Raw genomic sequence first — 57,154 nt, 5'->3', positions numbered from 1 at the left:
GCGAACTACCTGCGCGGCGTGCTGGAGCTTCCCCAGGTGCGCTTCCTCGGCGGTGTCGAGCTGGGCAAGGACATCGACGTCACCGACCTGCTCGACTGCTACGACGCCGTTGTCTACTGCACCGGCGCGATGGTGGACCGGCGGATGGGCATCCCCGGCGAGGACCTGCCGGGCAGCGTGGCCGCCACCGACTTCGTCAACTGGTACTGCGGCCATCCCGACATGCCCGCCGACCGCTTCGTCCTCGACAGCCCCGAGGTCGCGGTGATCGGCGTGGGCAACGTGGCGGTCGACGTGGTGCGCGTCCTGGCCAAGACGGCCGAGGAACTGCGCGCCACGGACGTGCCCGAGGAGGTGCTGACCCGGCTGGCCGCCAGCGAGGTGAAGACCGTCCACATGATCGGACGCCGGGGGCCCGAGCACGCCAAGTTCACGTTGAAGGAGCTCAGGGAGCTGGGCGAGCTGGCCAACGCGGACGTGCGCGTGCGGCCCGAGGAGTGCGTGGCGGACGTCACGACGGCGTCCCGGCAGGTCCGGGGGAACGTCGAGGTCCTGCGGAGCTGGGCCGGCCGCCCCTCCACGGGCCGCCCCCGGCGGCTGGACGTGCGGTTCTGGATGCGCCCGGTGGAGATCATCGGCGAGGAACGGGTGGAGGGGCTCAAGCTGGAGCGCACCCGGCTGGTGGACGGCCGGGTCGTCGGCACCGGCGAGTTCGAGACCCTCCCGGTCGGCATGGTGCTGCGCTCGGTCGGCTACCGGAGCGTGCCGCTGCCCGGCGTTCCCTTCTCCGAGACCACCATGACCGTGCCGAACGAGGCCGGCCGGGTCCGCGACCGCGAGTACGTCGCGGGCTGGCTCAAGCGGGGCCCCACCGGCGTGATCGGCACCAACAAGTCCGACGCCGCCGAGACGGTCCGCACCCTCCTCGCCGACCTGGCCGGCCGCGATCCGGTACGCCGCGCGGACCTGGACGACCTTCTCGCCGCCCGGGGGGTGTCGCCGATCACCTACGAGCACTGGCTCGCCATCGAGGCGGCCGAGGCGGCCCTGGCCAGATCCCTCGACCGGGGCGAGCGGGTGAAGCTCCTCGGCCTCGCCGCCATGCTCACCGCCCTCGACCGGAAGCCGGGGCCGGAAGAGGACCTGGAGACCGGCTGAGCCTTCCGGAACGGCTGGACCGGCTGGACCGGCCGTGTGCCGGGTACGACCGGTGACCGGGGTGCGTCCGCTTCGGCCCGTCCGTTCGGGCTCGTCCTTCCGTTCGAACCCACACGTCCAGCTCGAACCGGCCCCGCCCGGACCGGGCACGTCCAGGAGGAACACCAGCATGCGCGTCACGCTCGCCGACCCGTCCGCCCTGATCCCGGATTTCGAGCGGACCCACGGCGAACAGTCCGCGCTGTACCCGTACCGGCCGGTCGAGTGGCAGCCCGTGCACACGGTCTACGTACCGGCCGACCGGTTCGACGCCGCGACGACGCGGGAGTGGGGGGACGCCGCGCTGGAACTGGTCCGGCGGCACCTGCCGGAGGCCGACCTGGCGGCGATCCTCGGCGCGACTCCCGGTGTGGCTCCCGACATGACTTCCGGCGCGGCCTCCGGCGCGGCTTCCGGCGCGGCCTCCGGCGCGGGTGAGGACCTCGCCGGGGCCGTGCACGAGAGGGTGGCCGCCAAGCTCGCCCGGGAGCCCGTCGAGGACCTCCGGATCGACTTCGAGGACGGCTACGGCACGCGCCCCGGGGAGGAGGACGGCCACGCCTCCGCCGCCGCCAAGGCGGTCGCGGCCATGCACGCGGCCGGGACGCTCCCCCGGCGCTGGGGGCTGCGGGTGAAGTCGTTCGCCGACGGCGACCCGGTCCGCGCCGTCAGGACCCTGGACGGCTTCCTCACCGGCGTGACCGAGCGGGCCGGGCTGCTGCCCGGGGGATTCGTGATCACCTTCCCCAAGGTCCTGATGAGGGACTACCTGCACCAGTTCGCCGACTGCCTCGACGCGCTGGAGGACGGGCTGGGTCTCGGCCGGGGCACGCTGCGGTTCGAGATCCAGGTGGAGGCGCCGCAGACGGTGCTGTTCCTCGACGCGAGCCTGGTGACCTCCCTGCGGGGCAGGCTGGCGGCGGCGCACTTCGGCGTCTTCGACTACACGGCCAGCTGCGGCCTTCCCCCGCACGAGCAGCGGCTGGACCACCCCGCCTGCGACCACGCCAGGCACGTCATGCAGACGGTCTTCGCCGGGACCGGGGTCGAGCTGTCGGACGGCTCGCTGGCCGCCTCCCCCGCCTCGGACGGCGGGCCCGACGTGCGGGACCTGTGGCGGCGCCACGCGGCGCTGGTCGGGCACTCCCTGACCCACGGCTTCTACCAGGGCTGGGACATGCACCCCTCCCACCTGGTCAGCCGGTACGCGGCGGTCTACGCCTTCCACCTGTCCCGGTACGGGGAGTACGCCCACCGGGTGCGTGCCTGGGAGGAGCGGCGCGACGCCGGTGAGGGTGTGATGGACGAGCCAGCCACGGTCAAGACCATGGCCGCCGCCCTCCGGCGCGCCGACCTGGCGCTGGGTACGGGCCTCGGGGAGCCGTCGGCCTGACCCTCGGTGAGCCTCAGCCGATCAGGGCACGCCACTCGCGCGCCTCAGCCGGTCAGGGCACGCCACTCGCGGACCTCAGTCGACCAGGGCGCGCCACTCGCGGACCCGGCGGACGTCGACCGGGTCCGACCAGGACGCCCGCACCGCGCTGCCGACGTGGAAGGCCCGCACGCCGTACTCCATCAGCACCCTGACGTTGCCGGGCCGCAGCCCGCCACCGGCCATGATCAGCGGGCCGTCACCGGCCTCGCACCGGGTCTTGAGCACCGGCAGCCCGTCCGAGACGCCACCGGGCGCACCCGAGGTGAGCACGGTGGCGAGGTTGGGCAGGAGGCGGACGGCGCGCCAGCTCGCCTGGGTGTCGGCCGCGTGGTCCACCGCCCGGTGGAAGGTCCAGGGCAGCGGCGCGACCGCGTGGATGAGCGCCTCGGTGGCGGCCAGGTCGACCGCCCCCGCCTCGTCGAGGAAACCGAACACGAACCCGGCCGCGCCCGCGTCGGCGAGGGCCCTGGCATCGCGGCTCAGGGCCTTCAGCGACTCGGGCGTGGCCAGGAACGAGGCCTCGCCGCGCAACATCACCATCTGCGGCAGCGCGCATTCCTTGGAGATCGCCGCGACCGTCTCCGGCGCCGGGGTGAGCCCGTCGGAGGCCATGTCGGCGACGACCTCCAGGCGATCGGCGCCGCCCGCTTCGGCGGCGACGGCGTCGCGCACGTCGAGCGTGATCACCTCAAGCAAGGATCCGGTCATGAATGGAGGCTATCGGATGGCTTTGTCCTAGGATCGCCGTGGTTCAGACATGCTCGGGGACGAACGACCCGCGCCGGTCCGAGAACGGCAGCGCGAGACCGGACGCGCGAGCGCGCAGGCCTCCCGGCCGCTGGAACAGGGCACCGGAGGCACGATGCGGCAGGTCGACCGTGCGGAGATGCGCGAAACGCTGTCCCCGATAGTAGTCCTGCAACCCCGGGTTGTCCTTGGAGCAGTCAAGCCGGAGCCATCTTTTACCCAAGGACAGGACCCGCAGGCCCGCCCAGTCGAGGAGCGCCTCCCCCAGCCCCGTGCCCGCGTGGTCGCGCGCCACGGCCAGCTTGTGGACGTAGAGCGCCGAACCGGGGTCGTCCCCACGGGTCCAGAACTCGGGGTCGGCGTGACCGTCCAGGGCGAGGGTGGCGACGGGCCCGTTCGGCCCCTCGCCCCCGCCCGGGCCGTCCTCCCCGTCGAGGTCCTCCCTGTCGAGCAGGTACAGGACACCCTCGCCGATCAGCGGGGTGATGCGTCCGGCGGGGAACCCGTCGGCGGGCCACTGCCGTACTCCGCGGCGGTTCAGCCATCCGGCGGTCTCGGCGAGGAGCGCGAGCACCCCGCCGAGGTCACCGTCCGTGGCCCTGCGCAGGGTGTACGGGCGCGTGGCGGTGGGACTGGCGATGTTCGAGTGCATGGTTCATCCCTTCGTTGCGTTCGGTGCATGAGTTGACACGGAGCGTGTCCATGTGATGGCGCACGGCATCCATGCCGGGCTAGGCGGACGCCTAGGGGCCTGAGGCGAGCGGGGAGACCGCGGTCGGCAGGGAAAGCGGGAAGGGACCCGCCGTCGCGAAGGGCCCCGGCGAGATCGGCGAGATCGGCGAGGCAAGGCCCGCCGGGGCGAAAGGTGGCGGAGAAAGGCCCGCCGGGACGTGAGACACCGGCGGGGGCGGCGGAGAGAGGCCTGCCGGGACGGCAGTCTCGGGGAGGCGGGAGAAGCGGGGAGAGCGGTGGGAGGAGAAGCGGGGGGAGCGGCGTCTAGCCACCTGGCGGACGCGGCCCGGTGCTCGCCCGCGGCGCGGGCGGAACGGGGGCCGGCCCGTCAGGGCGGTCACGGAGACGTCAACGGCTTTCCAGCTCGTACCGGATCAGATGCTTGTCCGCGGGCAGGACCGACACCGCCACGCGCACGGGGGTGTCCTCCTCGTCGTAGCCGACCCGGATGTAGACGACGACGGGCGTGCCGAGCTGGAGCTGGAGCCGTTCGGTCTCCGCGCTGTTGGGCATCCGCGCCCAGATGTCGTCCACCACCCGCACCTGCCGGTGGCCGAGTTCCTCCAGGACCTTGTTGGCCCCGCGCACGATGTCGCCGGGGCGGGTGATCTCGGAGTCGGCGACCAGGGCCAGGGGGAAGTAGGAGTCGTTGGTGTTGTACGGCTGGCCGTCCACGAAGCGCAGCCGGCGGCGTACCACGGCGAGCTCGTCGTCGGAGAGCTCCAGCCTGCTGGCGATCTCCTCGGCCGGCTGCACGATCGACACCTCGATCTCCTGGCTCGGCGCGCGGCCCTCGCGGGAGACGGCCCAGGCGAAGGCCTCCAGGGTCTCCTCGCGCCGCGGCTGCAGCTCGCGCTGGGGATGCATGAGCAGCGGGCGGCGTTCCCTCACGACGGTGCCTCGGCGGGGGGTGCGGGTGACCAGGCCCTCGTTGACGAGCTCGCCGAGGGCCAGCCGCACGGTGTTGCGGCTGACCTGGTGCACAAGCATGAGTTCCGCCTCGGTCGGCAGCTGATCCCCCGGCCCGAGCGCACCGGAGTAGATGGTCCTCCGTAGGTCGGAGGCCACCTGTTGATACAGCGTTGACCGTGCCATTAAGTCCCCTTTGTGCCAACAAAACTAGACGATCTGGTTCTAGCGGGGAACAGCCCCTTGACCCAACCTGCCAAGACCCGCATTATCCAATCGTTGGTACAAATCCATCGAAAGGTCAGCGAGGGGGTGGAGGCCGGTGCTGTCGGTCCGCACGGATACGCCGTACCTGCCTTGGCGCGATCCCCGCGAGGCAACACGTTTACTGCGTTACGCGTTGCACCGCCAGGGGTTCACCCACACCTACCAGAGCAACGGAAACGGCATGTCCGTGCTCTCGGTGCTGACCGACCTGACTGTCTGGTGCAAGAACGGGTTGTTCGTCTGGAACGAGGACGGCCTTGAGTCGTCCCACCCGGCCGACGACCCGGTGGGAGCGGCCCGCCTCATCTCGGAGCACTACCGGCGGCCCGCCCCCGACGACGACCTCTCGGAGGGGGACGCGGACCACCCGGCCCGCGCCCTCGCCGCCACAGACTCCGAGCGCGACTAGCAGGCCGAGGACCCCATCCCTCGCCGGGGTCCTCCGCCACCGCGCCCGGGGCGGAACGCGTCCTGGCGGGTCCCCCACGCCCGCCAGGGCGCGTTTCCCATCGCGGGAACGCGTCCACGGGACGGGACCCGCCAAGGCGTGACCGCTCGCCCGCCCCACCCCCCGCCCCCGGCGGCGAGCGGCCCGCCGGGAGGGAAGGCACCGGCCCGCGTGACGGGCGCGCCCGGACGGAAACCTTGAGCCCGCGCGATGAGCTCGTCTGAACGAAGACGCGAGACCGCCCGGCGGCCCGCCCGGTAAAAGCTCAGCGGCCCGCCCGGGCGAAAGCACGGCGGCCCGCCCGGGCGAAAGCACGGCGGCCCGCTCCGGCGAAAGCACGGCGGCCCGCCCGGACGAAGGACGCGAACCCGCGCGAGGGAAGACAATTGCCCTCATGCGGTTCGGGATTCTGGGCACAACGCGGGTATGGCACGACGGCGACACCGATGTCACCGGCGCCGAAGACACCGACGCCGGTGACCCCGGCGATGCCGGTGGTGCCGGTGGTGCCGGTGGTGCCGGTGCCGGCGGCGAGGTGCGTGTCGGCGGCCCGGCCCGGCGGGCGCTGCTGGCCCTGCTGCTCGCCCGCGCCGGCGAGGTGGTGACGACCGACCTGCTGATCGACGACCTCTACGGCTCGCGGCCGTCGGGAGGGGCCGCGCACGCCCTGCAGTCGCAGGTGTCCCGGCTCCGCCAGGTCCTGGGAGGCGAGGCCGAGATCGAGGCCGTCCCCTCGGGGTACCGGCTCGCGATCGATCCCGCCGACCTCGACGCCCACCGCTTCGAGCGGCTGTCCGACGAGGGACGCCGGGCCCTGCTCGGCGGGGACCCGGCGGGGGCGGCCGTACTGCTGCGGCGGGCCCTGAACCTGTGGCGGGGGGCCGCGCTCGCCGACGCCGCGGACGCCGCCTCCGTACAGGCCCTGGTGCTGCGGCTGGAGGAGCGCAGGCTCGGTGCCCTGGAGGACCGGATCGAGGCCGACCTCCGGCGGGGCGAGCACCGGGCCGCGGTGCCCGAGCTGCAGGAGCTGACCGCCCTGCACCCGCTGCGGGAAAGGCTCAGGAGCCTTCTCATGCGCGCCCTGCGGGCGGGCGGCAGGCAGGCGGAGGCCCTGCTGGTGTTCGAGGAGACGCGGCGGCTGCTGGCCGACGAGCTCGGCGCGGACCCGTCGGCCGAGCTGGCGGCCGTCCACAGGGAGCTGCTCAGGGGCGAACGGCCCCCCGGGCCACACGCGCCCCACGCGCCGCCCGCGCCACCGGCGCAGCTGACCAGCTTCGTGGGCCGCGCCGAGGACCTGGCCGAGGTCGCCCGGCTGCTCGGAACGGCACGCCTGGTCACCCTGCTCGGGCCCGGCGGTGCGGGCAAGACCAGGCTGTCGATCGAGGTGGCGAGCGGGCTGCCGGACGTCTGCTTCGTCGAGCTCGCGGCGCTGCGCGACGGGCGGCAGCTGCCGCAGACCCTGCTCGGCGCCCTCGGCCTGCGCGAGAGCGGGCTGCTCACCGCGCCCGAGGAGGCAGAGCCGGTCTCCCGGCTGCTCGCGGCGCTGGCCGACCGGCCGCTGCTGCTCGTCCTCGACAACTGCGAGCACGTCGTCGAGGCGGCCTCCGGCCTGGTCGCGCGGCTGCTCGCCGGATGCCCGGGGCTGCGCGTCCTGGCGACGAGCCGGGAGCCGCTCGGCATCACCGGCGAGAACCTGTGGCCGGTCCGACCGCTCGGCCCCTCCCCCGCCGCGCGGCTGTTCGCCGACCGGGCCTCGGCCGTGCGCCCCGGTTTCGCGCTGGACGAGGCCGGGGCGGAGATCGTACGGCGGATCTGCAGCGAGCTCGACGGCCTGCCGCTGGCCATCGAGCTCGCGGCGGCCAGGGCCCGCACGTACGAGCTCCCGGAGCTCGCCGCCCGCCTGGACGACCGGTTCCGCCTGCTGTCGCGGGGCAGCCGCACGGCCGACGCGAGGCACCGGACGCTGCGCGCGGTCGTAGCGTGGAGCTGGGACCTGCTGTCCGGGGCCGAGCAGGTGATGGCCAGGCGGCTGACGGTCTTCTCCGGCGGCGCGACCGCCGAGACCGCGGCACGGGTCTGCGGGGTGCCCGACGCCGAGGACGTGCTGGACTCCCTAGCCGACAAGTCCCTGGTGGAGGTGGGGGGCGGCCGCTACCGGATGCTCGACACGATCCACGCCTACTGCGCCGAGCGGCTGGAGGCGGCCGGGGAGTCGGAGGCCCTGCGGCGCGCGCACGCGGACCACTTCCTGGGGCTGGCCCGGGAGGCGGACCCCCACCTGCGGCGTGCCGAGCAGCGCCGGTGGCTGGAGATCCTCGTCGCCGAGCACGCCGACCTCCAGGCCGCGCTGCGCCGGAGCGTCGAGGCCGGGGAGGTCGGGCTCGCCCTCGAGCTGTTCGCCTGCCTGTCACCGTATTTCTGGATGCGCGGCATGCGGACCCTGGCCACGGCACCGGCGGTCGCGCTCCTGGACATGATCGGCGACACTCCGCCCCCGGGTCTCGGGGACGGGTACGTGCTCTGCGCCCTGGCGGCGGCGGCCGGCGGCGACGGCCGGGAGGCGTGGGAACGCCACCGGGCGACGGCCGAGACGGTCGTCGCCGACCCCGGCCGGCCGCACCGCCACCCGATCATCACCCTCCTCTGGCCGATGATCAATTCCGGTACGGAGGACTCGGGCGTCGCCCTCGCGGTGATCGCCAGAGGACGGACGGGAGACGACCCCTGGGAGAGGGCCGTCGTCCACCTGCTGTGGGGGTACCCGCAGCTCGCGGCCGGGGACCTGGCGCGGGCCGAGGAGGAGTTCGTCTCGGCCGCCGGCGCCTTCCGCTCGCTGGGCGACCGGTGGGGGACGTCACTGGCCCTGGACGCGCTCGCCGGTCTGGCGGCCCTGCGCGGCGACCCCGGGAAGGCGATCGTCCTGACCGACGAGGCCCTCGCCCTCACCGAGCGGCTCGGCGCCCTCGAGGACGTCCCGGACCTGCTGTGCAACCGGGGCGACTACCGCGTCCGGGCCGCGCGGGCCGGGAAGGACCCGGCGGGCACCGGTCTCCGGGAGGCACGCGCCGACTACGAGCGGGCCGCCGAGATCGCCCGCCGCGCGGGCAGCCCCACCTACCTGGCCGCGGCGCTGCGCGGCCTCGGCGACATCGCACGGCTGGAGGGCGACCTGTCCGGGGCTCGCGTGCTGTACGAGCAGGCGCTCGACCGGTTCGAGACGCACTGGGTGCGGAGCGCGGGAAACCGGACGGGCGCGCTCTTCGGGCTCGGCAGGATCGCCGAGCTCTCCGGCGACCTGCCCGGCGCCCGCGCCCTGTACCTGCGGGCCGCCGAGGTGGCGGTGGAAACGGGGGCGATCACCGAGAGCGCCCGCCCGGTCGAGGCCCTGGCGGGAATCGCCCTGCTCGAAGGGGACGCCCCCGGCGCCGCCACGCTGCTCGGCGCGGCCTTCGCCCTGCGGGGAGTCGCCGACGAGGACGACCCCGACGTCTCCCGCACGGCCGCCGCCGCGCGGGCCGCGCTGGGCGAGACGCCGTACGAGGCCGCCCACCGCGAGGGCGCGCGGCTGCCCGGGGCGGACGCGCTGCGCCTGGCCGGTGTCTCCGAGACCTCCTTCCGGACCTCACCGATCAGCGGCCTGACCTCCCGGTGAGCCTCGCGGTGAGCCTCCCGGTGAGCCTCACAGTGAGCCTCACAGTGAGCCTCCCGGTGAGCCTCCGGTGAGAGCGGTGAGCTCGCGGTGAGCGGGCGGTGAGCGCCCTCGGACAGGCTCGACCCATGAACACCACACCGCGGCTCAAGAACAAGAACATCCTGATCTCCGGGGCCGGCGTCGCCGGTCCGGCGCTGGCCTACTGGCTGCACCGCCACGGCTTCACCCCCACGATCGTGGAACGGGCGCCCGGCGTCCGCGACGGCGGCTACGCGGTCGACTTCCGCGGCGAGGCACACCTCACCATGCTCGACCGGATGGGGATCCTGGACGACATCCGGCGCGAGCGGACGAACATGGGCGCGATGACGTACGTCAACGAAGCGGGCAGGAAGGTCTCCACCATGCCCGCCGACGTCTTCAGCGGCGACCTGGAGATCCTGCGCGGCGACCTCGGGCGCATCCTGTACGAGCACACCCGGGAGCACGTCGAGTACCTCTTCGACGACTCCATCACCTCCCTCACCGAGGACGCCACCGGCGTCGCGGTCACCTTCGAGCGCGGCGGGCAGCGCCGGTTCGACCTGGTCGTGGGGGCCGACGGGCTGCACTCCAACGTCCGGGCGCTCGCGTTCGGGCCGGAGTCGCGGTTCGTGCGGGAGATGGGCCTGTACTGCGCGATCTTCACCACCGCCAACCACCTCGGGCTCGACCACACCGGGCGGCTCTACAACACCCCCGGCAAGCTCGTCGGCATGTACAGCGCCCGGGGGAACACCGAGGCGAAGGCGACGTTCCACTTCGGTTCCCCGCCGCTGAGCTACGACCGCCGCGACACCGAGCAGCAGAAGAAGATCCTCGCCGAGGCGTTCGCGGGCGTCGGCTGGGAGACCCCCCGGTTGCTGGACGCGATGTGGGAGGCCCCGGACTTCTACTTCGACTCGATCAGCCAGGTCCACATGGACAGCTGGTCGGCCGGCCGGGTCACGCTGCTCGGGGACGCCGCCTGCTGCGCCTCGCCGCTGTCGGGCATGGGCACCGGCCTGGCCATGATCGGCGCCTACGTCCTCGCCGGGGAGCTGGCCGCCGCGGGCGGCGACCACCGCGCGGGCTTCGCCTCCTACGAGGAGGCCATGCGCGAGTACGCGGCGGGGTGCCAGAAGGCGGGCGACGGGGTGGGCAAGTGGATGGTCCCCGAGAGCCGGTTCATGGCCTGGTTCGTCAACCAGAACTACAGGCTCCTGCCCTACGTGCCCTGGAAGGGCCTGATCGCCAAGGGCATCCGGCAGACGGCGAACGCCATCGCGTTGAAGGACTACGAGCGCTGACCCGGCCGGACCTGACACCGCCGGCGAACGCCTCCGTTGTTCGCGGCGATCCCCGGCCGGGTGGCGCTCCGGGACCGTGCGGCGGCCGGGTGGCCGCGTCAGGAGGCGGTGGCGCGGGCAGCCTTGTGGATGAGGGCGGCCACCGCGCCGGGCTCGGAGACGGTGACGCCGTGGGAGGCGTCGATCTCGACGGTCACGGACTTCGCCCTCTTCGACATGAAGCGCATCGACTTCGCCGGGATGGCCAGATCCTGGGTGGTGACCATGCTCCAGGACCTGATGGTCTTCCAGGCGGTCTTGGTGGCCTTGTCCTCCAGGGCACCGGCCGCGATGGGACGCTGGGTGGCGGCCATCAGATCGGTGGTCCGGCGGGGCACGTCGGCGGCGAACACCGCACGGAACTTGCCCCGCTGGATGTAGAGGTCGGTCCCGGTGCTGCCGTCGGCGGCCCGGAACGGGACGGACCTGAGGGCGTCGCCGAGCTCGGCGCCGGGATACTTGGCCGCCAGATCGCCGGTGCTCTCGCCGACCTCGGGCTGGAAGCTGGCGATGTAGACGAGGGCCTTCACGTCGCGGTCACCGTCGGCGGCCTCGCTCATCACGGTGCCCCCGTACGAGTGGCCGGCGAGGATGATCGGGCCTTCCACGCTGGCCAGGGCGCTGCGGAGATACTCCGCGTCCTGGTGCAGTCCGCGGAGCGGGTTGGCGGGGGCGAAGACCGGATAGCCCTTGCGTTTGAGGTCGGCGATCACCCCGTTCCAGCTGGAGGAGTCGGCGAAGGCGCCGTGGACCAGGACGACCGTGGGCTTGACCGACTCCGCCTCGGCGGTGGCGACACCGGTCGAGAGGAGCGCGGCGACGGCCGCACCGGAGGCGAGGGCTGTGCGCTTGAGGTTCATGGGGAACTTCCCTTCCGTTCTGCGGAGACGTGATCAGCGGGTGGTGGCGCGGGCGGCGGTGTCGATGAGGTCGGCGACGGCGGCCGGCCGGGAGACGGCGACGGCGTGGGAGGCGTCGATCTCGACGGTCGTCGACCCCGCCCTCTTGGCCATGAAGCGCATGGACTCGGCGGGGATGGCCAGGTCCTGGGTGGTGACCATGGTCCAGGACGGGATGGTCTTCCAGGCCGCCCTGGTCGCCTTGTCCGCCAGGGCGGTCGCTTCGATGGGCCGCTGCGTGGCCGCCATCAGCTCGGCCGTCTCCGGGTCGACGTCGGCGGCGAACACCTCGCGGAACCCGTCCTGCCGGATGTACAGGTCGGTCCCGGTGCCCCCGCCGGCCGCCGGGTACGGCACCGGGTAGAGGACGGGGCCGAGCTCGCCACCGGGGAACTTGGCCGCCAGGTCGCCGGTGCTCTCGCCGATGTCGAGGTTGAAGCTGGCGATGTAGACGAGCGCGACGACGCTCTCGACGCCCTCGGCGGCCTCGCCCATCACCGATCCGCCGTACGAGTGCCCGGCGATCACGATCGGGCCGGTCAGGCTGTCGAGCACGCTGCGCAGGTACGCGGCGTCCTCCCGCAGTCCGCGCAACGGGTTGGCGACGGCGACGACCGGGTAGCCGCGGCGCCTGAGGTCGGCCACCACGCCGTTCCAGCTCGCGGACTCGGCGAAGGCGCCGTGGACCAGGACGACGGTGGGCCGGCCGGACGTGGTGCTCATCGGGGCTTCCTCTCGGTAGGGGGACGGCGGCCGCCGCCCTCTGGAATGAAATATGCAATATATTGCTAACACTGTCAACCTCGCGGTCCGGTTTGAAGTTTCCCGCTCGGTGTGGGCAATATATTGCATGCCCATCCCGCGCAACACGCCGGCCATCGACCGGCACCTCCTGCGTGACAACGTCTACCAGCGCCTGCGCGACGCCATCGTCGACGGCAGCCTTGCGCCCGGCGAGCAGTTACGCGACGTCGAGCTGGCGACCTGGCTCGGGGTCAGCCGTACCCCGGTCCGCGAGGCGCTGCTGCGGCTCGCGGAGGCCGGGCTGGTCGTGGCCCAGCCAGGGCGCTCCACGACGGTGAGCTCGCTGAACCTGCGCGACATCCGCGAGGCCCGCGACGTGGTGGCGGCGATGCACGAGCTCGCCGTCCGCGAGGCGGTGGGCGGTCTCACCCAGGCCGACCTCGACGCGATGCGCGAGGCCAACGACCGGTTCCGCGCGGCGATCGAGCGGGGCGACGTCGAGGCGGCCCTGCGCGCCGACGACGAGCTGCACGGCATCCCCGTGCGGGTGGCCTCGAACCGGGCCCTGACCTCGGTCCTCGACCAGTTCACGCCGGTGCTGCGCCGCGCCGAGCGGCTGCGCTTCTCGTCGCTGGGCGGGCGCGCGTCCCTCGCCCGGCACGACAACCTGATCCGGCTCTGTGCCGCCGGAGACGTGGACCAGGCGGCGGCGGTCGCCTTCGACACCTGGCGAACGCTGCCGGCCACCGAGGAGTGAGCACGCCCCTGTCCGGCTCCCCCGCCGGCGGTGCCGGTGCGGGAGAACCGGGTCGGATCACCGGAACCGCCCGCGTGCCGTGGCCTGCGAGGACCGCCGGCCGCCGGGGAGGCGGCCCGGCTAGCTGAGGCCCCCGTTGGCCTGCAGGTTCTGGCCGGTGAGCCAGCGGCCGTCCGGGCCCACCAGGAAGGCCACGACGTCCGCGATGTCCGAGGGGTCGCCGAGGCGGGCGAGCGGGGTCAGGGTGGCGATCTGGGTCAGGAGCTCCTCCGGGTTGGTGCCGCGCAGCAGATCGGTGTCCGTGGCGCCCGGGGAGACCGTGTTGACGGTGATGCCCCGCTCGCCGAGCTCGCGGGCCGCGACGGCGGTCAGCTGTTCGAGGGCGCCCTTGCTCGCCGCGTAGGGGGCGATACCGGCCGCGGGGCGGACGGTGTTGAGGGTGGAGATGTTGACGATGCGTCCGCCGTCGCGCATGTGCCTGGCGGCGTACCGGATCGTCAGGAAGGCGGCCTTGACGTTGACCGCCATGGCGCGGTCGTACATCTCCTCGGTGGTCTTGGCGATGGGGGCCGGGGTGAAGCTCAGCGCGGCGTTGTTGACCAGGATGTCGAGGCCGCCGAGAAGCTCCTCCGCGGCCTCCATCAGCCACTGCGCGGCGCCGCGCTTGCCGAGGTTGACCTGGATCGCGCGGGCGCTCCCGCCCGCCTCCTTGACCGCCCGCTCCACCTCGCCCGCGGACGTGGCGGCCTTCACGTAGGTGAAGACGACGTCCGCGCCGTCACGGGCCAGACGCTCCACGATCGCCCGGCCGATGCCCCGCGACCCCCCGGTGACCACCGCCGTCCTGCCCTCCAGCACCGCCATGCCGACCTCCGCGCCTCTCCTGCGAGTTTCCCGCCCGTCCTCCGGGCCGCCGCGAGCCCCCGCCCCGCCCTCCGCTTTTCAGCCTCTTTCAAAAGGTCCCTTAATAGGACGCACCTTTTACGACGTTCTTGGTAAAAACGCCCATTCGAACCCCTCGGCCTTCCGTGGTTTCCGGCGTCCACCGTCGAACCTATGATCGTCCGGCGCGGTTGTCGACGCTTTTCCCCGCCCTTCCCGAAGGCCGTGCCCACCCCCGTGAGCCCGGCGGGAACAGGGGCGGGAGCATTGGCGCGTTCCAGATCCGTGATGCTCCAGGTGTGGCGGAATTTCGGTCCCACGACCTAATCTGCCCACCATGACCACCGATGGGCGCTCGGCGCACATTCTCGACGTCCTGATCACCGAGTTCGGTGATTCCATGAAGCGCGACCCCGCCGCCTTCCGGCGCAAGTTCCGGAAGATGGCCGCCTCGCCCTTCGCCTTCTACCGGGGCAGTGCCTGCCTGTTCTACGCGGACATGGCCGGCGCGTTCGCCGACGACGCCTTCCTGGACGAGCAGACGCGGCGCGTCTGGATCCACGGTGACCTGCACGCCGAGAACTTCGGCACCTACATGAACGCCTCGGGCGTCCTGGTGTTCAACGTCAACGACTTCGACGAGGCCTACGTCGGCCCCTACATCTGGGACCTGCGGCGGTTCGCGGCCAGCGTCGCGCTCATCGGGTACGCCAAGGCGCTGTCGGACGACGTCATCGGCGAGCTGGTGACCGAGTTCGCCCACTCCTATCTCTCCGAGCTGCACGGCATCTCGGCGGGCGGGGACGACGCGATCGGCGCGCTGACCCTGGAGACCACGAGCGGCGTGCTCCACCGGGTGCTGCAGCTCGCCCGGCTGAACACCCGGGTGGCGCTGCTGGACCTGGAGACCACCGTCGAGAACTTCGACCGCAGGTTCGCCGTCATGGACGGCCGCTATCCGGTGGACCAGGAGACCCGCGAGGCGGTGGAGGTGGCCTTCCGCGACTACCTGACAACCCTTCCGGCGGTCTCCGAGGTCGAGCACAAGATCAAGGACTTCGCGCTGCGCACCGGCATCGGGATCGGCTCGGCCGGGCTGCCCTCGTACAACATGCTTCTGGAGGGCCACACCCAGGCCCTGGAGAACGACGTCATCCTCTACATGAAGCAGGCCCAGGTGCCGGCCGTGGCGCGGCACATCACCGACGAGAAGGTGCACGGCTACTTCCGGCACCAGGGCCACCGCACCGCCGAGTCGCAGCGCGCCCTGCAGGCGTACGCCGACCCGTGGCTCGGCTACACCACGCTGAACGGCGTCGGCCAGCTGGTCGCCGAGGTCTCCCCCTACTCCGCCGACCTGGACTGGGGCGACGTCAACGAGCCGGAGGAGCTGGCCTCGGTCATCCGCGACCTGGGGCGGGCCGTGGCCAGGATGCACTCGGTGGCCGACGACGAGTCCAGCCACGACCTGGTCGACTTCTCCACCGAGGACGCGATCGTGGCCGTGATCGGCGGCGACACCGACGGCTTCACCCGTACCCTCGTCGGCTTCGCCCACGCCTACGGGGCACGGGCCAGGGCCGACCACGGGCTCTTCGTCGACCTGTTCAGGAACGGCCGCCTGCCCGGCCTCTGACTCCCCCGCGCCTCACCGCCGTTCGGCCTCGGCGCCGGCCTCGCGCCGGGCGGGGGCCGGGCGGGCCTCGGCGTGGTGGCAGGCGACCTGGGCGGCGGCCGAGGAGGGCAGGACCGGCAGCGGCAGTGACACACACAGCCCGTCGACTCCTGTCTCGGCCGCCGCGCCCGAGGCCAGCACCTGGCAGCGCGGGTGGAAGCGGCAGCCCGGCGGGATCCGGGCCGGGTCCGGCGGCTCGCCGCCCAGCACCACGGGCGAGGGCGACTCCGGCAGGACCGACAGCAACGCCTGGGTGTACGGGTGCGAGGGCTCGGTGAGGATCCGCTCCACGGGCCCCGACTCGACGATCCTGCCGAGATACATCACCGCGACGCGGTCGGCGATGTTCCAGGCCAGCCCGAGGTCGTGGGTGACGACCAGCGCCGACAGGCCCAGCTCGTCGCGCAGGCGCAGCAGCAGCGCGAGGATCTCGCCGCGCACCGACGCGTCCAGCGAGGCCACCGGCTCGTCGGCGACCAGCACCCTGGGGTCGAGCGCGAGGGCCCCGGCGATGACGACGCGCTGGCGCTGGCCGCCGGACAGCTCGTGCGGGTAGCGGTTGAAGAACCGCTCGGGCGGCCGCAGCCCGGCGCGCGACAGCGCCGACGCGACCCGCTCCCCCTCCTCGGGCAGGCGGTGGATGCGCGGCCCCTCGGCCACCGCCTCGTAGACGGTGTGCCGGGGATTGAGCGATCCCGTGGGGTCCTGGAGGACGAGCTGCACCTCGCGCCGGTGGGCCCGCAGCGCGCGCGAGGAGTACGCCAGCGGGACCCCGCCGTACAGGACCGACCCCGAGGCGGGCCGCTCCAGGCCGAGCAGGGTGCGGGCCAGCGTCGTCTTGCCGCAGCCGGACTCGCCGACCAGCGCGACGATCTCCCCCTGGCCCACGGCGAGGTTCACCCCGTCCACCGCGCGGGCCCGGCGCCCGCGCGAGGCGAACTCCACCCGCAGGTCCCGCGCTTCGAGCAGGGTCATGGGGTCTCCCGGTGGGCTTGAACGTGGCGGACGTGGCGGACGTGGACGCACGCGGCGGTGTGCGACGCCTCGGCACGGTCTTGGGTAGTACGGTCCACCGGCCAGAGCTCGACCGGCTCCGACGCGCACGAGACGAGCGACACCGGGCAGCGGGGGTGGAAGGAGCACCCGGCGGGCAGGTGGGCCGGGTCGGGCGGGTCGCCGCCCAGTCCCCTGGGCGCCATCCTGGAGGCGGGGTCGCCGACGGTGGGGAAGGCCTCGGCCAGCGCCCTGCCGTAGGGGTGCCTGGCGTCGCGGAAGACCTCGTGCGAGGGGCCGGACTCGACCACGCGGCCCGCGTACATGACCGCCAGCCGGTCGCACGTCGCGGCCAGGACCGACAGGTCGTGGGAGATCATGACGAGGCCGATCCCGTGCTCGGCGATGAGCGAGCGGATCAGCGAGAGCACCTGCGCCTGGATCATCACGTCCAGCGCGGTGGTCGGCTCGTCGGCGACGATCAGGCGCGGCGAGCAGGCGAGCGCCATGGCGATCATCACGCGCTGGCGCTGCCCGCCCGACAGCTCGTGCGGGTAGCCGCGCGCCCGCCAGGCGGGCAGGCCGACCTGCTCCAGCAGCTCCGCCGTCCTGCGCCGCGCCGCCGCGCCGGTCGCCATGCCGTGCACCCGCAGCGGCTCGGCGATCTGGTCGCCGATCCTGCGCACCGGGTTCAGGGCGTGCTGGGCCCCCTGGAAGACCAGGGAGGCCGACGCCCACCGGACCGCGCGCAGCCGCCCCCAGCTCATCGTGAGAACGTCCTCGCCGTCCAGCAGGATCTCCCCGGACACCAGCGCGTCCCTGGGCAGCAGCCGCAGCAGCGACATGGCCAGCGTCGACTTGCCCGACCCCGACTCCCCCGCCACGCCGAGCGCCTCGCCTTCGGCCAGGGAGAGCGAGACGCCCCGCACGGCGGGGACGTCCCCGGCCGCGCTCCGGTAGGTCACCGCCACGTCGCGCAGTTCGAGCAGGCTCACGAGACCCCCCGGACGCGCGTGCCGGGCGTGGCCGGGGCTTCCTGAGGCCGCGGGTCGAGTACGGTCACGAGGCCCCCCGAAGGCGCGGGTTGAGTACGGTCTCCAGGGCGCGCCCGCAGAGGGTGAACGCCAGGACGACCAGGACGATGCACAGGCCGGGCGGCAGCACGTACCACCAGGCGCCCGAGGTGGCCGCGCCCCAGTCGTAGGAGCCGCGCAGCATGCCGCCCCACGACACCTGGCCCGAGTCGGCGCCCAGGAAGGCGAGGGTGGACTCGGTGACGATGGCGCTGGCCACCGTGAGGGTGGTGTTGGCCAGGACCAGCGGGGCGACGTTCGGCAACACGTGCCGGGTCATGACGTGCCAGTGCCCCGCGCCCAGCGCCCTGGACCTCTCGATGTAGGGCCTGGCCTCGACCGCCAGCGTCTGGGCCCTGATCAGCCTCGCCGTGGAGGCCCAGGAGGTCACCCCGATCGCCAGGATGATCGTGGACGCGCCACCGCCGAGGACGGCCGCGAGCACCAGGGCCAGGACCAGGGCGGGCAGTACCAGGAACCAGTCGGTGACCCGCATCAGCACGGCCGAGACCCAGCCCCGGAAGTGCCCGGCCGCGATGCCGAAGACCGTGCCGATCACCATGCTGAGCAGTGCCGACATGAACCCGATGAGCAGCGAGACCCGCGCGCCCCACAGGAGCATGAGCAGGACCGAGCGGCCCGACTCGTCGGTGCCGAGCGGGAAGTCCGCGCTCGGCGGCGCCATCTTGGCGCCCGTCGCCCTGGTCACGTCCATGCCGGACGGGTCGGTGACCAGCGGCGTGACGAGGGCCGCCAGGACGGCGACCAGCAGGATCGCCGCGCCGTACAGCCCGGCCCTGTCGCGGCCGTACGCGCGGCGGAACCGCGCGAACGCGGCGCGGCGGCGAGCCCCGGCGATCGCACGCGACGTCCCGGCGCCACCGCCCGCCGTGCCCGGTTTCTCCTCCCTCGTGCTCACGCCGACCTCACCCTCGGATCCAGGACGTGGTAGACCACGTCGGCCAGCGTGTTCATGACGATGACCGCGACGCAGACGAGCATGAAGGTCCCCTGCATGACCGCGTAGTCGGGTCCCCTGATCGCCTCGACGAACAGCAGGCCGAGGCCGGGCCAGGAGTAGACGAACTCCACCGAGACCGCGCCGCCGACCACGAAGCCGATCTGCATGAAGACCAGGGTCACCGTCGGCAGCAGCGCGTTCGGCACCGCGTGGCGGCGCCGGACCTCGTCGTCGCGCAGGCCCTTGGCGCGGGCGGTGGTCACGTAGTCCTGGCCGATCTCGTCGAGCAGCGAGGAGCGCATGACCAGCAGGTACTGCGCGTAGACGACGGCGACCAGGGTGAGGCACGGCAGCACCAGGTGGTGGGCGACGTGCAACAGGTAGAGCGGCCCGTCCGGCGCGTCGACGTCCTCCATGCCCCGGGTGGGGAACAGGCCGGGTACCGGGCCCATCCCCGCGGCCAGGACCATGAGCAGCAGCAGCCCCAGCCAGAAGGTCGGCACCGACCACAGGGTCAGCGCGGTCCCCGTGGAGAAGCGGTCGAACCGGCCGCCGTGGCGCCAGGCGGCCCTGGTGCCCTGCCACATGCCCAGGCCGACCGCGACGGCCAGCCCGGTGCCCACCAGCAGCAGCGTCGGGCCCACCCGCTCGCCGATGAGCTCGGCGACCGGCCTGCGGTACTCGTACGAGGTGCCGAGGTCCAGCCGCAGGGTCCGCAGGACGAAGTCCAGGAACTGCTCGCCCAGCGGCCGGTCCAGGCCCATCTGCCGCCTGAGCAGGGCGAGCTGTTCCGGGGTGACCGGCACGTCGCGGGTGTAGGCGATGGTGGGGTCGCCGGGGATCAGGCGGAACAGGAAGAACGTCGCGACGATCACCAGCCCGATGCCGAGCAGTGCCCCGCCGAGCTTGGTCAGCGCGTAGCGCGCCACGCTCCGGCGGGCACCGTCTCGATCGTCCTGTGGCGGCGCCTTCGTCAGCTCGACCGGCGGGGTGCTCACCGGCCGCTACTCGCGGTCGTCGGCGGTGGCGCGGCGCCGCCTGGTGAGGAGGAGGATCCCGGCCCCGGCGAGCGCGACGGCGGACACCGCCACCACGGCCCAGACGACGCCCGTGGAGTCGTCATCGGCCGGGGCCGCGCGCTCCACCGCCCGCAGGGAGTAGACCGGCCAGTAGCCGCTCCCGCCGTACAGGATGCCCTTGTCCTCCGGGATGGGGGTGATGGAGGCGATCCGGTCCTTGCGGTAGCCCTCCAGGTTGTTGGGGTAGTAGAGCGCGATGACGGGGGCCTCGGTGTAGAGCCGCTCCTGCATCCGCTTGATCAGCTCGACGCGCGCGGGCCTGTCGAGCTCGGCCAGCTGCTCCTGGTAGAGCCTCTCGAACTCGTCGTCGCAGAAGAACGACTCGGTGCCGCCGCCCTCGCCGCTCGCGGTGGGCCTGCGGCTGCACAGGTGGGTGGCGAGGACCTCCTCGGGGTCCGGGTTGACCGACCAGCCGCTGATCGCGATGTCGTAGAGCGCCGTACCGCCCGTCTCCTCGGTGAACTTGTTGGAGTCGAGCCTGCGGGTGGTGATCTGGATGCCGACGTCCTTGAGCCAGCCGGTGAGGAACTGGGCGAGCTTGTCCTCGACGGGGTCCTCGGTGTGGACGCTGAAGCGCATCTCCAGCCTGCGGCCCCCGCCGGGCATGGTCCTGATCCCGTCGGCGCCCTTGGCGTACCCCGCCTCGTCGAGGATGCGGCCGGCCTCGGCCGGGTCGAAGGTGACGGCCTCGTCGCCCTCGGCCCTCCAGAAGAACTCCTTGTACATCGGCGGGATGATCGAGCCGTCGGCCGGGACGGCGAGCCCGTTCTGCACCTGCGCGACGAGGGTCTTCTTGTCGATCGCGTGGTGGATCGCCCTGCGCACCCTGGCGTCCTTCAGCGCGGGATGCCCGTCGCCGATCGGCTCGCCGTCCGCCGTCTCGGCACCCGGGTTGAGCTGCAGGTAGCCGGCGCGACGGCCCTGGGTGTTCCACCGCACCAGGTTCGGGTCACCCGCGAGGGCCTCGAACTGCGGGGGTGCCAGCCGCCCGATCCAGTCGACGTCGCCCTTCTTGAGCCCGGCGTTGGCCGCCTCGGAGTTCTCGTAGAAGATGACGTGCAGCTCGTCGATGCCGGGGGCGCCGCGCCAGTACGACGGGTTGGCCTTGAGCTTCACGTAGTTGTTCTTGCTGTGCTCGACGGGGATGTAGGGGCCGCTGCCGACGGCGGGGTAGGTCTCGTTCTCGAAGGTGCCGACGTCGGGAACGGCCTCCCACACGTGCTTGGGCACGATCGGGACCGGCAGCTCCAGCATCGAGGCCTGCGGCTTCTTCGTCCTGATGACGAGGGTGCGGTCGTCGGGCGCCGTCACGGTGTCGAAGTTCTCGACGGCGGGGCCGTTGGCCGTCTTGGCCGCGTCGTCCGTCATGATCTTGTTGAGGGTCCACGCGGCGTCCCCCGCGGTGACGGGCCTGCCGTCCGACCAGGTGGCGCCGGACCGGATCGTGAAGGTCCAGGTCAGCTTGTCCGGGGACGTCTTCCACGACTCGGCGAGATCGGGGCTCGGCTTCAGGGTCTTGGGGTCGGGAACGGTGAGGTAGCCGTACGTCCAGCGGTGGATCGACGTCGAGATCAGCCGGACCGCCAGGAACGGGTTCATCGAGTCCATGCTCTGCGTCGCGCCCAGCCGGACGATCCTCTTCTCCGGCTGCGGGGCTCGGGCGGCGGCGAGCGCGGGAGTCCCTGAAGGAGGTGACGCGTGGGCCAGGGGAAGCGCCGTCGCCGACAGCGCCATCGACAGTCCCAGGCTCAGCACCGCCAGGCGCGCACCCGTTCTGAGCATGCCGTACCCCACCTTCGGATCGGTGACCTCTGACAACGAAGGCACACCATACGAACGGCGCGTGTCAACGAGCGGTGGAAGATTGTTTCACTCTCGTTTTATTTGGCGACATTATTTTTCAAGCTTGCCGGAACGAACCGATACGAAGGGGATTTAAGGCAATGAACGGGATGCTAGACCACATAGAACCGACCGGTTGGTATGGACGAGATCACCGGGGTGCGGCATGCTACAGAACATGACTCTGTTCTCGGTGGAAGGCAAGACCGTCGTCGTCACCGGCGGGTCCCGGGGCATCGGCCGGATGATCGCGGCCGGGTTCGTCGACGCGGGGGCCACGGTTTACATCTCCTCGCGGAAGGCGGCCGAGGTCGGCAAGACGGCCGCCGAGCTGGGATGCACCGCGATACCCGCCGACCTGTCCACCGAGGACGGGGTGTCCGCGTTGTTCGAGGCGGTCGCGGAGCGGGAGTCGCGGCTCGACGTGCTGGTGAACAACGCCGGGGCGACCTGGGGGGCGCCGCTGGAGGAGTATCCCGAGCAGGCCTTCGACAAGCTCTGGGGGATCAACGTCAAGGGCGTTTTCTACCTGACCCAGCGGTTCCTGCCGCTGCTGCGCGCCGCCGCGAGCCCGGAGGACCCGGCCCGGGTGATCAACATCGGCTCGGTGGACGGCATCCGGGTGCCGTCGATGGAGAACTACGCCTACTCGGCGGCCAAGGCGGCCGTGCACATGCTCACCCGGCACCTGTCCCAGCGGCTCGCCAAGGAGGCGATCACGGTCAACGCGATCGCCCCGGGGCCGTTCGAGTCGAAGATGATGGCCTTCGCGCTCGACGACCCGGCGACGCGCGCGGCGGTCGCCTCCCACGTCCCGCTGGGCAGGATCGGCAGCCCCGAGGACATGGCGGGCACCGCGATCTTCCTGTCCTCGCGCGCCGGCGCCTACCTCACCGGGGCCGTGATCCCGGTCGACGGCGGCATCTCCGGCCACGCGTAGCCCTCCACCGGCGGCCGGGGGCCTGTCAACGCCCCGGAGGACTCACCGGTGACCAGGGAGTTCCGCCGCCAGAAGCGGACTTTTCGCCCGTAAATCGATTGCTATCACTCTTAGTGACAAAAGCCCCAAAAGCACTATCCGTAACACAAGCGTAAAATTTCCCCTCTTGCCGTCATTTCTTCCAGATGACAGCTTTGCCTCATGCTGAAGCGTTTCAAGGTGATGGCACCGGCCGTGCTGGCCGTTGCCATCGCCCTTCCCGCCGGAGCCGCCCAGGCGGATCCCACCCCGGCCGCACCCCCCGTGACCACCTGTGACGCCACCCAGACTCCCCCCGCGTACAACGGCAAGGTGCCGACGCCGAAGAGCGTTCTCGGCTTCGATCTCGGTGAGCGGGAGGTCACCTCGGCCGAGTCCGACACCCTGCTCACCGCGATCGACAAGGCCAGCGACCGGGTCGTCTCCGGCACCCTGGCCACGAGCGCCGAGGGACGCCCGCTGAAGTACGCGATCGTCGGCACCTCGCACAACATCAGGAACCTGCGCGCGATCGAGACCTCGATCAAGCTGCTGCGCAACCCCCTCACCCCCGCCTCCGCGGCGAAGGTCCTCGCCAGGAACACGCCCGCGATCCTGTGGATCGCCGGAAACGTGCACGGCGGCGAGGAGAGCGGCACCGACGCGGCGCTGAGGACCCTGCACGACCTGGCCGGACGGGACGACTGCGCGGCGAAGCGCATCCTGGACAACGCCGTCGTGGTGATCCTGCCGACGCAGAACCCCGACGGCCGCGAGGCCGACACCCGGCGCAACGCCTACTCGTTCGACATGAACCGCGACTGGTTCGCGCGGACCCAGCCGGAGACCGACGGCAAGATCGAGCTGATGCGCAAGTATCCGCCGCAGCTCTTCATCGACGCCCACGAGATGGGCGGCACCGAGTACTTCTTCCCGCCGAACGCCGACCCGTTCTACCACGACATCGCCGAGCCGACGATCGACTGGATCAACAACACCTACGGCGCCGCGATGATCGACGAGTTCACCAGGCGCGGGATCCCGTTCTTCAACCGCGACGTCTACGACATGTTCTACATGGGCTACGGCGACACGGTCCCGACGACCGGGTTCAACGCGGCGGGCATGACGTTCGAGAAGGGGAACGCCTCCCCGATCGCCGCCCGCGCCTTCGAGCAGTGGCTCACCCAGTGGGTCTCGCTCTCGTCCGCGGCGGCCAAGAAGACCGAGATCCTCACCACCTGGCACCGCATGTACGCCGACGCGTTCAAGCAGGGGCTCGACGGCAAGCTGGAGCCGAACCAGGTCTACAACCCGGGCAACGAGGTCATCACCCAGGTTCCCGACCGCAAGGTGCGCCACTACTTCCTGCGCGCCGACGACCCGGCCAAGAAGGCCGAGACCGAGCTGATCGTACGGCGGCTCCAGCGCATGGACGTCCAGGTGTTCAAGCTCGCCCTGCCGCTGACGGTCAAGGACTTCAAGGCGTACGGCAGGCCCGAGGCCAGGACCACCCTGCCCAGGGGCACCTACTGGATCCCGATGGCCCAGGGCCAGAAGCACTGGGTCCAGGCCATGCTGAACGAGGACACCTACACGCCGTTCCCCTACTTCTACGACGTGACCGCGTGGAGCCTGCCGCTGCTCGGCAACGTCTCCGGCGGATCCTCCGGCCAGGTGCTGCTGCCCCTCGCGACGCCGGTCCAGCCGGTGGGCGCCCCGTCGGCCAAGGTGACCACCTCCCGCAGGATCGGGGTCCTGCAGCTGTCCGGCGGCACCGCGCAGAACGCCGCCGAGTCCTCCGGCTGGCTGCGGCACCGCCTCGACCGCGACTGGAAGCTGCCCTACACGGTGCTCACCCCGGCCGACGTCGCCGCGGGCAAGCTGACCGGGCTCGACGTGGTGCTCGTGCCCGACGGCTCGGCCAACGCGGCGAACACCACCCTCGGCGACGCCGGGCGCGCGGCGCTGCGCGACTGGGTCGGCGGTGGCGGACGGTACATCGGCTGGGCGGGCGGCACCCAGCTGGCCGTCCTGGCCGGAGTCTCCGGCGTGACGCTGACCGAGCCGACCTCGGACATCCCCGGCTCGCTCTTCAGGACCACCGTGGCCTCCGGCCCGCTGAGCAAGGGCGTCGGGTCGAGCGTCATGCAGTTCTACGCGTACGACCTGGTCATGCGCGCCGCGAACCCCGCGCACGTGGTGTCCGCCTACCCGGCCGCGAACTCACCCGACTGGTACCAGTCCGGTTTCGCGCTGGGCGCCGAGGAGCTCGGCGGGACGGCGGCGGCGGTCGACGAACCGGTGGGCGACGGTCACGCGGTGCTGTTCGCCGCCGACCCGAACTTCCGCGCCTTCACCGACGGCACGGCGAAGATCGTGTCCAACGCGATCACCGCCGACCTGCCATCCGCCTCCGCGAGGGCGCGGGCGCTCCCCTCCGCGCCCGAGGCCTCCCGGGCCGCCGCGGCCATCCCCGACCGCGGCGCGCCGATCCGCGTCACGGTCCCCGCGGCCGACCGCGACAAGGTCGTGGCGGCACTGAAGGGCTTCGGCGCCACCTGGACCGAGCAGCCCGCCACCGGCGGAGCCGTCCGGTTCACGGTCGCCAACCCCGAGGAGCTCGACCTGCACGAACACCCCTGGGCCCGGAAGCTCCCCGGTGCCCTGCGCACCGCCGGGGTCTCCCCGCTCGCGGTGGTGATGCCGCAGTAACCCTTTTCGTCAGCGGTGCGGCGCGCGTCTCCTTCCCCGGGACGCGCGCCGTCGCGTTTCGTACGGAACCTGCTCAGAGCGCCTCGGCCAGGGCGCGGGCCAGGTTGGCCGCGGCCTCGGGCGCGTACCGCAGGAACAGGTACGGCTCGGTGAGCTCGATCTCGATGAGAGCCGGGCTCCCGTCGGCCAGGCGGACCAGGTCCACCCGGGCGTAGAGCACCCCGGGGAACTCACCGAGCACCCGCTCGGCCAGCGCGAACTGGTCGGGCTCGGGAGTGCGGAGCTCCCCGTGGCCGTCCCCCTGTCCCGGCCTGCTCGCGTTCTCCACCAGCATCGCGTTACGCCGGACGGCGTGACTGAACCGGCCGCCGAAGTACAGCAGCGAGGTCTCCCCCTCGGTCTCGACCATGTCCAGGTACGGCTGGATCATCGCGGTCCGCCCGTCGGCGGCCAGCCGGGCCGCGTGGGCCTCGGCCTCCTCGCGGTCCCCGGTCCTGATCGTGTCGCGGGCCCCCGCCGAGATCGAGGGCTTGACCACGTACTCGTCCAGGACGGGAAAGTCCACGGCCTCCCCCGGCGCGACCCAGTAGGTCGGGATGATCGGCGCGTCCAGCTCCCGCAGGTAGGTCTTGTCGGTGTTGCGCTCCAGCACGGCCGCCGGATTGAGCACCCGCGTGACCGACTCCGCCCGGCGGGCCCACGCGAGGAACTCCGCCCGCCGCTCCACGTAGTCCCAGGGCGTGCGGACCACCACGGCGTCGAACGCGGCCCAGTCGACCTCGGGATCGTCCCACCGCACGATCTGCCCGGCGATCCCCTCCTCGGCCCACGCCGCGACGGCGACCTCCTTCTCGTCGTCGACCCCGTCCGGGTCGGCGAAGGTCACGTACGCCACGGAAACACCCACGGAAGCCCCTTACGTCAGCACCAAATCAATAGAAGGCACCTTACCTATGGGCGTATGACGGGTTATGGGCGGGATGTCGCGTATCTCCAGGCTGTGCGGGTGGGACCGCACGGACTCGCACGGTGCTTGACTGTGGCGGCCGCGCGGTCCGTACGCGTCGCGCTGTCCGTGCGTGTTGCGCTGTCCGTGCGTGTTGCGCTGTCCGTGCGCGCTCCGGTGGGCGGGTGCTCCGGCCGGCCGTCTCAATGGCCGCCGCGGCGGGCGAGCTGGCACCGCGAGGCGTTCTCGCCGTCGTCCTCGGCACGATCCCGCCCTTCGACGAGCAGAGCAAGCTGGACTCCATGGCCTGGACCGCCTACTACACCGGCCCGCACCGAGTTCGGATCTTCGGGTGGGCCCGAGGCTTCGGAGGCCGTTCTCAGAACGCGGACAGGTTCGCGACGACGTCCGCCGCCGGTGTGTTCCGCGACCGGTTCCAGGAGGTCCCGGCCCACAGGTGCAGCGTCTCGGCGTCCCCGCCGGCCGCCGCGGCGCGGCGCAGCGGCGTCGTCAGGTGGTGGAGCTGCGGGTAGGCCGCGGGGGCCTGGCCGGAGTACTCCGTCATGAACCGGTTGACCAGGCCGCGCGCCGGACGCCCGGTGAAGGCCCTGGTGACGGCGGTACGGGTGAAGCGGGGGTCGGTCAGCGCCGCGCGGTGGACCGCGCCGGTGCCGCTCTCGGGGCAGAGCAGGAAGGCGGTGCCCGCCGCGACCGCCACCGCTCCCGCGGACAGGACCCGGGAGACGTCGGCGGCCGAGGCGATGCCTCCGGCCGCGACCAGGGGCAGCCGTGACGCCTCCCGCACCCGGGACAGCAGGTGCTCCAGGCTCAACTCCTCGGCGTCCGCGTTGGTGAACGACCCCCGGTGCCCCCCCGCCTCCTCCCCCTGGACGCACAGCACGTCGGCCGCCGAGGCCAGCCGCGCCTCGGCCGCCGACGTCACCGTGACCATCACGGTGGTCCCCCGGTGGCGGAACGCCCGGATCAGCTCGTCCTCCGGGCAGCCGAACGTGAAACTCACCACCGCGGGCGGATCCGCCAGCAGGTCCTCGACCTTGGCCGTGAAATCGTCGTCGCCCCCACGCGGGACCCCCAGGGGGGCGCCCAGCCGCCGCGCCTCCCCCTCGATGACCCGCGCGTAGGCGTCTATCTCGGCCTGGTCGACGTCGTCGGCCGTGGGCATGAACACGTTCACCCCGAACGGGCGGGACGTGAGCTCACGCGTCTGCTTGATCTCCTGGCGCATCTGCTCGGCCGTCTTGTAGCCGGCCGCGAGGAATCCCAGGCCACCGGCCTCGGACACGGCCGCGGCCAGTTGGGGCGTGGACGCCCCACCGGCCATGGGAGCCTGTACGACCGGCAGCCCGAACGGCCACGGCATCGGATCAGACATCGGCTCCTCCTCCCCCGGCGCCCTCGTGGCCCGGCCGCCGGCTCCGCGACGATGAACGGGACCGGACGGCCACGGCACGGGCGACATCTCCATCGGCTTCTGGCAGCCTATGCCCCCGCCTGGCGCCACCTCGCTCCAGGTCAGACGTCCGGCGGTGCTCTGTCAGGCGGTTCGGCCGGGGCCGGACCGCATCGCGGACCTCGTGATCCGAGTCCCGGACAGGGGCGGGGAGCACCCGCGAAGTGGGCCACATCCCGCTCGACGCCCGGCGCTGATGTCTCGCCCCGTTCCGTCAGGGGCTCTGCGTCCCGCGAACCGGTTCCGGGTCGGGGGCGTCGACGAGGAGTTTGGCGACGGCGTCGCCGATGTCGGCGGGGTCCCAGCGGGCGCCCCGGTCGGCGCGGGGACCGTGCCGCCAGCCGTCGGCGAGGGAGAGGGCCCCGCCCTCGACCTCGAAGACCCTGCCGGTGACGTGCCGGGACTCCGCCGAGCCGAGCCAGGCCACCAGCGGGGCGACGTTGGCCGGGTGCGCGGCGTCGAAGCCGTCCGCCGGCCCGGCCGTCGCGGTGTCTTCGGTCAGCCGGGTGCGAGCGGCCGGGACGATCGCGTTCACCGTGACGCCGTAGTGGCCGAGCTCCGCCGCGGCGACCTGGCTGAGTGCCACGACGCCCGCCGTCGCCGCGGAGTAGTTGCCCTGGCCGACGCCGCCGAACAGGCCCGCCCCGGCCGAGGTGTTGATCACCCTGGCGTCCACGGGCTCGCCCGCCTCCGACCGCTCCCGCCAGTGGGCGGCCGCGTGCCGCAGCGGCAGGAAGTGGCCCTTGAGATGGACCCGGATCACGTCGTCCCACTCCTGCTCGGTCATCGAGACCAGCATCCGGTCGCGGACGAACCCGGCGTTGTTGACCAGGACGTCCAGCCGCCCGAAGGCGCTCAGCGCCGTCTTGACCAGGCGGCCCGCGCCGTCCCACTCGGTGACGTCGTCGCTGTTGGCCACGGCCCGGCCGCCCAGGTCGCGGATCTCCTCGACCACCGCCAGGGCGGGGCCCGCGGAGCGCCCGTCGCCCTCGCGCCCGGTGCCCAGGTCGTTGACCACGACCCTGGCTCCCTGCCCGGCGAACTCCAGGGCGTGCTCCCTGCCGATGCCTCGCCCCGCGCCGGTCACGATCACCACACGCCCGTCACAGATCCCGCGCATGCCAGGGCCCCTTTCGCCACGATCATGCAGAGTTTCCCGGTTGTTCACCTTTCATGTCTAGATGTGCTCCCGCACCGCGCCGGACTTCGAGGCGTCAGTTCACGGTGAGGCCGCGTCCGGCGAGGATGAGGGCGGCCTGGGTGGGGCTGATGACCGCTCCGCGCAGCGACCGGAGGCGGGTGTCGTCGACCTCGCCGAGGTCGGCACCGCGCAGGTCCGCCTTGGTGAAGACCGTCTCGACGATCCGGGCGCCGATCACGCGGCAGTCCTCGAACACGGTCTTGGTGAAGTCGCAGCCCGACAGGTTGGCGTCGTCGAAGCGGACGCCCCGCAGGTGGAGGCCCCGGAGCGAGCAGCCGGTGAGGTCGGCCAGCGCCAGGTTGGAGCCGTCGAACCGGTAGCCGGTGCCCCGGCAGGCGGACAGCACCGCTCCGATCATGCGGCAGCCGGTGAAGGTGACGTCGGTGAGCAGGGCCAGCTCGAATCGCGCGCCCGACAGGTCGACGTCGGTGAAGGTCGCGTCGACGAGCTCGGCGTTCGCGAACCTGAGCCCCGCTCCCCCTCCGCCGGAGAAACGCGCCCCGTCGAGGTCCGCGCGGCGGAAGTCGGCCCCCTCCAGCACGCACTTCTCGAACGAGGCCTCCACCAGCGACGCCCCGGTGAGGTCCGCGCCGGTGAGGTCGCACTCCCTGAACACGTAGGGCCCGTCATCGGTCAGGTGATCGCCGAGCGAGAGCCCCGACAGATCGACCCCGTGGATCTCCCGCTGGTCCGCCAGCAACTGTGCCGCATCCATCCCGCGATTCAAGCAGCCCGCCCTGACAGAATCCTCGGCGCCGTACCCCGGGGAAGCGCCGTACGCCGGGAGGTCGCCGTATCCCGAGGAGAGCGGGCCCGGTCAGGTGGTGCCCGTGTCTCCGGCGAGGAGCTCGGCGGCGGCCTGGCCGCAGACGCGGGCGGCCCCGTGGGTGGCGATGTGGACGGCGCCCAGGTCGGAGCGGCCCGGCAACCCCATCTCCACCACGACGGCGTCGGCGCGGGCGGCCAGCAGGTGCCGGAGCGCGTCGGCCTGCCAGGGGTGGCGGTGCGCGTCGCGGACGACGATGACCAGGGGGCGCTCGGCCGCCGCGGCGAGCACGGCCTCGATGGCGCCTCCGGTGGCCGTGGGGGCGGTCAGCCTGGTGACCGTGGTGCCGGGCAGGAGCTTGCCGAGCGGCTCGCCGACGCCCCACGGGGTGTCCTTCTCGATGGCGAGGTTCATCTCGGGGGCGAGCTCGACGACGTGCGGCGGGGCGGGCAGGGGGAACACCGCGGCCGAGGAGCGGCGGGTGATCCGCAGTGCCCGCCGGGCGGCGGCCAGGCCGATCGACGGGGCGCCCGGAGCGCCGGAGAGGCCCGAAGGCGCGTTCCGGTGGGCGGTCGTGGTCCAGAGGGCGAGCTCGCAGACGCGCCGGGAGGCGTCGGCGAGGCGCTCCTCGGAGAGCCTGCCCTCGATCACGGCGTCCACGATCGCGTCGCGGATGCCGATCGCGGTCTCCTCCCCCGCGTGCTCGCCGCCCACGCAGATCGCGTCGGCGCCCGCGGCGACGGCGAGGACCGAGGCCCCGCCGATGCCGTACGGGCCGGAGACGGCGGCCATCTCGATGCCGTCGGTGACGATGACGCCCTCGAAGCCGAGTTCGACCCTGAGCAGGTCGTGCAGGACCGGGCGGCTGAGGGTGGCGGGCATCGCGGGGTCCAGGGCGGGGACGAGCAGGTGCCCGGTCATGACCGTGCGCACCCCCTGCTCGACGGCCGTGCGAAAGGGCCGCAGCGCCACGTCGTGCAGCTCTCCGAGGGAGGCGGCGACGAGCGGCACGCCGTGGTGGGAGTCGACCGAGGTGTCGCCGTGGCCGGGGAAGTGCTTGGCGCAGGCGGCCACCCCCGCCGACTGCATCCCCCGTACCCAGGCGGCGGTGTGCCGGGCGACGAGGTCGGGGTCCGCGCCGAAGGAGCGCAGGCCGATGACCGGGTTGTCGGGATTGGAGTTCACGTCGGCCGAGGGGGCGAAGTTGAGGTTGACGCCCGCCCGGGCCAGGTCGCGGCCGAGGTCGGCGGCGAGCTCCTCGGTGAGGCCGACGTCATCGGCCACGCCGAGGGCGAAGTTGCCGGGCCGGGTGCTCCCGCCCACCGCCTCCAGGCGGGTGACCTCACCGGACTCCTCGTCGATGCCGACCAGGACCTGGGGGTTCTCCTCGCGGAGCGCGGCCGTGAGATCGGCCACCTGGGAGGGGGTGGCGATGTTCCTGGAGAACAGCACCACCCCGGCCAGCCCCTCGCCGAGCCGGCGTCGGAGCCAGTCGGGCGGGGTCTTGCCCTCGAAGCCGGGGAAGACGACCGTCTCCGCCAGACGGAGCAGCTCTGGGCCGCGCTTCATTCACCCCTCCTCGCCTGACGGCCGGTCGGCGTTCCTGCCGAAGACGCGCAGACACCACGTTGCGAACCGGACCCCTGGGGAAAGCGCTCCCACAGCGGCTCTGCGCAAATCTAATAGGAAAGTTTCCTAATTGCTAGTGGGCTGACCATAGGCCTTTGGCTCAGGATTTTGCGGCCGGGGACGATGGACGGGGTCGAGATCCGCTGGTACGGAGCCGAGAACGCGGCCGTCCGCGTACGCCGTCACCCGCGCGAGACGACGGATCCGCCGACGGCACCGGCGAATCCGGTCCTACGGCAGGCGGAACCGGCGGTTCCGTCCGCACGGCCGGGTGACGCCGGAATCCGTCCGGCCGGCCCGCGCCCGGCGCGGGGTCCCCCTCTCGGCGACCCGCCCGGTACGGACCGCGTCGGCGACGCCCCCGTGGCGGACGTGGCGGGTGCCCGGCCGGAGCCAGGAACGGGAATGAGCTGGCGCGTTCCGGTGAACAAGCGATTGCGCAAGGGCTCATAATGGTGCGGTGAACACGCGAAAGAACTCCGGCGGCGCGACCACGACCCCGGTCAAGCGGCAGGGCGGGACCAGGCGCGCGGCCACATCCGGCCCCGCCTCGGAGCGCCGCGACCATCTCGTCAAACTCGCCGCCGAGCTCTTCGCCCGCAAGGGCTTCCAGGCGACCACCGTCCGGGAGATCGCGGAGGAGGCGGGCATCCTCTCGGGAAGCCTCTACCACCACTTCGACTCCAAGGAGACGATCGTCGACGAGGTGCTGACCACCTTCCTCGACGACCTCGTCGGCCGCTACCGCACCGCCCTGGACCAGAACGGCGACCCCCGCACGATCCTCTCAGAGATGGTGCGCATCGGGTTCAGCACGCTGGAGCCGCACCGCGCGGCGATCACCGTCATGCAGAACGACTGGAACTACCTGAGGTCGCTGCCCGGCGACCGCTTCGACTACCTGGTCAAGGCCGAGGACGAGGTCGAGCGCATGTGGGTCGAGCAGATCAAGCTCGGCCAGGCCGAGGGCCTGTTCCGCGCCGACGTCGACCCCAAGCTCACCTACCGCATGATCCGCGACACCATCTGGGTGGCGGTGCGCTGGTTCCGCCCCGGGGGCCGTCTCAACACCACCGGCCTCGCCGAGCACTACATCACCGTCCTGTTCGACGGCCTGGCGACCGGCGAGCGGAGCAGCCAGAAGGCATGACGCCCGCGGAACCCGGCGCGGCGAGCGGCTCGGCCTGTGAGAATCAAGCGTCCGCGAAGCGAACGGGAAGTGGTGGGCGAGCATGGAGATACTGCAGAAGGCCGTGCGGATGGCGCTCACCGACGTGGCCGACCCCGCCAAGGCCCCGATCATGCAGGCCTACATGAAGTCGTCGATGCCGTTCCTCGGCGTGCAGGCCGCCCCCCGCCGCGCCGCGCTGAAGCGGGTCTTCGCCGACTACCCCGTCGACGCGGCGTCCGCGTGGCGGGAGGCGACGCTGGCGCTGTGGCGCGGGGCCGAGTACCGCGAGGAGCGCTACGCGGCGATCGAGCTGTCCGGCTTCCGCCTCTACCGCGCCTTCCAGACGCTCGACGCGCTGCCGATGTACGAGGAGATGATCGTCACCGGGGCCTGGTGGGACTACGTCGACGAGCTCGCCGTCCACCGCGTCGGCGGCCTGCTCGCGGCCTTCCCCGACACCATGCGCCCCCTCATGCTCCGCTGGGCCCGCGGCACCGACCTGTGGAAGCGCCGCACCGCCATCCTCAGCCAGAACCGTTTCAAGTCCGCCACCGACACCGGCCTGCTGTACGCCTGCATCGAGCCCAGCCTGTCCGACAACGACTTCTTCGCCCGCAAGGCGATCGGCTGGGCCCTGCGCGAGTACGCCAAGACGAACCCCGGCGAGGTCGTCCGCTACGTCGACCACACCCGCATCAGCGGCCTGAGCCGCCGCGAGGCCCTGAAGAACCTCCCGGCCCGATGACCCGGGAACCCGCGCTTCATCCGTTCATGTCTTGAGACGAACGACGATTCCGATGACCACTGCCCGCGGAGCGGCCGCTACGGGAAGAGGTCGAGTCGCGACACCGGGCGCTCACAGAAGTCGATGATGTCGGCGGTCCACGTGGTCGCCTCGTCGAGCTCGTCGCCGGTGACCGCCTCGCTGGGCTGACCGGAGTATTCGAGAACGTTCCTTCTGCGCCGCATGTGGTCCAGACGGCCTCCCTGGTCTGCCCGAACTGAGCGGCGACGGCCTCCCCTGAGGGCGATGTGACCACCGGCGGACGTGGCACGCAGCCCCTGAGCCTGCAGGATCGCGGCCGAAGCCTTCCTCGCGGCGTCGTAACAGAGGGTGTAGGCGCCGTCGGGGTCGGTGTCACGGATCAACTCCACCGATTCGAGGTGGCTTCACGCCGATTCGAGCATCGACTCGGCCATGTGATCGGCCAGAGGGACCCGCTGGAGCTCACGATTGTCAAGAAGCTTGCGGATCGCGGCTTCGCCGATGGTCCACTGCACCGGCGGTCTCCCTCTCGACCTCCACGACGACCGTCGGCCCGTTCGCGATCTCACGGAGCAGGCCTTCGCCGCCAGAGTCCCAAGCGGATACGCTCCGTAACACCGGATTCACGGAAATGCCCAGACGGCGCTCGGCTCGCTCCGCCGCGTCGCATACATCCCCCCGGGATGGCGAGCCGACGACCAGGAGGTCCACGTCGTTGGGCTGCGGGCCGGGCCGGCCGTGGTAGCGCGCGGCCCAGGAGCCGAAGATGACGAGCCGTTCGACCCCTGACAGCGACGCGAACTCCTCCGAGATGATCGCGGGAGGACCGAAGGTGACGGCCAGCAGCTGCGCCAGCGGTCGCGAGGCGGCGGTCTCGGTGTTGGCTCCGACGAGCCGGGCCCTGCCGATCCTGCGTTCCCGGAGGAGACCGGCGCGCACGAGGCGATGAACCTCGCGCTGGACCGTGGGAAGGGGAGAACCGAGGACCTCGGCCAGATCGGTGATCGTGGATTCGTCGTCGGCGGCCAGGAACAGGTGGGCCAGCAGGCGGGCCTGGAGTCGCGACCGGAAGATGGGCATGAGCTCGGGAGCCAACGCTCTCATACAGCTGACGACAACTCTCGTTATTCGAGAACGTCAACGACGCCTGCCGGGGTGTCGCGGAGAAGGGCCCCGGCGGGGTGGGGTGCCGCCGGGGCCTCGGGCGGTCAGCTGATCTTGAAGGGGTCCCCGTAGACCTTCCAGGACAGCGGGGTGTCGAGGTCGAGGTTGCCCTTGTTGAGGAAGACCCGCTGGGCGGTGTCGACGCGGCTGGTGTCCTCGTGGGCCTCCTCGGCCCTCATGGCGACCTTGCGGGCGTCGAGGAAGGCGTGCAGGTACTTCGTCTCGTCGCCGCCCTGGGCGGGGGACTTCGCCTTCTTCAGGGCGTTCTTGCGGATCGCGCCGAAGCTCTGGGGGTCGGTGCCGCCGCCGTGCATGACGATGGCGTCGTAGTAGGCGAACTGCCCGAGGGCGCGCAGGCCGTCCTTCCTGGCCTGGTCGACCGCGGGGTTGAAGTAGACCCGGTCGCGCTCGTCGTTCTGGGCCTGCTGGAAGACCGTGTCCTTGGCGGCGGTGGCCCAGTCCTTGGTGTAGTTGGGGTCGAGGCCCTTGTGGGAGGCGGTGCCGTCGACCTTGCGCAGGGCGGGAAGATACCTGGCGAGCACGTTCCCCGGCTTGAGCCGGGTGTAGCGCTCGACGAGGTCGAGCATGTCACCGGTGCCGGAGCAGAAGCCGATGATGCCCGCGGTGTAGCCGCGGCCGTCCTTGATGTCCTCGATGTACTTGTACTGCGCCTTCCAGTTCAGCGAGGAGTTCTCCGCGCTGGACACCAGTTGCATGGCGATGTCCTTCTTGCGCGGGTCGGTGAGGTCGACCGCCGCAGAGGACGCCGAGGACGCCGACAGACCGGCGGGCACCGCCGCGGGCACCACCGCGGATCCCGCCGCGAGGGAGAGCGCCACGGTGTGCCCGGCACCGGCGGAGGCGATCAGGACCGGGACGGCGACCGCGGCCGAGGCCAGCAGGAGGCGCGGGGTGCGGCGGCCGGAGCGGGGGTTCGACGAGAAGGGCACGTGTCTCTCCAGGAAAGGGGATGGAGGAACGCCCGGAGGCTCTCCGGAGAAGGGGGAACACCCCTGCGTGGGGGCTCTCCGGGACGGGGGCGAGGAGCGCGGGCGGACAGAGGATACGGGGGTCGAGGAGATGGCGCCGGGCGAGGGAGCCCGCGCCGCTCATTAGGAAACTTTCCTAACGAACCTACTCCTCACCACTCCCCATACGTCAACCCGTCCGCGCCGGAGGAACCTGAAGACAGCCTTATGGAAGGCTCAAGCGGACCTACTTGAGCGCGCCCGCGGTGAGGCCCTTCTGGATCTGGCTCTGGAAGAGCGTGTAGACGATCAGCATCGGCAGGATGGCCATGCTCAGCGCGGCGAACAGGGCCGACCAGTCGGCGTCGTAGCCCGCGGCCGTGGAGATGTCGGCGATGCCCTGGGTGAGCACCCACTTGTCCCGGTCGGAGTTGAGCAGCACCAGGGGCAGCTGGTACTGGTTCCACTGGCCGAGCACGTTGAAGATGGTCACGCTGACGATGCCCGGCTTGGCCATCGGCAGCATGATCTGGAAGAACACCCGGGCGTGCGAGGCCCCGTCCACGAAGGCCGCCTCGGCCACCGCCCCCGGCAGCGTCCTGAAGAAGGCCGCGAGGAAGAAGACGGTGAAGGGCAGCGAGTAGGCGATGTAGACGAGTATCAGCCCGCCGTGCGTGTTCAGGCCGATGAACGGGCCGATCACCGGGACCGCCCCCATGTTCTGCACGACGAAGAACAGCGGGGTCAGCGCCAGGTAGACCGGGAAGGCCAGGCCGGAGACGAACAGCAGATAGATCGACCGGTTGCCCCGGAAGCGGTAGCGGGCCAGCACGTACGCGGCCATCGAGCCGAACAGCATCGTGCCGAAGGTGCCGAAGGCCACCACCACGACGCTGTTGATCATGTACTGGCCGATGTGCGCCTGCTCCCAGGCGCGGGCCCAGTTGTCGAGGCGCAGGGACGCCGGCAGCGACCAGGCGTCGCCGAAGATCTCGTCCTCGCTCTTCACCGACGCGAGGAACGTCCACACGATCGGCACGACCACCAGGACCGTCCAGACCAGCAGCGCGACGTGCGTCAGGGCCGACAGGGGTCCCAGGCGCCTCCTGCGCTCCTCGCGGGCGAGGGCCCTGCTCGGGGAAATCACGACGTCCGCCACTAGAACTCGATCCGCTCACGCCGCGACAGGCGCAGGGCCAGCGCCGCGAACCCGATGGTGAAGAAGAACAGCACCACGCCCATCGCGGAGGCGTAGCCGAACTTGAAGTACTGGAAGGCGGTGCGGTAGATCTCCGCCGCCATCACGGTCGTGGAGTGGTCGGGGCCGCCGTGCTCGGCCGTCATCACCCACACGATGGCGAAGACGTCCAGCGCGGCGATGCCGAGATAGACCCAGCCGACCTGGATGGTGTCCCACAGCAGCGGCAGCGTGACCCGCAGGAACAGCTGCGGCCCCCCGGCGCCGTCGATCGCCGCCGCCTCGAACAGGTCGCGCGGGATGGAGGCGATGCCCGCCGAGAAGAGCACCACGTAGAAGCCGACCGCCTGCCAGACCAGCACGGCGAGGATCGACCAGAACGCGACGTCGGTGCTGGACAGGAAGCCGACCGGCTCGAACCCCAGGGCGATGAGCGGCGCGTTGAGCATGCCGCTGCGGTCGGGCCTGAAGACCTGCTGGAACAGGACGGCGACCACGGCGACGGCCAGCACCTGGGGGAAGAAGAACACCACGCGGTAGAACTTCGACCCCCAGATGCCCCCGGTGCCACCCCGCCCGCCCGCGTTGAGCAGGAAGGCGAAGAAGAGCGCGATCCCCAGCGTGAGGACCGGCATCAGGATCAGCAGGACGAGGTTGTGCCTGACCGCCTGCCAGAACACGTTGTCGGCCAGCAGCCGCTGGAAGTTCTCCAGGCCCACGAGGCGCGGGCTCGCGTTCACCCCGCGCCAGTCGGTGAACGCGATGTAGAAGGCCTGTGCGTAGGGCGCGATCACGTAGATCAGGTAGAGCGTCACGGGGATCGCGAGGAACCCCGCGACGAACCGTGTCCTGCCGTGGTTCATCCCGGCTTACCGTTCCCTCGGTGGCGCGCCGCCGCCCGGCGGCGCCGTCGCGACATGCCTCATGACCTGGTCGTCCTTCCCCGGGCGGCTCGCCGTCTCGCCCCGCCTCATGCGTGACGGCCCGCCGCCGCGTGCCGTCGTCACCGGCTGAACTTCTTCACCGAGGAGTCCTTCTTGACGGCGTCGGCCTTGTTCTGCGCGCGCTCCGCCCACTGGTCGACGGTCAGCTTGCCGGCCATGAGCTGCCCGGTCGCGGCGGCCACCTCGTCGTGCAGCTCGACGTACCACTTGCGGAACAGGAACCAGACGGCGTTGTCGCCCGCCGCCTCCAGCGCGGTCGAGGCGCTCTTGAGGCCGGGCTTGAGCGTACGGCCCTCGTCGGCGCCCTTGACGACCGTGAGCGTGGAGACCAGCTCCATGAACTTGCCCGCGCCCTCCTTGGAGAGCATGGCGCGCATGTACTCCAGGCCCGCGCGGGGGTTGGCCGACTTCGCCGGGACGACGTACTCCTCTCCCGGCTGGGCGTGCAGGGTGCCGTACGGGAGGGCGTCGGAGGAGCCGAAGTCGGGGAGGGCGAACATCGCGTAGCCGAAGTCGGCCGGGGTGGAGTCCTTCTGCTCGTTCTCCAGCCAGGAGCCGCAGGGCAGCATGGCGACCTGGCCCTTGTTGTGCGCCGTCTGGGTCTGCACGTGGTCGAGCCCCGCGGTGCCCTGCAGCAGGTACTTCGACCCGATCTCGACGAAGGCCTCCGCGGCCTGTTTGACCGGCTCGGCCTTCCAGGCGCCGTCCTGGAGGTTGTCGATGTTCTTCAGCACGTCCTTGCCGCCGATCTTCGCGGCGAGCGTGAGGATGGCCTCGTAGATGTAGAACGGGTGCTTGCCCGCGTAGGTGAAGGGCGCCATCTTGCCCGACTTCTTGATGGTCTCGCACAGTGCCAGGAAGTCGGCCCAGGTCTTGGGGACCTGCCAGCCCTCGGCCTCGAAGAGCTTCTGCGAGTACCAGATGCCCCAGACGGTGTTGGCGTAGTTGAGGACGTACGGCTTGCCGTCGTAGCTGCCCAGCTCGATCGCGTTCGGGTCGATGGTGTCGCGCACCTTGACGGCGGGGTCGTCCCAGCTCGGAGCGTCGTACAGCGGCGTGAGGTCGGCGAGCTGGCCGTCCTGGACCAGGGCGCCGAAGTCCATCGCGTTGGCGCCGGAGTTGTTGACGAACTCCGGCGGGTTGCCACCGGCGAAGCGCGGCTGGAGGGTCTTGGCGACCTCCTTGGTGGCGTTGTGCTTGATCTCCAGCTTGGGGTGTTTGGCCATGAGCAGCGGCTCGTGGACGTCCGTGGCGTAGGCGTCGCCGAAACCGCCGTCGAAGATCCAGATCTCCAGGGGCCTGTCCTCGGCGAAGCCGAGCGGGTTGGCCGCGCTGGTGGCCCCGACGACGGGCGCCGAGGAGGCGGCGCCGCCGCCGTTGCCCGCGGGGGTGGCGCACGCGGACAGGACCGGCAGGGTGAGGCCGGCCAGGGCCGCGCTGCGCAGGAGCTCGCGCCTGGATAGCTGGGTCATGCTTCCTCCTGGAAGTGGCCTGGGAGTGGAAGGCGGTGGCCTGGGAGTGAGAGGTGGCCCGGGAGTGGAAGGCGGTGGCCCGGGAGTGAGAGGTGGCCCGGGAGTGGGAGACGGTGGTCAGGCACCTCGCCGGATCCTTCCGGCGTAGCGGTTCTCAAGGGCGCGGTTGTGCTCGTCGCCGCCGGTCACGTTGGCGGAGCGGTAGATCGGCGGGGTCAGGCCCGCCTCGGTCAGGCCGCGCACCACCTCGGCCACGACCATCTGGGCCAGCAGCGCCGAGGTGATCGTGGACACCGCCCCGAACGTGCCGCCGCCCTGGAGCGGGAGGACCGCGTCACCGTAGGGGGCCCGGTTGTCGAGCACCACGTCGGCGAGGTCGAGCAGCTTGCGGCCCGAGGGGTGGCGGGAGGTCATCGCGGTGCTGTGCCGCACCGAGGTCAGGGCGATCAGGTCGTGCCCGTGCTCCTTGACGATCGAGGCCAGCTCGACCACCGACCCGTTCACCCCGGAACTGGAGATCAGCACGAACACGTCACCCGGCCGGACGGGGGCCAGGTCGTAGATCCGCCGGGCGACCGAGGGGTCGCGCTCCAGCTCGCCGGCCGTTCCGAGGAGGATGCCGACCGGGGCGTCCCCGTACAGCACGACGTCGCGCAGGGCCAGGCGGTTGCTGGGCACCAGGCCCCCCGCGCGCCCGGCGATCTCCATGGCGATCGCCTCGGAGTGGCCGGAGCCGAACGCCTGGACCACGCCGCCGCCGCTCAGGGAGGCGACGATCAGCCCCGCCGCCGCCCCCACCGCGGCCGCCTGGGTCCTGGAGACCTCGTCCACCAGGGCCTTGACCTCGTGAACGTATTCGGAAGCACCGATCTCCACGGTCAGCTCCTCTCCACCCGATGGCTCTCCAGAGCCCGGATCGTCAGCTCGAAGGCCTCGTTGGTCTGCTCATAGGTGCGCTGCGCGACCGCGACGTAGACGGTGTCGAGGACGAAGAGCTGGGAATGGACGGCGGCCAGGCCGCCCAGCCGGAAGGTGGTCTCGCGGCTGGCGGTGGTCAGGACCAGGTCGGCCAGCTCGGCCAGCGGGGAGCGGGCGAAGGAGGTGACCGCGACGGTCAGCGCCCCCCGGTCGCCGGCCTCGCCGAGGGACTCCAGCACCTCGCGGGTGCGGCCCTGGTGGGAGATGCCGATCGCGACGTCGCCCTCGCCGAGCAGCGCGGCGTCGGCGAGCGCCTCGTGCGCGTCTGCGTGGCTCCAGCAGGGGACCCGGATCCGGCGCAGCCGGCCGCCCATCATCAGGGCCACCGCCCCGCTGGTGGAGACCCCGAAGATGAGGACGCGACGGGCCGCGACGATGGCCTCGGCGACCCTGGCGACGGTGCCCGCGTCCAGCTGGGCCGCCGTCTCCTGGATGAGCCGGGAGTCGGCGGCGGCCATCACGCCGATCGCCGCGTCGAGCGGGTCGGTGGGGCCGATCTCGTGGCCCACCCCCGCGTCCCAGTTGGCCTGCGCGACGCGCCCGTTCTCGGTGGCCAGCGCGACCCGCAGCCCGGCGTACCCCGCGAAGCCGAACACCCGGCAGAAGCGGGTCACCGTGGCGGGCGAGCTGCCGCTCCGCTCGGCCAGCGTGATGATCGTGGAGCGCGCGGCCTCGGCGGGGTCGGCCAGGATCGCCTCCCCCACCCGGCGCAGCGCCTCGGGCAGCGCGGGCGTCTCGGTCTGTATGCGTCCGAGCGCGCCAGCGGCCACAAGCATTCCTTTCATCGGAAGTCATCTGGGTGAAAATTATTCTCAAGTCAAGCTCGCGTCAAGGCCGTCGAGGGCACGGTTGGGGGCACAACGCCCACGGCGCCGGGGCTTCGGGGGAAAATTCCGACAACCTCCGGCGCCTTTCGAGCGTCGTTCCTAACAGAGGTTCCAGAAAAGGAGCCGCCTGACGGAGGCGAACCCCACGATGACTCGACGTCCGGCCGACACGCCGCACCAGGTTTCCAGCGCGCACGTCCACGACGAGCTGGCCGCCCGGCGCGCCCGGCGCGCCAGGGACCAGAGACTGCGCAACGACCCGCACATCCGGCTGCTGGAGCGCGAGCACGGCGTCCGCTTCACCGTCGAGGAGCTCCAGGCGGCGGACCGGCAGGCCGAGGAGATGCTCGCGCCGCTCCGCCAGGAGCCGCCGTCCATCGACGAGGAGACCCGCTCCCTGCAGCTGCTCGTCTGGCGCCGCCTGGGCCCGAGGGGGTTCCAGGGGTTCATGCGGGAGCTGGAGGAGATGGAGGCCGAGCTGGCCAGGGCCCGGCACGACGGCTGGGACGACATCGGCTAGACCCCCCCGGGGGTTCTCCACCCCGGCAGGTCCAACACGCCCGCGCACTCGCCGTCGCGGTCTCACCCGTCATGGTGACGCGACCACCCCCCAGGCAAGCGATTGCTTGTTTTCGTGCGCGGTAAGGTGATGGAAGGTTCCATTGTCACGTGTTAGGCGAACATGCTCCATCAGCGACTCCAGCCCTCCACGCCGTACGCCGCCCTGATCTTCGACTGCGACGGGACCCTCGTCGACACCGCCGCCGCCAACGAGAGCGCCTGGCGGACCGCGCTGGCCGGATGGCAGGTCGACCTCGATCCCGCCTGGTACCAATCCCGCACCGGCCTGTCCGCCGACCGCCTGCTGGCCGAGCTCGAGACCGAGACCGGGGCCGAGCTCGACTACCGGGCGGTGCACGCGGCGGCCCTGGACGCCTACCAGTGGCTGATCCCCACGATCACCCCGCACCAGACGGTCAGCGCCGTCGCCGAGGCGCACCGGGGACGGGTGCCGATGGCCGTGGCCTCGGGAGGCGCCCGCCAGGCCGTGGAGGAGACCCTGCGCCTCACCGGCCTGCTCCCCCTCTTCGACACCGTGGTCACCAGGGACGACGTCCGCTACGGCAAGCCGGCCCCCGACGTCTACCTCCTCGCGGCGCGCCGCCTCGGCGTCGCCCCGCACGCCTGCGTCGCCTACGAGGACACCGACGAGGGAGTGGCCTCCGCCCTCGCCGCCGGGATGACGGTCATCGACGTGCGCCCCTCGCTCCGCTAGGCACACCGCCTGGAGAAACAGGCGCTCGCGGCGTGGCCGGAGAGCGCCCCCGCATTGGCTACCTGTACTATCCAATGATGCGGATATCCGAGCTCAGCGCCGCATCAGGCGTGCCCATCCCGACGATCAAGTACTACCTGCGCGAGGGCATGCTCCCCGCCGGGGAGCAGACCTCGGCGACCAGGGCACGCTACGGCGAGGAGCACGTGCGCAGGCTGCGGCTGATCCGGGCGCTGCTCGAGGTGGGCCGGCTGTCCATCGCCGCCATCGGCAAGGTGCTGGCCGCCATCGACGACCCGGACCTGAACCTGCACCACGTGCTCGGCGTCGCACAGTACGCCATCGCCCCGGCGGTCGAGCAGCACGCGTCCGACGAGGAGTGGGCGCGCGCCCGCGCCGACGCCGACGCCATGATCGACGATCTCGGCTGGGAGGTGGATCCCGGCGCCCCGGCCCGCGACGAGCTGGCCCAGGCCGTCCTCACCCTCGGCCGGCTCGGCATGCCCGCCGACGCCCAGGCCCTGCGGCCCTACGCCGACGCCGCCATGCGGCTGGTGACCGAACACGAGATCGGCACCATCCCGCTCGGCGGCCCCCGCGAGGCCGCGGTCGAGGCCATGGTCCTCGGCACCGTCCTGCACAGCAGGGTGCTCGACATCATGCGGAGGCTCGCCCACGAGTCGGTCTCGGCCCGTGTCTTCGGCACCATGTGAAGACGGCCCCCTGGGACCCTCATATGAGACAAAGGTGATTAAAGCGGCCTAGAGCAATAATCGGTCTCTGCTGTGACGGATGTCTCAATCGTTCCAATCGTCCCGTGAAATGGCAGCTCACAGCCCCGAAACAGGGCTGTGCGGATTTCTGTACGGCCACTGCCTGCCCATATAGGGCCGGGTAACACCCTGTTCACACACGGGCAACAGATGCGAAATCGCGACTTGCGAATCTTTGGGGGCAGCAGATCCCTCCATCCTCAAGGACTCCGCCGATGACCTTCAAGGCTGAATACATCTGGATCGACGGCACCCAGCCGACCGCCAAGCTTCGCTCCAAGACCAAGGTGATGGCGGACGGCGCGGAGCTCCCGATCTGGGGCTTCGACGGGTCCAGCACGAACCAGGCCGACGGCTCCTCCTCGGACCGGGTGCTCAAGCCGGTGTTCACCTGCCCGGACCCGATCCGCGGCGGCAGCAACGTGCTGGTGCTGTGCGAGGTGCTCAACATCGACATGACCCCGCACGAGAGCAACACCCGCGCCGCCCTCGTCGAGGTCGCCGAGAAGTACGCCGACCAGGAGTCCTGGTTCGGCATCGAGCAGGAGTACACCTTCTTCAAGGAGGGCCGTCCGCTCGGCTTCCCGATCGGCGGCTTCCCGGCCCCGCAGGGCGGCTACTACTGCGGCGTCGGCGCCGACGAGGTCTTCGGCCGCGAGATCGTCGAGAAGCACCTCGACTACTGCATCGAGGCGGGCCTGGCCATCTCCGGCATCAACGCCGAGGTCATGCCCGGCCAGTGGGAGTTCCAGATCGGCCCGGCCGGTCCCCTCGACGTCTCCGACCACATGTGGATCGCCCGCTGGCTGCTCTACCGCACCGCGGAGTCCTTCAACGTCGGCGCCACCCTGGACGCCAAGCCGGTGAAGGGTGACTGGAACGGCGCGGGCGCGCACACCAACTTCTCCACCAAGGCGATGCGCGAGAAGTACGACCCGATCATCACCGCCTGCGAGGCCCTCGCCGCGAACGCCCTGGAGCACGTCAAGTACTACGGCGCCGGCATCGAGGACCGCCTGACCGGCCTGCACGAGACCGCCCCCTGGAACGAGTTCAGCTACGGCGTCTCCGACCGCGGCGCCTCGGTCCGCATCCCGTGGCAGGTCGAGGTGGAGAAGAAGGGCTACATCGAGGACCGGCGTCCCAACGCCAACGTCGACCCCTACCTGGTCACCCGCCTCATCGTGAACACCTGCTGCTCCGCTCTGGAGAAGGCCGACCAGGTCTGATCCCGAGCGACGGACTCGAAGGCCGCGGACGCCCTGCCGGGGGCGCCCGCGGCCTTCGGCGTCCCGGCCGGGACCGGAACCCGGGGGTCCCGCGCTTGCGGATCACCCCGGAGAATGGGCCGCCGAGACCCTCAGCGGGCACCGGCCAGGCAAGACGAGACGTTTCGACTCGCAGAGTGCTACATTCGGGCACGTGAAGACACCGAACCCGGCCCGTCGCAGCGAGCAGTCGCGCCGGGCCATCCTGAGCGCCGCCTTCGACCTGGTCGTCGAGTCGGGATACGGCAAGCTGACGGTGGAGGCGATCGCCGCCCGCGCGGGGGTGGGCAAGCAGACGATCTACCGCTGGTGGCCGTCCAAGGGCGCCGTGTTCGTCGACGCCGTCCTCGCCGTGACCGGGGACGAGAAGGGGCACCTCGCGCTGCCCGACACCGGCGACCTCGGCGCCGACCTGCGCCTCGTGCTGCGGGCCATCGTCGACGAGTACAACGACACCAGGCTCGACACGATGAGCCGGGCGATGACCATCGAGGCGCTGAACGACCCCGGGATCAACACCGAGATCACCGAGCGGATCATGGGGCCGCACCTGGAGGCGACCAGGGAGCGGCTGCGCAGCGCCCGGCGGGCGGGCCAGGTGGCCGAGGACGCGGACCTGGACGTGGCCGTCGAGCTGCTGTACGGGCCGATCTACCACCGCTGGATGCTGCGCACCGCCCCCCTCACCCACGAGTACGCCGACACGGTCGCGGAGTTCGCCCTCAGGGCGCTGAGGCCCGCGTAGCGGCGGCCGGGAGCCCGGATCGGACCGAAATTACCGGGAACGCCGCCCGCCCGGCACGGGCTCCGGCCGCACGGCGCGCCCCCGCCGGGACCGCGACCGGCCGGGGCGGTGCCCGGGCCGGGAGCGGCCCCGGCCCACGCCCGTCACCGGGCGTCTGAGCACGCACGATGAATCCGACGGACCAGAACGAAAGTAAAATGTTTCCCCAGGGAGCGCTCCCCGCTTCCGTTACCCCAGTTCCACGGGCCGGAACGAGTTCACGTCACGAAAATCCTACAAAACAGGTGCTTTAGGACAGCGCTAAACGGGTACCTCGCGCCGTACCATAACTGCGATGCGGGACGTAGTGGAGCAATTACAGCGCTTGGGCATGTCGGGTTACGAGGCCAAGGCTTACGTCACCCTGGTCGGTGCCGGGCAGCCCCTGAACGGCTACGAGGTGGCCAAGCGTTCAGGCGTGCCGCGCAGCACCGTCTACGAGACGCTCGGCAAGCTGGTGGCCAAGGGGGCGGCCTACGAGCTGCGCGGCTCCGACGACGCCACCGACTACCTGCCGCTGCCGCCGCGGTCCCTGCTGGAGCGCATGCGCAGGGAGTTCACCGACTCGATCGAGTCGCTGGAGGTCTCGCTGCCCGCGATCGTGGCGCCCCCCAAGGCGTACCTGATCCACAACCTCAAGGACGCCGGGGCGCTGCTCGCCCGGGCCGAGGACGTGGTGGCCGGGGCGCGGGGCGACCTGTTCCTGTCGATCTGGCCCGAGGAGATGGGGCCGCTCGCCTCGCTGATCAGGCGGGCCGTCGAGCGCGGGGTCGAGACCTCGGTGATGCACTTCGGGCCGGCGCGGGAGCCGGTCGGCAACCTGTACGAGCACCTCTTCCCTGCCCCCGACGGTGAGGGAAACGCGAAGGAGGACCCGGAGCACCGGCTGCTGGTCGTCGCGGGCGACCGGCGCGAGGCCCTGATCGGCGGCTTCGCCGGCGGCACCGCGTGGGGCGTCTACACCGAGGACCCGGCCGTCGTCGCGATGGCGGTCGAGTACGTCAGGCAGGACATCGCCCTGCAGATCGTCGCGGGCCGGGTCGGGCACGAGGCCATGCGCGAGATCTGGGCCACCGACCCCGACCTGCGGCGGTTCCTCGCCGACCGCGACCGCCCGGCCGCCCTGCTGCGCGCCGCCGGGATGCCCGGCCACCGTCCCTACGGTTCCCCTCCGTCACCGGGGTCACCCACCCCCCACGACCACGCCTGACAGATGTTTGGTTTAACAGCGATGTGACATCCTTCGTAGAGATTGTCTCCATATCGGATGTCTCCATCTCGGGGGAAGGCAGGACATGGAAAAACCGGTCATCATGACGGTCGACGACGATCCAGGCGTGTCCCGTTCCGTCGCCCGCGACCTGCGGCGGCGCTACGGCCACTCCTACCGGGTCGTCCGGGCCGACACAGCGGCCGAGGGCATGGCCAGCGTCCGCGAGCTGCGGCTGCGCGGCGACGACGTGGCGGCGATCCTCGCCGACTACCGGATGCCTCAGATGAACGGCGTGGAGTTCCTGGAGCAGGCCATGGACCTGTATCCGTACGCCCGCCGCGTGCTGCTGACCGCCTACGCCGACACCGAGGCCGCGATCCAGGCGATCAACGTGGTCGACCTCGACCACTACCTGCTCAAGCCGTGGGACCCGCCGGAGGAGAAGTTCTACCCGGTGCTGGACGCCCAGCTCGACGCCTGGCAGCGGACGGACCGGCGCGAGTCCGACGAGCTGCGGGTGGTGGGCGCGCGCTGGTCGGCCCCGTCGTACGAGGTCAGGGACTTCCTGTCGCGCAACCAGGTGCCCTACCGCTGGATGCTGGCCGACTCCCCCGAGGGCGCCGAGCTGCTCGCCGCGGCCGAGGAGAAGGCCACCGGGGAGAGGGCGGCCGTCAGCCCGGCCAGGCTGCCGCTGGTCATCACCGGCGACGGCACGAAGCTCGTCGCGCCGAACCCCTCGGAGCTGGCCCAGGCCGTGGGGCTGTCCACCGCCCCGGCCACCGACTTCTACGACCTGATCGTGATCGGGGGCGGTCCCGGCGGGCTGGGCGCCGCTGTCTACGGCGCCTCCGAGGGGCTGCGCACCGTGATGGTCGAGCAGCACGCCTCGGGCGGGCAGGCGGGCCAGAGCTCCAGGATCGAGAACTACCTGGGCTTCCCCGACGGCGTCTCCGGCGCCCAGCTCGCCGACCGGGCGCGGCGCCAGGCGGCGAAGTTCGGCGCCGAGCTGCTCACCGCCCGCACGGTCACCAGCCTGGAGGTCAAGGGCCGGGCCCGGGTGGTCGGCTTCGCCGACGGCGGCACGATCGCCGCGCACACCGTCATCCTGGCCACCGGCGTCTCCTACCGGAGGCTGAACGCGCCCGGCCTCGACGACTTCATCGGCTCCGGCTGCTACTACGGCGCGGCCCTGACCGAGGCGCCCGAGTGCGCCAACCGCGACGTCTACATCGTCGGCGCCGCCAACTCGGCCGGCCAGAGCGCGGTCTACCTGTCGGGCTACGCCAGCAAGGTCCACCTGATCGTCAGGAGCGACGGGCTGGAGCGGACCATGTCGCACTACCTGATCGAGCAGATCTCGCGGATCCCGAACATCGAGGTGCACACCGAGACCGAGGTGGTCGGCGCCGAGGGCGAGGGCCACATGGAGCGGATCACGCTGAAGGGCCCCGAGGGCGAGCGCACCGTCGAGGCCGAGTGGCTGTTCGTCTTCATCGGCGCCCAGCCGATCACCGACTGGCTCGGGGAGACCATCGAGCGCGACGAGCGGGGCTTCGTCCTCACCGGCCCCGACCTGACCGCCGACGAGAACAGGCCGCGCAACTGGCCGCTGCGGCGGGAGCCGTACCACCTGGAGACGAACGTGCCGGGGGTGTTCGCCGCGGGCGACGTCCGGGCCGACTCGATCAAGCGGGTCGCCTCGGCGGTCGGCGAGGGCGCGATGGCCGTGGCCCTCGTCCACCGCTATCTGGAGAAGACATGACCACTCAGGACGAGGTCCCTCCCGCCGCCCGCGAGGGCAAGAACACGATCGACATCGACGTGCTCCGCGGATTGTTCCTCTTCGAGAAGCTCGACGACGACAAGCTCCGCTGGCTCGCGAGGTACGGCGACGAGGAGGAGTACGACGCGGGCGAGGCGATCGTCAAGCAGGGTGACCCGGCCGACTGCTTCGCCGTGCTCGTCGACGGCGAGGTGGTGATGGTCACCGAGACCACCGCCGGGCCGGTCACCATGAGCCCGACCTCGCAGCCCGGCGCCTACGGCGGCGCGGTCCTGGCCTACCTGGGCGACCGCGCCCCGGCCACCTACAGCCACTCGCTGCGTGCCACCAAGCCGACGCGCATGTTCATGCTCCCGGCCAGGAAGTACGGCAAGATCATGGCCGAGTGGTTCCCGATGGCGGTGCACCTGCTCGACGGGGCCCGCATCGGCGGGATGGCCCAGCGGGAGCTCGTCGACCGGCGCCAGCGGCTGACCGCGCTCGGCACGATCACCGCCGGGCTCACCCATGAGCTCAACAACCCGGCCGCGGCGGCCGTACGGGCCGTGGACGAACTGCGGGAGAAGACGAAGACCTCGCGCAGGCGGCTGGCCGCGCTGGCCGAGGACGGCATCGAGCCCGAGCGGCTGCGCGCCCTGGTCGACCTGCAGGAGGCGTGCGCCGCGAGCATCACCGAGGCGCCGTCCCGCTCCCCGCTGCAGATCTCCGACGCCGAGGACGAGCTGGCCGACGCGCTGGAGGAGGCGGGGGTGGAGGACGCCTGGGAGATCGCCCCGCCGCTGGTGGCGGCCGGGTTCAAGGTCGCCAAGATGGAGAAGATCCGCGAGGCGCTGGGCGAGCGCTACCTCGACGGGGCGATGCACTGGCTGTCGGAGGCCATCGAGATCACCCAGATGCTGAACGAGGTGACCGACGCGACCGAGCGGATCTCCTCCCTGATCGCCTCCGCCAAGCAGTACTCCCAGATGGACCGGGCGCCGTACCAGACGGTGGACGTGCGGGAGCTGCTGGACAGCACCCTCACCATGTTCCGCGGCAAGATCCCGCCGGGGATCACCATCGCCACCGACTACGACCCCGAGCTGCCGCCCATCCCCGCCTACGCCGGGGAGCTCAACCAGGTGTGGACCAACCTGATCCACAACGCGCTGGACGCGATGGCCGGCACCGGCATCCTGACCGTCCGCACCCGGCTCGAACACGACACGGTCGCGCTGATCGAGATCTGCGACACCGGCCCCGGCGTCCCCGAGGCCCTGCGCGAGCGGATCTTCGAGCCGTTCTTCACCACGAAGGCGGTCGGCGAGGGCACCGGGCTCGGCCTGGACATCTCCTTCCGCATCGTCGCGGGCCGCCACGGGGGCGACCTGCGCGTGGAGTCGGAGCCGGGCGACACCCGCTTCGAGGTGCGCCTGCCCCTCACCGAGACGGCCGATTCCACCTGAGGGCTCTGAGCTCCTGAGGGCCCTGAGGCCCTCAGGAGCCGTGGACGCCGTTGGAGATGTCCATCAGGCGGGCGAGGACGCCGCCCCCGGAGACGCGGACACCGTCGTGCTGCCACTCGTTGGTCACCCAGGTCCGCAGGTTGCCCACCGCCCGCGCGGTGCGCATGGACAGGCCCTCGTCGACGTACATGTCGTCGTAGTAGACGGCGGCGACCACCGGGACCCGGTTGGCGGCCAGCCGGGCGGGGTCGTAGAGGGCGGGCCAGCCGTCGGTCGTGGCGAGGATCTCGGCGGCGCCCTTGAAGGGGCGGAGCGCGGCGATCTCGTCGAACATCCAGGGATAGATCATCTCCCCGGTGGGCAGCGTCGTCGCCGCGTCCTCGCGGAACTCCTCGGGCAGCAGCCGGTGCGCGGCCCAGCCGGTGGCGGCGCCCTGGGCGTAGATCGACTCGTGCAGGACCGCGTAGAGCGGGTTGCCCACGAAGCCGGTGGCCATCATGACCTCGTACAGGAACAGGTCGGAGAGCCTGTCGCCGGTCCAGGCCTCCTCCAGCACCCAGTGCAGGTATTCGGCCCCGTCGCTCATGCCCAGGCACATGCCGAGGGTCTGCAGGCGGCGTACGGTCAGCACGTCGCCGTCGGGGAGCAGGACCTCGTGGCGGCGCAGGTGGGCGGCGATGGCGTCCAGGCGGCCCGAGTCGTGCGGGTAGCGGGCGAAGTGGCGGTTCACCTTGTCGCGGACGCGCGGGTAGGTGCGGGAGTAGACGTCGTCGGCGCCGGCGTCGAGCCCGGACAGTCCGCCGGTCACGTAGCAGGTCGCCAGGCCCTCGGGAGCCCGGGAGAGGTAGGTCAGCGTGATGAAGCCGCCGTAGCTCTGGCCCAGGGTCTCCCACGGCCGGTCGCCGCAGAGCTCGCGCCGGATCAGCTCGGCGTCGGCCACGATCGAGTCGGCCCGGAAGTGTCCGAGGCGGGCGGCGAGCTCGGCGTCCGTGCCGCTCGCGGTCTTCGCGGTGATGGGGGTGCTGCGGCCGGTGCCCCGCTGGTCGAGCAGGAGGACCCGGTGGGTCTTCAGCGCGTGTCCCAGCCACCCGTCGGCGGCGGCCGGGCGCGGCGACTTGCCGCCGGGACCGCCCTGCAGGAAGAGCAGCCAGGGCAGGTCCTCCCCCTGCCGCGCCGGGTCGACCGCCTCGCGGGCGAAGACCTCGATCGTCTCGCCGCCGGGGTCGGCGTGGTCGAGGGGAGCGGTGAACACGTGGTCGGTGAGCGCCACACCGGGCAGAAGGACAGTCACTCACGGAAAGCTACCGGACACCGGCGACGTCCTCCGCTCCAGGTGGCGGGTGGCGACCGGGCGGCCGGACGTCCGGCACGGACGTCCACCTCGCCGCGGGATTCGGCGCGGCGAGGAACGGCGACCGCGGAGCGGTGTAAGCACCGCCGCCCGCTCTCTCCTCGACACCTATCTCAGCTGATCCCGCAAGGTCGTCGTTCCGGACAGCAAGAGAGGAAGCAGTGTGTCACGGAGCTCAGCGGTGGTCCGGCAGATCCGTTCGTGAGCGGCGATCTTCTCGTTCAGCGCGCCGAGCGTCTCGCCTATCGACCGCTGTGCGTGCAGAGGCGGGAGCGCGACGGGAAGCGTGCGCAACACCCTGGTGCTGATACTGGGAATGGCAACACCCGCGGCGTTGCGGATGAACCAGTCCACGACCGCCGGATGGCTCAGATAGTGGTCGAGGTAGCGCGAATCCACAGACGTGCCGGAGCGAAGCCTGATGATTCCCGTGCTGATCACCCATCCCGCCTGCTTCCCGGTCACCAGGGCGTGCTTGCCCAGACTGCCTGTCCGCACGCACACGATGTCTCCGGCCATGAGCCGGTAACGGGACAGCTTCGCGGCCGCCTCCTCACTGATTCTGTCGGGAGCTCCGGTGAACCGGCCGTCGGCGATGTTTCTCGGCTTCATCACGGCGGCGGATGCGCCGGAGTCCCCCGGGATGGTGGGTCCTGCCTTCAGCTCGCAAATCTCTTCGAGCCGGGCCTCGGTCCAGCCGCCGGGCAATTCCCCTACGAGTGATCTCACCATTGCAGCCTTCCAAGCTCCCGCTCGGCTTGAGCGTCCGCCTCCGCCGCCTCTACGTGCAAGTAGCCGAGTCTCCGCAGCAGGGTTTCGACCGTATGTCTGTCGGCGGACGCGTCAATCGGCGCCGACACGACGTGTACGCGGGGGTTCAGGTTGTAATCCAGCCGGCGGAGGTTCTCGGTCCGCACCGAGACGGCCAGTCCGGGCTCGGGTTCCTCACCTTGCCGCCAACGGGAGACGATGTTCGCCAGCTCCCGGATGTCGGCACCGCTGAGCTCCCGCCGGGTACGGGTGATCATCTGTCCCATGCCCGAGGCGTCGACAAGAAGGACCTCCCCGCGCGACTCGTCGGGAGGTGTCAGCAACCAGACGGTGACGGCGATGGCCGTGGAGGGGAAAAGCCGGGACGGCAACGTGATCACGCCCTCGACGCAACCGGCCCTCACCAGATTCTCGCGGATCGCACGCTCCCGCTCGTTCTCGGAGAAGGTCGTGTTGGGCGGCATGACGACGCCTGCTCGTCCTCCCCGTGCGAGCAGGCCGACCACCCGTTGCAACCAGGCGAAGTTCGCGTTGTGCGCGGGCGGCGGCCCATAGGGCCACGATCCGTGGTGGGCCGGGTCACCGGAACACCAGCCGCTCATGTTGAAGGGAGGATTGGTGACGACGTAGTCGAAACGCGCCGAGGAAGGGATCGTTTCGCACAGGTCGTGGACTGAACGCGCTCCGAGTTCCGCCTCCACTCCGTGAAGTGCGAGGTTCATCTCCGCCAGCGCGAGCGATCGCACGTTGAACGTGTCACCGCGCAGCGAGGAAGGGGGCCGACCGGCCACTTCCCGCACGTGGGTCGCCACGGCTGCGAGCAGGCCGCCCGCTTCGCAGACCGGGTCGTAGACCGCTCCCGGCAGGTCTGGCGACAAGCTCTCGACCAGCACGCGCACCACGGATTCGGGAGTGTGGAACTCTCCGCCTCTGAAACCTTCCCGCACGGCGAACCATGCCAGCAATTCCCGAAACACCTCGGCGCCTTCTCGGTCGCGGACCACGTGGTCGACGGCGTCGGCGATACCGGTGAGTTCGCGACCGGACCAACTGGAGGTCCACGAGTCCCTGTAGGGAAGCCCGGGAAGCAGGCGTTCCAGTGCGAGCAGGCTCTCGGCCGCTCCCTCCCGGAAGCCGCGGGTCACGGCGGTCCAGCTGTCATCCTCACGTATACGCAGGTAGGCCAGGCCGAGCACGAGGTCTCGATACTGGGCCACCTCCACCGGGCCGCGCAGTCTGTCGAGCTTCTCCCATACGGTGTGCCTGTCCCCCGAAGCACGCTCCGTAGCGGGGAGGACGGGTACGTATTCGGTGGTCTCCTCGGGGCGCGCCACGAGATTCCCGCGAAAACGATCCCCGTAGGTCGAACCAACCCGCTCCCCCGGTACGAGCGCGTTGCTCGCGATCATGCGGCGATCGAGCCAGGCGCCGATGACCGACGCCTCGAAAAGCTCCTCGCCGCCGACCGAGACGGGCGGCGGGAAGTCGCGGTGGCGGCGTTCCCAGTTGGTCACAGCCGGACGTCGCACCTCCGCCAGCCGTGCGATGTCGGACCGGGACACGTAACCATCAGGCCTGTTCGTCACCGTGACCCTCCTTCGGCCTCCGTGCGAGGATTCCAGGCACCCGGTCGAATCGCCGCAACCACGGCGCGACCTCGGGCTCCAGATAGCCGAGAAGGCGATAGATCTTGGCATGATCGGCCGTCAGATGCCGATGGTGGATGGGCTCGTGGTGCATGATCCTGTTACGGAACAGCACCATCGCCTGAAGATTGTCGCGCAGTTCGCTGCGGCGGCCCGAATAGTGCGGGAAGGCCTTGTGCAGCGCCGGTACCCAGAAGTGCCGGTCGTAGGACTGACTCAGGAGCGACACCCAGAAGCCGAACGACAACTCGGCGAGCACGTCATCAGCCGTGAAGGGAACGCCGTTCCTGCGACTTCTGCGACGCAGATCGTCCTGCGCTTTGCCGATCTTGCAGGCGTCGTGCTTTCGCAGCGGCGCCACCTCCCACCAGTCGGCCCGGCCGTAGCGGGCGCGGAGCTGGTCGTGCTCCGCGTTCCGCAGCCCTATCTCCAGGCAGTGCAGGGGGCCGTAGAAGGCCTCCGACACCTCGACGTTCCAGCGGTACAACTGCCAGGCCCTCGCGACGTTCCGTCCGGAGGCGGCGAGGTAGGGGGCGAAGCGCGGTGTGGAGAACACTCGCTGGAACCATTCAGGCAGTTCGGAGGTCACGACCGCTCTTTCCGGGGGATCGACCTGTCAGGGATCGGAGGCTCCGGGTAAGGTGAATATGTAAGCCCCGGGTCCGCCTCTGCTTCGCATGCCGCCCGGGGCACGGCTTTTCCCACGCTGACCTCGGATCACCGCCCTTGGTGGGCTCCGCGTCCCGAAGATCTCCCCGTCACGAACGACGATATCCCTGCACCTATCGACGTGCAACCGTATTGCCATACAAAAACTGTTAACCCCTCTTGCGAGGGTTTCCGCGAAAAGGCCCTCCAGGTGCCCGCGATGGGAACACCGCCACCCGACGCCCCCCGGACTCCGCGACGCGCCGCACGGCCCCAGCCGTCGGTTTTTCGCGGACCGCGACGGCGAGCCGACCCCCCACGGACACCCGGGCACCCCTTCGACATGGATCAATACTCTCCGTGACCCGTGAAACGACTCGATAACACCACCTTGACGCAGACGGAGCTTTGCCTCTTAAATTTCAATATGAATTAAGCCTCGAAGTTGAGAAGTCACCACTCCTCGTGAGCGCTCACAAAGCGCGGGAGGGTGACTCGATGCGCAGAGGGCACACCGGCTGGGCCCCGCCGGGCAACGCCCCGGCGCCTCCGCCACCGACCGTCGCCCCGGCGCCGCTCGTCAGGCGACACATCCGCGTAACCACGCAAGGAGCGATCAAGGGATGACCCAGACCGACGACCGGACCGGCACCGGCCTGGCCCTGTTCCCGCCCGCTTTCCGCTGGGGGGTCGCCACCGCCGCCTACCAGATCGAGGGCGCCACCGCGGAGGACGGCCGCACCCCCTCCATCTGGGACACCTTCTCCAGGACCCCCGGCCGGGTGCACCTCGGGCAGACCGGCGACGTCGCCTGCGACCACTACCACCGCTACGCCGAGGACGTGGCCCTCATGAGGGACCTCGGCGTGGGCACCTACCGCTTCTCCATCTCCTGGCCCCGCATCAAGCCCGACGGCACCGGACCGGTGAACCCCCGCGGCCTCGACTTCTACGACCGGCTGGTGGACACCCTGCTGGCCGCCGGGATCGACCCGATGGCCACGCTGTACCACTGGGACCTGCCGCAGATCCTGGAGGACCGGGGCGGGTGGACCGCACGCGACACCGCCCACCACTTCGCCGGGTACGCGGAGGCGGTGTACGACCGGCTCGGAGACCGGGTCAGGACCTGGACCACCCTCAACGAGCCGTGGTGCTCGGCCTTCCTCGGGTACGGCACCGTCGACCAGGCTCCCGGCCGCGCCGAGCCGGCCTCGGCCTTCCTCGCGGCGCACCACCTGCTGCTCGGCCACGGCCTGGCGGCCCGCGCCCTGCGCGCGGCGGGCGCCAGGGAGGTCTCGGTCACGGTCAACCTCACCCCGGTCTCCCCCCGCGACCCGCAGGACCGGCACGACGTCGCGGCGGCCAGGCTCGTCGACGGCCTGCACAACCGGATCTTCCTCGACCCGATCGTGTACGGGCGCTACCCGGCCGACATGCTGGAGCACACGGCCCGCTTCACCGGCCTGGGCCACATCCTCGACGGCGACGAGGAGCTCATCGGCGCCCCGATCGACTTCCTGGGGGTCAACTACTACGCGCCGACCCACGTCGCGGCGAAGGTGGGCACGCCCTCCTCCGACCGCTTCCCCGGCACCGAGGGCGTCGAGCACCCCGAACCCGACCTGCCGGTGACCGGCATGGGCTGGCCCGTCGAGGCGGACGGCCTGCGCAGGCTCCTCGTGCGGCTGGCGCGGGACTACCCGTCCACCCCGCTGATGATCACCGAGAACGGCGCCGCCTACCCCGACTCCGCCGAGGACGGCAGGGTGGCCGACGCCGAGCGCGTCGACTACCTGCGCACCCATCTGCTCGCCGCCCACCAGGCGATCCAGGAGGGTGTCGACCTGCGCGGCTACCTGGCCTGGTCGCTGATGGACAACTTCGAGTGGGCCTACGGCTACGACAAGCGGTTCGGGCTGGTCCACGTCGACTACGACACCCAGACGCGCGTCCTCAAGGACAGCGCGCTGTGGTACGGCGGGGTCATCGGCAGGAACGGGATCTGACCGCAGGAATCCCGATATCACCTGACGCGGATGCTCCCCGCCCCAGAAAGGGAGCATCCGCGTCAGGTGACGTCGTACGGCCCGCCGGTCGCGTCACGCGGTGATCGCCAGCAGTTCCGGGTCCACCGGGTGGCGCAGCGGCAGGCCCGCCAGCGCCAGGAGCACCTCCTCCACCGCGCACGCCCCCAGCCTGGCCAGCTCGTTGCCCAGCGCCCCGGCGACGTGCGGGGTGAGGACGACGTTGGGCAGGTCCCACAGCACCGAGTCGGCGGGGACGACCTCGGGCTCGGTCACGTCGAGCACCGCCGACAGCCTGCCGGTGACCAACTCGGCGACGAGCGCCTCCTGGTCCACCAGGGAGCCCCTGGCGGTGTTGATGAGCGTCGCGCCGTCGCGCATCGCGGCCAGGCGGGCCGCGGTGACCATCCCCACCGTGGCCTCGGTGGCCGGGGCGTGCAGGGAGACGATGTCGGCGGCGGCGAACAGCTCGTCGACCCCGACCAGGCGCGCGCCGAGCTCCCGCGCGCCCCGGGCGTCCAGGTACGGATCGGCGACCAGCACGTCCAGGTCGAAGGGGGCGAGCAGTTCAGCGACCCTCCTGCCGATCCTGGAGGCCCCGACCAGGCCGACGGTCCTGCCGTAGTTGCCGTAGTCGCCGTAGTCGCGGTGGCCGTCGCGCCCCTGGTACAGGCGCAGGTCCACCTTCCTGGCCCGGTACTCGCGGGCGAGCGCGAGGACGGACTTGCCGGTGAGCAGGATCATCGCCACGGTGTACTCGGCGACCGGCAGGGCGTTCGCCGAGGCGGCCGAGCTCACCCGGATCCCCCGGGCGAACACGGCCTCGCCGACATGGCCCTTGACGCTCCCCGCCGCGTGCACGACGGCCCGCAGGCGCGGCGCGTGCCGCAGCACGGACTCGTCGATGAGCGGGCAGCCCCAGCCGGTGACCAGGACCTCCGCCCGCTCCAGGCGCGCCCGCGCCTCGTCGGAGGCGAAGTCGGTGAGCGGCGCCGCCAGGTCGGCCTCGGCGACCGCGCGGAGGCGGTCGGCGACGGCCGGGGGGAACAGGCGGGCGGGCAGCCCCGGGTACATCGCCGGCACCACCGAGGGCGGACCGGCGGTCACCGGCCGGCCCAGATCAGGCCGCGCCGGGTGAGCTCGTACACGGTGGGGTGCCGCAGGTCCTCCATCCGGTGGCCGACGGCGGAGAAGAAGACCTTCCCCCTCCCCCACCGGCGGGTCCAGACGACGGGCATGGTGGTCTGCGGGGAGACGAACCGGGTGGTGGCGAGGACCTCGTTGTGGGCGTCGGTGAGCATCCAGTACTGCTCGGTCTCGACGGTGAAGTCGTCCA

General features: G+C 71.4%; 50 protein-coding genes (2 of these 50 only partly in view). 20 read left to right on the top strand and 30 right to left on the bottom strand.

Features of this window, described 5'->3' with window-relative positions:
* Positions 1–1,158, top strand: the 3' portion of a protein-coding gene (locus tag AC5L38_RS12240; protein WP_495242886.1) for an FAD-dependent oxidoreductase. 174 nt of this gene lie to the left of the window's left edge; 1,158 of the gene's 1,332 nt are visible here — the last part of the coding sequence; its start codon lies off the left edge, out of view; its stop codon occupies positions 1,156–1,158.
* Positions 1,159–1,327: 169 nt separating this feature from the next.
* Complete coding sequence (locus AC5L38_RS12235; protein WP_495242885.1) at positions 1,328–2,590, top strand: DUF6986 family protein; 1,263 nt, start codon at positions 1,328–1,330, stop codon at positions 2,588–2,590.
* 75 nt (positions 2,591–2,665) lie between these two features.
* On the opposite strand, the gene AC5L38_RS12230 is transcribed toward AC5L38_RS12235, so the two are convergent.
* The 3 genes from AC5L38_RS12230 to AC5L38_RS12220 form a co-directional block, all read right to left on the bottom strand.
* Complete coding sequence (locus AC5L38_RS12230; protein ID WP_495242884.1) at positions 2,666–3,340, bottom strand: copper homeostasis protein CutC; 675 nt, start codon at positions 3,338–3,340, stop codon at positions 2,666–2,668.
* A gap of 43 nt (positions 3,341–3,383) precedes the next feature.
* Entirely contained in the window at positions 3,384–4,031 is a 648-nt protein-coding gene (locus tag AC5L38_RS12225) for a GNAT family N-acetyltransferase (protein WP_495242883.1), read from the bottom strand.
* Positions 4,032–4,459: 428 nt separating this feature from the next.
* Positions 4,460–5,206 (bottom strand): GntR family transcriptional regulator, encoded by a 747-nt coding sequence (locus AC5L38_RS12220; RefSeq protein ID WP_495242882.1) that lies wholly within the window; start codon positions 5,204–5,206, stop codon positions 4,460–4,462.
* A 262-nt stretch (positions 5,207–5,468) separates the two neighbouring features.
* Between AC5L38_RS12220 and AC5L38_RS12215 the strand changes: the two genes are divergently transcribed.
* The 3 genes from AC5L38_RS12215 to AC5L38_RS12205 all read left to right on the top strand — a co-directional run bounded on the left by AC5L38_RS12215 (position 5,469) and on the right by AC5L38_RS12205 (position 10,715).
* Positions 5,469–5,696: a hypothetical protein gene (locus AC5L38_RS12215; protein ID WP_495242881.1), complete on the top strand. Its 228-nt coding sequence runs from the start codon at positions 5,469–5,471 to the stop codon at positions 5,694–5,696.
* 433 nt (positions 5,697–6,129) lie between these two features.
* Positions 6,130–9,387 carry an AfsR/SARP family transcriptional regulator gene (locus AC5L38_RS12210; protein ID WP_495242880.1) on the top strand — a complete coding sequence of 1,086 codons (3,258 nt, stop codon included), beginning with the start codon at positions 6,130–6,132 and terminating at the stop codon, positions 9,385–9,387.
* Between the two features lie 125 nt (positions 9,388–9,512).
* Positions 9,513–10,715: an FAD-dependent monooxygenase gene (locus AC5L38_RS12205; protein WP_495242879.1), complete on the top strand. Its 1,203-nt coding sequence runs from the start codon at positions 9,513–9,515 to the stop codon at positions 10,713–10,715.
* 98 nt (positions 10,716–10,813) lie between these two features.
* On the opposite strand, the gene AC5L38_RS12200 is transcribed toward AC5L38_RS12205, so the two are convergent.
* The gene (locus AC5L38_RS12200) at positions 10,814–11,614 is read right to left on the bottom strand and encodes an alpha/beta fold hydrolase (protein WP_495242878.1); all 801 of its coding nucleotides are present in this window, start codon (positions 11,612–11,614) and stop codon (positions 10,814–10,816) included.
* Between the two features lie 33 nt (positions 11,615–11,647).
* The gene (locus AC5L38_RS12195; RefSeq protein ID WP_495242877.1) at positions 11,648–12,376 is read right to left on the bottom strand and encodes an alpha/beta hydrolase; all 729 of its coding nucleotides are present in this window, start codon (positions 12,374–12,376) and stop codon (positions 11,648–11,650) included.
* A 127-nt stretch (positions 12,377–12,503) separates the two neighbouring features.
* On the opposite strand from AC5L38_RS12195, the gene AC5L38_RS12190 reads away from it, so the two are divergent.
* Entirely contained in the window at positions 12,504–13,154 is a 651-nt protein-coding gene (locus AC5L38_RS12190; RefSeq protein ID WP_495242876.1) for a GntR family transcriptional regulator, read from the top strand.
* A 120-nt stretch (positions 13,155–13,274) separates the two neighbouring features.
* On the opposite strand, the gene AC5L38_RS12185 is transcribed toward AC5L38_RS12190, so the two are convergent.
* Positions 13,275–14,018, bottom strand: a complete 744-nt coding sequence (locus tag AC5L38_RS12185) for an SDR family oxidoreductase (protein ID WP_495242875.1) — start codon at positions 14,016–14,018, stop codon at positions 13,275–13,277.
* A 355-nt stretch (positions 14,019–14,373) separates the two neighbouring features.
* Here AC5L38_RS12185 and AC5L38_RS12180 point away from each other — a divergent pair, with 355 nt between their 5' ends.
* The gene (locus AC5L38_RS12180) at positions 14,374–15,672 is read left to right on the top strand and encodes a DUF2252 domain-containing protein (RefSeq protein WP_495242874.1); all 1,299 of its coding nucleotides are present in this window, start codon (positions 14,374–14,376) and stop codon (positions 15,670–15,672) included.
* A 12-nt stretch (positions 15,673–15,684) separates the two neighbouring features.
* On the opposite strand, the gene AC5L38_RS12175 is transcribed toward AC5L38_RS12180, so the two are convergent.
* The 5 genes from AC5L38_RS12175 to AC5L38_RS12155 form a co-directional block, all read right to left on the bottom strand.
* On the bottom strand, positions 15,685–16,686 hold the full coding sequence (locus tag AC5L38_RS12175) for an ABC transporter ATP-binding protein (RefSeq protein WP_495242873.1): 1,002 nt from the start codon (positions 16,684–16,686) through the stop codon (positions 15,685–15,687).
* Entirely contained in the window at positions 16,683–17,699 is a 1,017-nt protein-coding gene (locus AC5L38_RS12170; RefSeq protein WP_495242872.1) for an ABC transporter ATP-binding protein, read from the bottom strand. The genes AC5L38_RS12175 and AC5L38_RS12170 overlap by 4 nt, the downstream gene beginning before the upstream one ends.
* 64 nt (positions 17,700–17,763) lie before the next feature.
* A complete protein-coding gene (locus tag AC5L38_RS12165; RefSeq protein WP_495242871.1) occupies positions 17,764–18,696 on the bottom strand; it encodes an ABC transporter permease in 933 nt (310 codons plus the stop codon).
* The gene (locus tag AC5L38_RS12160) at positions 18,693–19,736 is read right to left on the bottom strand and encodes an ABC transporter permease (RefSeq protein WP_495242870.1); all 1,044 of its coding nucleotides are present in this window, start codon (positions 19,734–19,736) and stop codon (positions 18,693–18,695) included. The genes AC5L38_RS12165 and AC5L38_RS12160 overlap by 4 nt, the downstream gene beginning before the upstream one ends.
* Before the next feature lie 6 nt (positions 19,737–19,742).
* The gene (locus AC5L38_RS12155; RefSeq protein WP_495242869.1) at positions 19,743–21,599 is read right to left on the bottom strand and encodes an ABC transporter substrate-binding protein; all 1,857 of its coding nucleotides are present in this window, start codon (positions 21,597–21,599) and stop codon (positions 19,743–19,745) included.
* Between the two features lie 238 nt (positions 21,600–21,837).
* Between AC5L38_RS12155 and AC5L38_RS12150 the strand changes: the two genes are divergently transcribed.
* Positions 21,838–22,599 (top strand): SDR family oxidoreductase, encoded by a 762-nt coding sequence (locus AC5L38_RS12150; protein WP_495242868.1) that lies wholly within the window; start codon positions 21,838–21,840, stop codon positions 22,597–22,599.
* Between the two features lie 201 nt (positions 22,600–22,800).
* Complete coding sequence (locus AC5L38_RS12145) at positions 22,801–25,332, top strand: M14 family zinc carboxypeptidase (protein ID WP_495242867.1); 2,532 nt, start codon at positions 22,801–22,803, stop codon at positions 25,330–25,332.
* 73 nt (positions 25,333–25,405) lie between these two features.
* On the opposite strand, the gene AC5L38_RS12140 is transcribed toward AC5L38_RS12145, so the two are convergent.
* From AC5L38_RS12140 to AC5L38_RS12120, 5 genes are all read right to left on the bottom strand, one after another.
* On the bottom strand, positions 25,406–26,239 hold the full coding sequence (locus AC5L38_RS12140) for an ATP-grasp domain-containing protein (protein ID WP_495242866.1): 834 nt from the start codon (positions 26,237–26,239) through the stop codon (positions 25,406–25,408).
* Positions 26,240–26,657: 418 nt separating this feature from the next.
* Complete coding sequence (locus AC5L38_RS12135; protein ID WP_495242865.1) at positions 26,658–27,671, bottom strand: nitronate monooxygenase; 1,014 nt, start codon at positions 27,669–27,671, stop codon at positions 26,658–26,660.
* A 292-nt stretch (positions 27,672–27,963) separates the two neighbouring features.
* Positions 27,964–28,869 (bottom strand): SDR family oxidoreductase, encoded by a 906-nt coding sequence (locus AC5L38_RS12130; protein ID WP_495242864.1) that lies wholly within the window; start codon positions 28,867–28,869, stop codon positions 27,964–27,966.
* Positions 28,870–28,963: 94 nt separating this feature from the next.
* Complete coding sequence (locus AC5L38_RS12125; protein WP_495242863.1) at positions 28,964–29,665, bottom strand: pentapeptide repeat-containing protein; 702 nt, start codon at positions 29,663–29,665, stop codon at positions 28,964–28,966.
* Between the two features lie 102 nt (positions 29,666–29,767).
* Positions 29,768–31,285, bottom strand: coding sequence for a glycoside hydrolase family 3 protein (locus AC5L38_RS12120; RefSeq protein WP_495242862.1), 1,518 nt, complete (start codon positions 31,283–31,285; stop codon positions 29,768–29,770).
* Between the two features lie 520 nt (positions 31,286–31,805).
* Between AC5L38_RS12120 and AC5L38_RS12115 the strand changes: the two genes are divergently transcribed.
* Together AC5L38_RS12115 and AC5L38_RS12110 are read left to right on the top strand one after the other, a co-directional pair.
* Entirely contained in the window at positions 31,806–32,495 is a 690-nt protein-coding gene (locus AC5L38_RS12115) for a TetR/AcrR family transcriptional regulator (protein ID WP_495242861.1), read from the top strand.
* Positions 32,496–32,577: 82 nt separating this feature from the next.
* The gene (locus tag AC5L38_RS12110) at positions 32,578–33,261 is read left to right on the top strand and encodes a DNA alkylation repair protein (protein ID WP_495242860.1); all 684 of its coding nucleotides are present in this window, start codon (positions 32,578–32,580) and stop codon (positions 33,259–33,261) included.
* Between the two features lie 77 nt (positions 33,262–33,338).
* Here the strand turns inward: AC5L38_RS12110 and AC5L38_RS12105 are convergent, their stop codons facing one another.
* From AC5L38_RS12105 to AC5L38_RS12070, 8 genes are all read right to left on the bottom strand, one after another.
* On the bottom strand, positions 33,339–33,671 hold the full coding sequence (locus AC5L38_RS12105; RefSeq protein WP_495242859.1) for a hypothetical protein: 333 nt from the start codon (positions 33,669–33,671) through the stop codon (positions 33,339–33,341).
* 82 nt (positions 33,672–33,753) lie between these two features.
* Positions 33,754–34,377, bottom strand: a complete 624-nt coding sequence (locus AC5L38_RS12100) for a helix-turn-helix domain-containing protein (RefSeq protein ID WP_495242858.1) — start codon at positions 34,375–34,377, stop codon at positions 33,754–33,756.
* Between the two features lie 113 nt (positions 34,378–34,490).
* A complete protein-coding gene (locus AC5L38_RS12095; RefSeq protein WP_495242857.1) occupies positions 34,491–35,396 on the bottom strand; it encodes a chitosanase in 906 nt (301 codons plus the stop codon).
* A 265-nt stretch (positions 35,397–35,661) separates the two neighbouring features.
* Positions 35,662–36,561 carry a carbohydrate ABC transporter permease gene (locus AC5L38_RS12090; protein WP_495242856.1) on the bottom strand — a complete coding sequence of 300 codons (900 nt, stop codon included), beginning with the start codon at positions 36,559–36,561 and terminating at the stop codon, positions 35,662–35,664.
* A gap of 11 nt (positions 36,562–36,572) precedes the next feature.
* Positions 36,573–37,475: a carbohydrate ABC transporter permease gene (locus AC5L38_RS12085; protein ID WP_495242855.1), complete on the bottom strand. Its 903-nt coding sequence runs from the start codon at positions 37,473–37,475 to the stop codon at positions 36,573–36,575.
* Positions 37,476–37,615: 140 nt separating this feature from the next.
* The gene (gene ngcE / locus AC5L38_RS12080; RefSeq protein WP_495242854.1) at positions 37,616–39,028 is read right to left on the bottom strand and encodes an N-acetylglucosamine/diacetylchitobiose ABC transporter substrate-binding protein; all 1,413 of its coding nucleotides are present in this window, start codon (positions 39,026–39,028) and stop codon (positions 37,616–37,618) included.
* 117 nt (positions 39,029–39,145) lie between these two features.
* Positions 39,146–39,904, bottom strand: coding sequence for a sugar isomerase domain-containing protein (locus AC5L38_RS12075; protein ID WP_495242853.1), 759 nt, complete (start codon positions 39,902–39,904; stop codon positions 39,146–39,148).
* 2 nt (positions 39,905–39,906) lie between these two features.
* Complete coding sequence (locus AC5L38_RS12070) at positions 39,907–40,782, bottom strand: MurR/RpiR family transcriptional regulator (RefSeq protein WP_495242852.1); 876 nt, start codon at positions 40,780–40,782, stop codon at positions 39,907–39,909.
* A gap of 199 nt (positions 40,783–40,981) precedes the next feature.
* Between AC5L38_RS12070 and AC5L38_RS12065 the strand changes: the two genes are divergently transcribed.
* The 8 genes from AC5L38_RS12065 to AC5L38_RS12030 all read left to right on the top strand — a co-directional run bounded on the left by AC5L38_RS12065 (position 40,982) and on the right by AC5L38_RS12030 (position 49,375).
* A complete protein-coding gene (locus tag AC5L38_RS12065; protein ID WP_495242851.1) occupies positions 40,982–41,353 on the top strand; it encodes a hypothetical protein in 372 nt (123 codons plus the stop codon).
* Between the two features lie 162 nt (positions 41,354–41,515).
* Positions 41,516–42,109 (top strand): HAD family hydrolase, encoded by a 594-nt coding sequence (locus AC5L38_RS12060; RefSeq protein ID WP_495242850.1) that lies wholly within the window; start codon positions 41,516–41,518, stop codon positions 42,107–42,109.
* 77 nt (positions 42,110–42,186) lie between these two features.
* Positions 42,187–42,822, top strand: coding sequence for a MerR family transcriptional regulator (locus AC5L38_RS12055; protein ID WP_495242849.1), 636 nt, complete (start codon positions 42,187–42,189; stop codon positions 42,820–42,822).
* A 275-nt stretch (positions 42,823–43,097) separates the two neighbouring features.
* On the top strand, positions 43,098–44,111 hold the full coding sequence (glnII, locus tag AC5L38_RS12050; protein ID WP_495242848.1) for a glutamine synthetase: 1,014 nt from the start codon (positions 43,098–43,100) through the stop codon (positions 44,109–44,111).
* Positions 44,112–44,304: 193 nt separating this feature from the next.
* Positions 44,305–44,895, top strand: coding sequence for a TetR/AcrR family transcriptional regulator (locus AC5L38_RS12045; protein WP_495242847.1), 591 nt, complete (start codon positions 44,305–44,307; stop codon positions 44,893–44,895).
* 334 nt (positions 44,896–45,229) lie between these two features.
* The gene (locus AC5L38_RS12040; protein ID WP_495242846.1) at positions 45,230–46,144 is read left to right on the top strand and encodes a TrmB family transcriptional regulator; all 915 of its coding nucleotides are present in this window, start codon (positions 45,230–45,232) and stop codon (positions 46,142–46,144) included.
* 85 nt (positions 46,145–46,229) lie between these two features.
* Positions 46,230–47,909, top strand: coding sequence for an NAD(P)/FAD-dependent oxidoreductase (locus tag AC5L38_RS12035; protein ID WP_495242845.1), 1,680 nt, complete (start codon positions 46,230–46,232; stop codon positions 47,907–47,909).
* Entirely contained in the window at positions 47,906–49,375 is a 1,470-nt protein-coding gene (locus AC5L38_RS12030; protein ID WP_495242844.1) for an ATP-binding protein, read from the top strand. Before AC5L38_RS12035 ends, AC5L38_RS12030 begins: the two co-directional genes overlap by 4 nt.
* A gap of 31 nt (positions 49,376–49,406) precedes the next feature.
* Here AC5L38_RS12030 and AC5L38_RS12025 read toward each other — a convergent pair whose 3' ends face one another.
* The 4 genes from AC5L38_RS12025 to AC5L38_RS12010 all read right to left on the bottom strand — a co-directional run bounded on the left by AC5L38_RS12025 (position 49,407) and on the right by AC5L38_RS12010 (position 53,732).
* Positions 49,407–50,666, bottom strand: coding sequence for an alpha/beta fold hydrolase (locus AC5L38_RS12025; RefSeq protein ID WP_495242843.1), 1,260 nt, complete (start codon positions 50,664–50,666; stop codon positions 49,407–49,409).
* Positions 50,667–50,834: 168 nt separating this feature from the next.
* A complete protein-coding gene (locus AC5L38_RS12020; RefSeq protein ID WP_495242842.1) occupies positions 50,835–51,458 on the bottom strand; it encodes a restriction endonuclease subunit S in 624 nt (207 codons plus the stop codon).
* On the bottom strand, positions 51,452–53,083 hold the full coding sequence (locus AC5L38_RS12015; RefSeq protein WP_495242841.1) for an N-6 DNA methylase: 1,632 nt from the start codon (positions 53,081–53,083) through the stop codon (positions 51,452–51,454). The genes AC5L38_RS12020 and AC5L38_RS12015 overlap by 7 nt, the downstream gene beginning before the upstream one ends.
* Positions 53,067–53,732 carry a hypothetical protein gene (locus tag AC5L38_RS12010; RefSeq protein ID WP_495242840.1) on the bottom strand — a complete coding sequence of 222 codons (666 nt, stop codon included), beginning with the start codon at positions 53,730–53,732 and terminating at the stop codon, positions 53,067–53,069. The genes AC5L38_RS12015 and AC5L38_RS12010 overlap by 17 nt, the downstream gene beginning before the upstream one ends.
* 682 nt (positions 53,733–54,414) lie before the next feature.
* Between AC5L38_RS12010 and AC5L38_RS12005 the strand changes: the two genes are divergently transcribed.
* Positions 54,415–55,800 (top strand): GH1 family beta-glucosidase, encoded by a 1,386-nt coding sequence (locus tag AC5L38_RS12005; protein ID WP_495242839.1) that lies wholly within the window; start codon positions 54,415–54,417, stop codon positions 55,798–55,800.
* Between the two features lie 93 nt (positions 55,801–55,893).
* On the opposite strand, the gene AC5L38_RS12000 is transcribed toward AC5L38_RS12005, so the two are convergent.
* Positions 55,894–56,925, bottom strand: a complete 1,032-nt coding sequence (locus AC5L38_RS12000) for a hydroxyacid dehydrogenase (protein ID WP_495242838.1) — start codon at positions 56,923–56,925, stop codon at positions 55,894–55,896.
* On the bottom strand, positions 56,922–57,154 hold the 3' portion of the coding sequence (locus AC5L38_RS11995; protein ID WP_495242837.1) for a ThuA domain-containing protein. The gene runs 427 nt beyond the window's last position; the window shows 233 of its 660 coding nt (coding positions 428–660); its start codon lies off the right edge, out of view — the gene reads right to left on this strand; the stop codon is at positions 56,922–56,924. Before AC5L38_RS11995 ends, AC5L38_RS12000 begins: the two co-directional genes overlap by 4 nt.

The sequence above is a fragment of the Streptosporangium nanhuense genome (genome assembly GCF_059358815.1).
The sequence above is the reverse complement of the archived record's forward strand: the minus strand, read 5'-3'. Positions and strand labels throughout refer to the sequence as shown.

Bases quoted from the DNA above. Each gene is read 5' to 3' on its own strand.
- AC5L38_RS12235 (WP_495242885.1), top strand. From the start codon at position 1,328: ATGCGCGTCACGCTCGCCGACCCGTCCGCCCTGATCCCGGATTTCGAG.
- AC5L38_RS12230 (WP_495242884.1), bottom strand. From the start codon at position 3,340: ATGACCGGATCCTTGCTTGAGGTGATCACGCTCGACGTGCGCGACGCC.
- AC5L38_RS12225 (WP_495242883.1), bottom strand. From the start codon at position 4,031: ATGCACTCGAACATCGCCAGTCCCACCGCCACGCGCCCGTACACCCTG.
- AC5L38_RS12220 (WP_495242882.1), bottom strand. From the start codon at position 5,206: ATGGCACGGTCAACGCTGTATCAACAGGTGGCCTCCGACCTACGGAGG.
- AC5L38_RS12215 (WP_495242881.1), top strand. From the start codon at position 5,469: ATGTCCGTGCTCTCGGTGCTGACCGACCTGACTGTCTGGTGCAAGAAC.
- AC5L38_RS12210 (WP_495242880.1), top strand. From the start codon at position 6,130: ATGCGGTTCGGGATTCTGGGCACAACGCGGGTATGGCACGACGGCGAC.
- AC5L38_RS12205 (WP_495242879.1), top strand. From the start codon at position 9,513: ATGAACACCACACCGCGGCTCAAGAACAAGAACATCCTGATCTCCGGG.
- AC5L38_RS12200 (WP_495242878.1), bottom strand. From the start codon at position 11,614: ATGAACCTCAAGCGCACAGCCCTCGCCTCCGGTGCGGCCGTCGCCGCG.
- AC5L38_RS12195 (WP_495242877.1), bottom strand. From the start codon at position 12,376: ATGAGCACCACGTCCGGCCGGCCCACCGTCGTCCTGGTCCACGGCGCC.
- AC5L38_RS12190 (WP_495242876.1), top strand. From the start codon at position 12,504: ATGCCCATCCCGCGCAACACGCCGGCCATCGACCGGCACCTCCTGCGT.
- AC5L38_RS12185 (WP_495242875.1), bottom strand. From the start codon at position 14,018: ATGGCGGTGCTGGAGGGCAGGACGGCGGTGGTCACCGGGGGGTCGCGG.
- AC5L38_RS12180 (WP_495242874.1), top strand. From the start codon at position 14,374: ATGACCACCGATGGGCGCTCGGCGCACATTCTCGACGTCCTGATCACC.
- AC5L38_RS12175 (WP_495242873.1), bottom strand. From the start codon at position 16,686: ATGACCCTGCTCGAAGCGCGGGACCTGCGGGTGGAGTTCGCCTCGCGC.
- AC5L38_RS12155 (WP_495242869.1), bottom strand. From the start codon at position 21,599: ATGCTCAGAACGGGTGCGCGCCTGGCGGTGCTGAGCCTGGGACTGTCG.
- AC5L38_RS12150 (WP_495242868.1), top strand. From the start codon at position 21,838: ATGACTCTGTTCTCGGTGGAAGGCAAGACCGTCGTCGTCACCGGCGGG.
- AC5L38_RS12145 (WP_495242867.1), top strand. From the start codon at position 22,801: ATGCTGAAGCGTTTCAAGGTGATGGCACCGGCCGTGCTGGCCGTTGCC.
- AC5L38_RS12135 (WP_495242865.1), bottom strand. From the start codon at position 27,671: ATGTCTGATCCGATGCCGTGGCCGTTCGGGCTGCCGGTCGTACAGGCT.
- AC5L38_RS12130 (WP_495242864.1), bottom strand. From the start codon at position 28,869: ATGCGCGGGATCTGTGACGGGCGTGTGGTGATCGTGACCGGCGCGGGG.
- AC5L38_RS12125 (WP_495242863.1), bottom strand. From the start codon at position 29,665: ATGGATGCGGCACAGTTGCTGGCGGACCAGCGGGAGATCCACGGGGTC.
- AC5L38_RS12120 (WP_495242862.1), bottom strand. From the start codon at position 31,285: ATGAAGCGCGGCCCAGAGCTGCTCCGTCTGGCGGAGACGGTCGTCTTC.
- AC5L38_RS12110 (WP_495242860.1), top strand. From the start codon at position 32,578: ATGGAGATACTGCAGAAGGCCGTGCGGATGGCGCTCACCGACGTGGCC.
- AC5L38_RS12085 (WP_495242855.1), bottom strand. From the start codon at position 37,475: ATGAACCACGGCAGGACACGGTTCGTCGCGGGGTTCCTCGCGATCCCC.
- ngcE (WP_495242854.1), bottom strand. From the start codon at position 39,028: ATGACCCAGCTATCCAGGCGCGAGCTCCTGCGCAGCGCGGCCCTGGCC.
- AC5L38_RS12070 (WP_495242852.1), bottom strand. From the start codon at position 40,782: ATGCTTGTGGCCGCTGGCGCGCTCGGACGCATACAGACCGAGACGCCC.
- AC5L38_RS12065 (WP_495242851.1), top strand. From the start codon at position 40,982: ATGACTCGACGTCCGGCCGACACGCCGCACCAGGTTTCCAGCGCGCAC.
- AC5L38_RS12060 (WP_495242850.1), top strand. From the start codon at position 41,516: ATGCTCCATCAGCGACTCCAGCCCTCCACGCCGTACGCCGCCCTGATC.
- AC5L38_RS12055 (WP_495242849.1), top strand. From the start codon at position 42,187: ATGCGGATATCCGAGCTCAGCGCCGCATCAGGCGTGCCCATCCCGACG.
- glnII (WP_495242848.1), top strand. From the start codon at position 43,098: ATGACCTTCAAGGCTGAATACATCTGGATCGACGGCACCCAGCCGACC.
- AC5L38_RS12040 (WP_495242846.1), top strand. From the start codon at position 45,230: ATGCGGGACGTAGTGGAGCAATTACAGCGCTTGGGCATGTCGGGTTAC.
- AC5L38_RS12035 (WP_495242845.1), top strand. From the start codon at position 46,230: ATGGAAAAACCGGTCATCATGACGGTCGACGACGATCCAGGCGTGTCC.
- AC5L38_RS12030 (WP_495242844.1), top strand. From the start codon at position 47,906: ATGACCACTCAGGACGAGGTCCCTCCCGCCGCCCGCGAGGGCAAGAAC.
- AC5L38_RS12020 (WP_495242842.1), bottom strand. From the start codon at position 51,458: ATGGTGAGATCACTCGTAGGGGAATTGCCCGGCGGCTGGACCGAGGCC.
- AC5L38_RS12005 (WP_495242839.1), top strand. From the start codon at position 54,415: ATGACCCAGACCGACGACCGGACCGGCACCGGCCTGGCCCTGTTCCCG.